Source organism: Streptomyces sp. TRM49041 (genome assembly GCF_008271805.1).
Taxonomy (GTDB): Bacteria; Actinomycetota; Actinomycetes; order Streptomycetales; family Streptomycetaceae; genus Streptomyces.
On sequence record NZ_VSRY01000140.1, the window covers coordinates 1 to 54,788 of the forward strand.

The window sequence follows — 54,788 nt, forward strand, 5'->3', positions numbered from 1 at the left end:
AGTCGGCGCGGGTGCCGCGGGCAGCGCCGGAACGGCGCCCTCCGGGCCGGTGCTCCTGCGGGCCCGGCGCCCACCGGCCGGTACCGCCTCGCCCGCAGGGGTCACGCCCTGGGGCGGAACGGCGGCCCCGAGCGCGGCCGGACGCCCCTGGCCCGACTCGCCCGCCATGACGACGGAACCCTCGGCGGCCGCCGGGGCGACCTCGGTGGGGCTGGGCCGGCCACGGCGCCGCCCGGTCGGCTCGGGGCCGCCGGTGTCCTGCGCGGGAATGCGCTGCTGCTCGTCCGCACCGTCACCGCCGACGGCCGTACCCCCCGACGCGGCGGCCCGGCGGCGCCCGGTCGGCTCGGCCGCCACAGGGTCCTCCGCCCGTACCGGACTGTCGAGGAAGGCATCGGTCGAGGTGGCACGCCGGGCACGCCGCCGCCCGCCGCCACCGGTGTCACCGGAGGTCTGCGCGGGCAGAGCGACGGACGCCTCCTCCGCACCGGCCGCACCGACCGAACCGGCCGAACCGTCCCCCTCCTTCGCCCGCTCGGCGCCGGAGACAGCGCCGCCCCCCTCGCCGAGGGGCACCTCGAGCACATATGCGCTGCCGCTCATACCGGGCACTTCGTGGGTCTGGAGGACACCGTCGTGCGCCCGGACGATGCCGCGCACGATCGGCTCGTGGACCGGGTCGCCGCCCGAGTACGGCCCGCGCACCTCGATGCGTACGACGTCCCCGCGCTGTGCCGCGGCCACCACGATGGTCGAGTCGACGTACCCGCCCTCGGCCACGACACGCGCCTTGCCGGTGGAGTCGACCCCCGCGACGTCCGCGACGAGATGCGCGAGGGCCGTCGCCAGCCGTACGCCGTCCACCTCGGCCTCGATGGGCGGCGCGTGCACCGCGAACTGCACCCGCCCCGGCCCGATCAGCTCGACGGCTCCTTCGATGCCGCTCGCCACGATGGCATCGAGCGGCACGACCTCTTTCCGCAGCTCCTCTTCGCCGACGTCCAGCCGCTGGAAGCCGAGGACGTTGTCGACGAGGGTCGTCATGCGGGCGTACCCGGCGGCCAGATGGTGGAGGACCTGATTCGCCTCCGGCCAGAGCTGGCCGGCCGGGTCGGCGGCGAGCGTGCCCAGCTCGCGGCGGAGTTCCACCAGCGGCCCGCGCAGCGACTCGCCGAGTACGGCGGTCAGCTGGGCGTGGCGCGCGGCGAGCGCGTCGTACCGCTTCACGCGCTCGGCGATCCGCTCCTCGTACGCGGCGGTCTCGGCGTCGTGCTTCTTGGCGAGCTCGGCCTTCTCGGCGGCGTGCTCGTCGACGAGCTGGTCGTAGGGCCGCCGGTCCGCGAAGGTCATGACGGCCCCGACGAGCTGGTCCCCGTCCCGTACGGGCGCGGTCGTCAGGTCGACCGGCACCGCGGACCCGTCCTTGGCCCAGACGACCTGCCCCCGCACGCGGTGCTTGCGCCCGGAGCGGAGGGTGTCGGCCAGCGGCGACTCGTCGTAGGGGAAGGGCTCCCCGTCGGCCCGCGAGTGGAGCATCAGCTCGTGCAGCTGCTTGCCGCCCAGGTCGCTGGCCCGCCAGCCCAGTATCTGGGCGGCGGCGGGATTGACGAGAACGATGCGCCCGTCCGTGTCCGTGCCCACGACGCCCTCGGAGGCGGCCCGCAGGATCATCTCGGTCTGACGCTGGGAGCGGGCGAGTTCGGCCTCGGTGTCGACGGTCCCGGAGAGGTCACGTACGACGATCATCAGCAGCTCGTCGCCGCTGTAGCCGCCGGCGCCGTAGGAGTCGTACGCCTCGCGCCCGTCCTCGAGATTGGCGCTGGTGACCTCTACCGGGAACTCGCTGCCGTCGGTCCGCCTCGCGACCATCCGGGTGGGCTTGGTCCGCCCGAGCGGATCGGCGGCCTCCGGCCGCCGCATCGAGCCGGGAATGAGCCGGGAGTCGAAAACGGGCAGCAGATCGAGCAGGCCGCGCCCCACAAGTGCCGTACCGGGTGTCTCGAACATCTCGAGCGCGATGGTGTTGGCGTTGACGACCGTGCCGTTGGTGTTGACGAGGACGAGCCCGTCGGGCAGGGCGTCGAGTATGGCTGCGAGGCGAGCAGCGCCTCGGGATGGCCTGCTGCTCACGACGACGCTTCCTCCCACTGACCTACTGCCGCTTACGGGAGGGAGTCTACGGGCTGGGGGTGCGCGCGCGACGGCGGATAAGGGGGAGCTCTGAGCAGGGTTGTGTGCGCTTGGCGTACGCCCCGGGCACGTATGTGCAGGTGAGCGCGGCGCGCCGTGCTACGCCCGGGCCATGGGGAGCACAGGCTGCAGGTTCTCCCACCGGGCGATCTCGCACCCGTTCGTCCGTGCGAAGTGGGCGTCGACGGGGCGCCCGTGCCAGGTGCCCTCGATGCGCGCGGTGGCCGACCCGCCGTACTGCTGGGTGCACATACGGCCCTGGGGGACCGGCGTGAACGGATCCTGCCCGCCCTCGGACAGCTCCGTCAGCCGTTCACAGGCCCGCTGGGCGCGCGGGTGCGTACCGGTGGCCCGTTCGCCCCGGCACTCCAACTTGAACGTTCCGTCGGCGGCGGGGTTTCCGGACCGCTCCACGGTGATCGTCAGCGAGTCGGAGGGGACGAGCAATGGCAGCGGGGGCAGCGGCCCGCCGGCGACGGCCGTGGGCGCTCCGATGCCGAGGGCGGCGACGGAGGCGGCGGAGGTGAGGACGAGACGGCGCAGCATACGTACTCCAGGGCACTCGGGAACCATGCGGGGCACCGGCGGGGCCCGGGCCCCCACCCCTCTAACGCTGCACCGCCCGCCGCGTTGCGCAACCGTAAGCCTTTGCCCTGCGCCCCTCGCGCCTAGTACCGTGGACGGCGATTGGTGACGGGCCCCTGGGCTGTGTCATCATCTGCACGCACCACTCGCGCTCGCGCGGGTGTGCTGGAGGCGTCGCCTAGTCCGGTCTATGGCGCCGCACTGCTAATGCGGTTTGGGTCTTAAAGCCCATCGAGGGTTCAAATCCCTCCGCCTCCGCCCTACAGAAGCCCCGGCCCGACGGCCGGGGCTTCACCCGTTCGTGGGCCTCCATCAGGACCCGCGTGGGTGATTTGCCCAGGTCGGTCCAGGTGTGCCTAATGGATTTCGCGTGACGGCGCAGGTCATGTAATGTTGTTCCCGCAACGCCGACCGGGCCGAAAAGCCCGGAAGGAAAGCCAGCGAGTAAGATCACTGGCAGGCACTCGTAGCTTAACGGATAGAGCATCTGACTACGGATCAGAAGGTTGCAGGTTCGAATCCTGCCGAGTGCACACAGATGAGAGGCCCCGGAGAAAATCCGGGGCCTCTTGCGTTTCCGGGCCGTACAGCAGCGAAGTACAGCAACCGTGCCGACTGCTGGCAGCCGCGTCAGCCGGTGGTGCCGCCCATCGCGTCGGACAGCTTGCCGATCGCGGCCCGTACAGCTTCCTCGCTCGCTTCGGCGTAGACCTCCATCGTCATCGCGATCTGCGAGTGCCGCAGGATGCGCTGTGCCACCTTCGGGTGGACCTTGAGGGCGACCAGGAGCGAGCTGCACGTGTGCCGGGTGTTCCGGAGAGGGACGGCCCGCAGACCGGCGCGGCCAGCCCGAGGGGCGAACATCCGGGTCAGGTTGCCCGGCTCGATCGGTGTGCCGTACTTCGTGGTGAAGATCAGGCCGTGCGTGTCCTGCCAGGGTTCCCCGGCGGCTTTCCGGTCGCCGAGCTGCTGGGCGCGGCGCATCCGCAGGGCCTTGAGGCAGAGTGCCGGCAGGGGCGGGAAGTCGTCCGAGTCCTCCGTCTTGGTCTCGCGGTGGAGGATCTGCCGCCCGGCGCGCTGGATCTGGTGATCGACGTACAGCTCCCCGGTTTCGAAGTCGACGGACTTCCAGGTCAGGCCCAACACCTCCCCACGGCGCAGCCCGAGGCAGAGCACGAGCACCCAGGTCGCGAAGAGGTGGTCATCGCGGGCGGCGGCGTCGGTGAGGAACTGGCCGCTTCGGCGACGGACCACGGCTTGATCCGGCGGCGGCGCGGCTTGGAGACCTTCACCAGGGAGGCGACGTTCTTACTGATCTCCTCCTCTGCGACCGCATGGGTGAGCGCGGCCCGCAATGCGTCGCGGGAACCCTGGATCACGCGCCGGGACGGGTACGACTCGCAGCACTCCCCGACCGCGCAGCACTTCCGGCGGTTGGGTTCCCGCTTGGCGTCCTTGCCCTGGGCGCAGCACTGGCAGACGGCGGCCAGCTTGGTCAGCCACTCGCGCACGTCCCGGACGGTGAGCTTGTCGAGCCGCTTCGCACCGAGGTACGGGCCGATGTAGAGCCGCGAGCATGTCGGCGACCTCCGCGGTGGTCTGCACAGCATCGCGGCTGAGCTGGCCCGGCTCACTGGATGGATGTACTTCGACGCCCGCCAGTACAGCCAAGCGCGGGCCTACTTCACCGAAGCACTCGGTCTGGCCAGGGTCATCGACGACCGCCAGTTCATGGCTGATGTGCTCGCCTGCATGAGCCTCCAGGCCACCGGCCAGGACAGGCCCGGGGACGCCCTCGCACTCGTCACAGCAGGCCAGAACCAGGCGCGAGGCGCCGTGGGGACAACGCCTCGCGTGCTGGCCATGCTCGCGATGCGAGAAGCCTTCGCCCCACGCCACCCTCGGGAACCACAGCGTCACCCACGGCGCGATCACGGAAGCCCACACCTACTTCGGCCTGATCAGCTCCGGCGATACGGACCCGGCGTGGGTGGCGTACTTCGACGAGCCGAAGCTGATCGTGGACACCGGCATCGCACACGGCCGACTCGGCGAGGCCGCCCGCCCTCGCCGAACCCCTGACCGCGGACGCCCTACGCGAACATGATTCGAATCACCGGGGCTGCGCCTTCCACACCCTCTGGCTCGCCCGCACCCGGCTCCAGCGCGGCAAGCTCGACGAGGCGCCATACGGCCATGGATGCCCTCGTACCTGCAGCGGCCGTCGGCTCGCAACGAGTTGCCAGCCACCTCCGGGAGTTCTGCGGGCAGCTGGAGCCGTTCCGCCGGGAGCCGGCCGCGGTGGCGTTCGCCGCTGCTGACGATCTCGCGGCGGTCGATCATGCCTCGCACGTCGGCCAGTGGGATCCACTCGATCCGGTCCGACTCGTTCTTCTCGGTCAGCGGTCCTTCGTATGTCGCTCCGTCGGCCCGGAAGAGGCGGTGCTGGGAGTCGGTGGTGCGTTGGGCGGCTCGGCGTAGATGGGACGTTTCCCGTGGATCGCCCCTGGAGCCCGGGACTTTGCGGTCGGTGGTCAGGAGAGGTGCTCCCGGGCACGGTGCCGGGCGTGGGGCCGGCTTTGGGCCGTGTGGAACAGTGGTTCGCATGCTGCTGCCTGCTGAGAATCGGCGCTTTGTGCTGGGGCCACTGCCTGTGCTGCTGATGGGGGCCGCTCCCGTTCATGAGGAGTTGCCTGTGTTGTACGCGCCCGAGGGGCGGGTGCCGGGGTGTGCTGGGTGGTCCGTGGTCGCCAAGGCCACGTTGTGCGTGGTGGATGGGCCCGGGGATGTCGGGTGTGTGATGCCGGGTGGCTTGTCGGCCGAGGAGTTCGAGCATGTCGTGGAGTGGTGCGAGGCCGTCGAGCGGGCCGGTGGGGCCGTGGTGATGTCGGTCGACGTCCTGCCGGGAGAGGCGGAGACCGTTGACTGGGCGGCGTTGCTCGACGGTGGGGCGCGTGGTGGCTTCATGCCGGCTCTCGCGGCGTCGTGAGCGGGTGGCGGTGCCGGGGGGTTCGGTGGGTCGGGAGGCAGGCCGTCTGGCTGTGGGAGGGCGGGCGGAGCAGCGGCCTCCGGTACGGGCAGGAGCTCGCGTTCGGGGTCGTGGGGGAGCGGCGGTGTCTCGGGGCGCGGGGGAACCCCTGTCCTGTGGCGGCTGTTGTCGGTGCCCGGAGCACGGCGGGGGTGTGCGGTGAGTGTGCCCGGCTCGACCGGATGCACTCGGTCGCCGCGGACACCGCAGTGGACGATCCCAGGGTCTTCCGGGTGTACCTGGCATGGTTCGGGGATGGGCTCGTCAAGGTGGGGATCACCGGCGAGGAGCGAGGTGACGCCCGGCTGTTGGAGCAGGGGGCTGTTGCCTTCACCTGGCTCGGGCGCGGGGCGCTGATGGCCGCCCGGCGGACCGAGGAGGTCCTGGGGGCAGCCCTCGGTGTGCCCGACCGGATTCCGTACGCCGTGAAGCGGCTTGCCCGGGTCGAGTTGCCCGGGGCCGATGCCCGGGCGGGTGAGGTCGCGCGGCTTCATCAGAGCGCCATGGCCGTGGCGGAGTGGGGGGACACCCTGGAGCCGATGGCGCTCGACGTGCGAGATCACTTCGAGGTTTTCGGGCTTCAAGGGCCCGATCGGGTCGACGGGGTTGTCAGCGAGCTTGTCGAGGGCGGCGGGCTCCGCGGGACACTGCTGGCCGCTGCCGGGCCTGATCTGCATCTGTTGTCGGGTGATGGGCGGCAGGTCGTGCTGGACAGCCGACTGGTCCGGGGCTGGGAACTCGCAGGTGGCGGCCAGGAGGTCTCCTTGCCTGTTGTCGCTGTGCAGAGGGGGCTCTTCTGATGTCCGCTGAGGGTTCGGCTGAGGGTTCGGCGGTTCGGGAGTTCGTCCGGGGGCTGGGGCTGCCCGGGCTCTTCGATGTGCATACGCACTTCATGCCCGACCGCGTGCTCAGGAAGGTCTGGGCCTACTTCGACGACGTCGGGGAGCTGACCGGCGTCCCCTGGCCCATCACGTACCGCGAGGAGGAGGAGCGGCGCGTTCAGCTGCTGCGGGAGTTCGGGGTCCTGCGGTTCACCTCGATGGTCTATCCGCACAAGGCGGGCATGGCGAGGTGGCTCAACGAGTGGGCGAGCGGGTTCGCCGGGCGGGTGCCGGAGTGTCTGCAGACCGGCACCCTCTATCCCGAGAGCGGTGTCGGGCAGTACGTCGGCGAGAGCATCGGCCGGGGCGCGCGGGTCTTCAAGGTGCACCTTCAGGTGGGGGACTTCGACCCCAACGACCCCCTGCTCGACGGCGCCTGGGGTGCCCTCGCCGACGCGGGCGTACCCGTTGTCATCCACTGTGGCTCCGGGCCGGCCCCAGGTGCCTTCACCGGGCCCGGGCCCGTCTCGCGGCTGCTCGCGCGGTACCCGGGGCTGCGGCTGGTCATCGCGCACATGGGCATGCCCGAGTACTCCGACTTCCTTGACCTCGCCGAGCGGTACGACGAGGTGCGGCTCGACACCACCATGGTCTTCACCGACTTCGCCGAGCGGCTCGCCCCCTTCCCCGAAGGGGAGCGGAAGCGGCTCCTGGCGTTGGGGGACCGGGTCCTGCTGGGCAGCGACTTTCCCAATATTCCTTACGGGTACCTTCATCAGCTCCATGCCCTGGAGCGACTGGAGCTGGGCGACGAGTGGTTGCGCGGGGTGCTCTTCGGGAATGGTGCCGCTCTCTTCGGCGATTCTCAGGGAAATCACAGGTTCGCGTAAGGCCGCTCTCAGAGGCCCGGGCCAGCGTGGGAGCATGACGGTCTCCCCTCTCCAGTCCCGCTCCGAGATGCGCCGGCCCGACGGCAGCCCCGTCCGTGTCCTCGTCGTCGACGACGAGTCGTCGCTCTCCGAGCTGCTGTCCCTCGCCCTGCGGTACGAAGGGTGGGAGGTCCGCAGCGCCGAGAACGGCACCGAAGCCGTCCGCGCCGCGCGCGAGTTCCGGCCCGACGCCGTCGTGCTCGACGTGATGCTGCCCGACATGGACGGGCTGAGCGTGCTCCACCGGCTGCGGGGCGACCGGACCGACGTGCCCGTGCTGTTCCTCACGGCCAAGGACTCCGTCGAGGACCGCATCGCCGGGCTCACCGCGGGCGGCGACGACTACGTCACCAAGCCGTTCAGCCTGGAGGAGGTGGTCGCCCGGCTCCGCGGGCTCATCCGGCGCTCCGGCGCCGGGCTCGTACGGAGCGAGTCCCTGCTCGTCGTCGGGGACCTCGCTCTCGACGAGGACAGTCATGAGGTGACCCGCGGTGGCGACAGCATTCATCTGACGGCGACCGAGTTCGAGCTGCTGCGGTTCCTCATGCGGAATCCTCGGCGCGTGCTCAGCAAGGCGCAGATCCTCGACCGCGTCTGGTCGTACGACTTCGGCGGGCAGGCCAACGTCGTCGAGCTCTACATCTCCTACCTCCGGCGGAAGATCGACGCCGGCCGCTCCCCGATGATCCACACCCGGCGCGGCGCCGGATATCTGATCAAGCCCGGCGGGTGACCGTGGGGCCCTGGTCGCTGCGGACCCGGCTCGTCGTCTCAGCCGTAGGGCTGATCGCCGTCGTCGCGGCCGTGATCGGCGCCGTCACCACCATCGCCCTGCACTCCTACCTCGTCGAGCAGAAGGACCAGCAGTTGCGGGAGGCCGTCCATCGCGGCGGGAAGGACCGGTCGGGCGGCCTCCGGTTCGTAGGCGCGCCCGGGCAGGGCATCGGTACGGTCGGCGGGCGCGCCGACGGGGACGCGGAACCGCTCCGTACGGCGGGCCGGCTCGACAGCCCGCGCCCCGGCGAGCCCCTGGGCTCCCTCGCCGACGCCCAGCTCACCGCCCTGTCCGCCGCCCCCCGCGACGGCGCCGTCCACACGGTCACCCTGCCGGGCCTTGGCGACTACCGGGTGCTGGCCTCCGACGACGGGCGCCTCGTCCTGGGCTTCCCGCTCGGCGACGTACAGGACACGGTCGGCACGCTCGTCCTCGTCGAGGTGTGCGTCACCGCCGCCGGCCTCGTCGCCGCCGGAATCGCGGGCGGCACCCTGGTCGGGGTCGCCCTGCGGCCGCTGCGCCGGGTCGCCTCGACCGCCGGGCGCGTCGGTGAACTGCCGCTGCACAGCGGCGAGGTGGCCCTCCACGAGCGCGTCCCGGACGCCGAGGCCGACCCGCGTACCGAGGTGGGCCAGGTCGGGGCCGCACTCAACCGCATGCTCGACCACGTCCACTCGGCGCTGCACGCCCGCCAGGAGAGCGAGACGCGCGTCCGCCAGTTCGTCGCCGACGCCAGCCACGAGCTGCGCACGCCCCTCGCGTCGATCCGCGGGTACGCCGAGCTCACCCGGCGCGGCCACGAGGAGACCGGGCCCGGTACGCGGCACGCCCTCACGCGCATCGAGGCCGAGGCCACCCGCATGACCGGGCTCGTCGAGGACCTGCTGCTGCTCGCCCGCCTCGACGCGGGCCGACCCCTCTCGTACGAGCCGACCGATCTCTCCGCGCTCGTCGTGGACGCCGTCAGCGACGCCCGCGCCGCCGGGCAGGAACACCTCTGGCGCCTCGACCTGCCCCCGGAGCCGGTCACCGTCCACGGCGACGCCGGCCGCCTCCAGCAGGTCCTCGTCAACCTCCTCGGCAACGCCCGCACCCACACCCCGCCCGGCACCACAGTCACCGCCCGGGTACGGCACGGGAGCGGGGAGGGAGCGGTCATCGAGGTCCGGGACGACGGGCCCGGAATCCCGGGTGACCTTCTGCCGTACGTCTTCCAGCGGTTCGCCCGCGGCGACACATCCAGGTCGCGGCAGTCCGGGTCCGGTTCCACCGGGCTCGGGCTCGCCATCGTCCAGGCTGTCGTCGCGGCGCACGGCGGGCGTGTGGACGTGTCCAGCGTGCCGGGGCGGACCGTGTTCGTGGTCCACCTGCCGGGCGGCGACTGCCCCGGCCGCGACTCACAGGTCGGCCACAGCCTCGCCACACAGCCCTGACAGCGCGGCCCGCGAGTGTCGGACGTATGCCAACCGACATGCCGACCAAGTGTCTTGTGGGGGTCCTGCCCGCCCGTGAGCATCTGCCCGTGGGCGGCGCCGACCGGCCCGTCCTCGACGTCGTGATCCCCGTCTACAACGAGGAGAAGGACCTCGAGCCGTGCGTGCTGCGGCTCCACGAGCACCTCGCCCGCACCTTCCCGTACGGCTTCCGCATCACCGTCGCCGACAACGCCAGCACCGACCTCACCCCGGACATCGCCGTGCGTCTCGCGCGCACCGTCCCCGAGGTGCGGTCGGTGCGCCTGGACCGGAAGGGCCGGGGGCGTGCCCTGCGTACGGTGTGGTCGCGGTCCGACGCGCCCGTCCTCGCCTACATGGACGTCGACCTGTCGACCGACCTGAACGCCCTGCTGCCGCTCGTCGCGCCCCTCATCTCCGGGCACTCGGACCTGGCGATCGGGTCCCGGCTGGCCGGCGGCTCCCGCGTCGTACGGGGGCCGAAGCGGGAGCTGGTCTCCCGTACGTACAACCTCATCCTGCGCGGCTCCCTCGCCGCCCGCTTCAGCGACGCCCAGTGCGGCTTCAAGGCGATACGGCGTGAGGTCGCCGAGCGGCTGCTGCCGATGGTCGAGGACACCGGCTGGTTCTTCGACACCGAGATGCTGGTCCTGGCCGAGCGGGCCGGGCTGCGCATCCACGAGGTGCCGGTCGACTGGGTCGACGACCCCGACTCGACCGTCGACATCGTCAGGACAGCCACGGACGACCTGAAGGGGGTGTGGCGGGTCGGGCGGGCGCTCGCCAAGGGCACCCTGCCGCTCGACCGGCTGTCCCGGCCGTTCGGTGACGACCCGCGGGACCGGCTCATCAGCGGAGTACCGGGCGGGCTGGCCCGGCAGTTGGTCGGGTTCTGCGCGGTCGGCGCCCTGTCGACCCTCTTCTACCTCGCCCTGTACGCCCTGTTCCGGCTCGGTGTCGGTTCGCAGACCGCCAACGCGGCGGCTCTGCTGCTGTCCGCCGTCGCCAACACCGCCGCCAACCGGCGCCTCACCTTCGGCGTACGCGGCCGCGACCGCGCCGTACGCCACCAGGCCCAGGGGCTGGCGGTCTTCGGCGTCGGGCTCGCGCTCACCAGCGGCTCCCTCGCCGCGCTCGAAGCCGCCACCGGCAACCCGTCGCAGGCCGCCGAGATGGCGGTGCTCATCGCCGCCAACCTCGCCGCGACCGCCCTGCGGTTCCTGCTCTTCCGCGCCTGGGTCTTCCCCGCGCGGCGCGATCACTCGTATGTACAGGGAGAGACTCGATGACACCCACGTCCGCGGCCACGCCCGGCGGCTCCGCCGACCCGGCCGGCGCTGCCGCCACCGCCCGTGACGTTTCACGTGAAACAGGTTCCACAGCCACAGCCACAGCCACAGCTACAGCCACCGCCACAGCCGCGCGGCTGTGGCGCGGGCGGGCCGAGGATCCCCGCTGGGTACGTCCGGCCCTTCTCGCGCTGCTCGCCGCCACCGGACTCCTCTACCTCTGGAACCTGGACGCGTCCGGCTACGCCAACTCCTTCTACTCCGCCGCCGCGCAGGCCGGAAGCGAGAGCTGGAAGGCGTTCTTCTTCGGCTCCTCCGACGCCGGGAACTCCATCACCGTCGACAAGCCCCCGGCGGCCCTCTGGCCGATGGCCCTGTCCGTACGGCTCTTCGGGCTCGGATCGTGGCAGATCCTCGTCCCCGAGGTGCTGATGGGCGTCGCCACGGTCGCCGTCGTGTACGCGGCCGTACGCAGGCGGTTCAGTGCCGCCGCCGGGCTCGTCGCGGGCGCGGTGCTCGCGCTGACGCCGGTCGCGGCGCTGATGTTCCGGTTCAACAACCCGGACGCGCTGCTCGCCCTGCTCATGGCCGTCGCCGTGTACTTCGTGCTGCGCGCGCTGGAGGACGCCCGGACGAAGTGGCTGATGTGGGCCGGTGTCGCGATCGGGTTCGCGTTCCTGACGAAGACCCTCCAGGCGTTCCTGATCCTGCCGGCGCTGGCCGTGGTGTACGCCGTGTGCGCGCCGACGGGCCTCGCGCGGCGGCTCGGGCAACTGGCCGCCGCCGGGATCGCGGTGGTGGCGTCCGCCGGCTGGTGGGTCGCGATCGTGGAGCTGTGGCCCGCTTCGTCGCGCCCGTACATCGGCGGTTCGCAGCGCAACAGCTTCCTGGAGCTGACCTTCGGCTACAACGGGCTCGGCCGTATCAACGGCGACGAGGTCGGCAGTGTGGGCGGGGGCGGCCCGGGTGGTGCCGGTGGCGGTGGCCGCTGGGGTGAGACCGGCGTCGGGCGGATGTTCGGCGACGCCGTGGGCGGTCAGATCTCCTGGCTGCTGCCGGCCGCGCTGATCCTGCTGCTGGCCGGGCTGGTGATCACCTGGCGGGCGCCGCGTACGGACACGGCGCGGTCCGCGTTCCTGGTGTGGGGCGGTTCGCTGCTGACGACCCTGGCGGTCTTCAGTTTCATGGCCGGCATCTTCCACGAGTACTACACGGTGGCCCTCGCCCCGTACATCGCGGCGCTCGTCGGCATGGGCGTGACCGTGCTGTGGGAGGAGCGCGGGCGGTTCGCGGCCTCGGCGGCGCTGGCGGTGACGGCGGCCGGTACGGCGCTGTGGGCGTATGTCCTGCTGGGCCGCACGCCCGACTACCTGCCGTGGTTGCGGTGGGCGGTGCTCGTGGGCGGTCTGGTGGCGGCTGTCGGGCTGCTGCTGATCGGGCTGCTGCTGATCGGGCTGCCCGGGCTGATCGGGCCGCCCGGGCGGCGCGTACGGCTGGGGCGCCGGGTGGCGCTGGGTGTGGCGGTGCTCGGGCTCGCGTCGGCCCTGGCCGCGCCGACGGCGTACTCCCTGTCGACGGTCGGTACCGGCCACAGCGGCTCAATCGTCACGGCGGGCCCCTCGACGCGGGGCGGCCGCCCCGGCGGCGGTATGCCGGGCGGCGATGACGGCCGGTTCTTCCGCGCCGGTGGCATGCAGCCGCCCGGGCAGCAGGGCCAGGGCGGCCTGGGGCCGGGGCAGGACGGCCAGGGCGGCCAGGGCCGGGGCCAGACGCGCGACGGCCGAGGCGGGATGACGCCCCCGGCCACGGGCCGGGACGGCCAAGGGCCCCGGGACGGCCGGGGCGCTCAGGGCGACGAGGGCCGGGCGCAGTTCCCGCCTGGCACGGACGGCGACGGACAGGCGGGCCCGGGCGGCGAGCGCGGCGGCATGGGCGGCCTCCTCAACGGCGCCACGGTCAGTGCCGAGGTCAAGGCGAAGCTGGGCGAGAACGCCGACGCGTACACCTGGGTCGCCGCGGCCATCGGCTCCCAGAACGCGGCGAGTTACCAGCTCGCGACCGAGAGGCCGGTCATGCCGATCGGCGGGTTCAACGGCACGGACCCGTCTCCGACGCTCGAGCGGTTCAGGCAGTACGTCGAGGAGGGAAAGATCCACTACTTCATCGCGGGCGGCCGTGGCGGCCGTGGCGGCCCCGGCGGCGGAAGGGGCGGCAGCGCCGAGATCGCCTCGTGGGTCGAGTCGTCCTTCCAGCAGATCACCGTCGACGGCACCACGCTCTACGACCTGACGGCGCCGAAGACGGACTGACCGAAAATCGCTATACGACGTAGAAGAAAGCCTTGTACGGTGTAAGGGAATCAATCCCTTACACCGTACAAGGAGTGTGCCGTGACGGCGACGACCGCCGAGAACCCGGACCCCATGGCCGCCGCCCCCACCGGCGGTCACCCGCAGCGCTGGCTGATCCTCGGTGTCATCTGCCTCGCCCAGCTCACCGTGCTGCTCGACAACACCGTCCTGAACGTGGCCATCCCCTCCCTCACCAGGGAGCTTGACGCGTCCACCGCCGACATCCAGTGGATGATCAACGCGTACGCGCTCGTCCAGTCGGGCCTCCTGCTCACCGCCGGGAACGCCGCCGACCGCTATGGCCGCAAGCGGATGCTCCTCTCCGGCCTGGCGCTCTTCGGCCTCGGCTCGCTCGCGGCCGGTCTCGCTCAGAGCTCCGCGCAGCTGATCGCGGCCCGCGCGGGCATGGGCGTGGGCGGCGCGCTGCTGATGACCACGACCCTCGCGGTCGTCGTCCAGATCTTCGACGACACCGAGCGGGTCAAGGCCATAGCGATCTGGTCCACCGTCAGCTCGCTGGGATTCGCGACGGGGCCGCTGATCGGCGGGTTCGTGCTCGACCACTTCTGGTGGGGCGCGATCTTCCTGATCAACCTGCCGGTCGCCGCACTCGGCCTGGTCGCGGTGACCGCCCTCGTACCGGAGTCCCGGCACAAGCAGGGCGACCGCCCCGACCTGCTCGGCGCGCTGCTGTCGACGGTCGGCATGACGGCCATCGTGTACGCGATCATCAGCGGCCCGGACCATGGCTGGACGTCCGTCCAGGTACTGGCCTCGGCGTCGATCGGCGGCACCGTCCTCGCCGGCTTCGCGCTCTGGGAACTGCACACCCCGAACCCCATGCTGGACATGCACTTCTTCCGCAACCAGCGGTTCGTCGGCGCCGTCGCGGGCGCGATCCTGGTCGCGTTCGGCATGACCGGGTCGCTGTTCCTGCTCACCCAGCACCTGCAGTTCGTCCTCGGGTACGCCCCGCTGGCCGCCGGCCTGCGTACGGCCCCGCTCGCCCTCACCGTCGTCGTGCTCAATCTCAGCGGCGTCGGCCCCCGTCTCCTCCCGAAGCTGGGCACACCCCGCACGATCGCCCTCGGCATGGCCCTGGTCTCCGCCGGCCTCGCCTCGATCGCGCTCCTCGGCGGCAGGCACGGCTACGGCGGGATGCTGCTCGGCCTGGTCGTCATGGGCGCGGGCGTCGCCCTGTCGATGCCCGCGATGGCCAACGCCATCATGAGCGCGATCCCGCCGGAGAAGGCGGGCGTGGGCGCCGGAATCAACGGCACGCTGGCGGAGTTCGGCAACGGCCTGGGCGTCGCGGTGCTGGGTGCCGTACTGAACGCCCGCTTCACGGCCCTCGCGTCGGTGACGGCGGCGTCGCTCCCGGCGGCGCTGGCGGGAGCGGAGGGACCGGCGGACCGGGCCCGGATCGCGGACGCGTTCGCGGCCGGGCTGGAGACCAGCCAGCTGGTCGGCGCCGTCGCCGTCCTGGCGGGCGGCCTGCTGGCGGCGCTGCTGCTGCGGCGTGCGGAGCGCGGTATGGCCCCCGGGTGTGGCGGTGGCACGGCCTCCCGGGCATAGCATCGGGATCAAGCACCGACGAGGAGGCCATGGTGGCGGCAGCCGACCGCGACACGAAGCGTCCGGCGCGCATGAGCGTCTGGCTGGACGGCAAAGCGGCGTCCCGCACCCGCAAGGCGGGCGCCGACCAGCCGTCCGGCCTCGACCGGGACCGCATCACGGCGGCGACGGTCCGGCTCCTGGACGCCGAGGGCCTGGCGAAGTTCTCCATGCGGCGCCTGGCGGCCGAACTGAACGTCACGGCGATGTCGGTCTACTGGTACGTCGACTCCAAGGACGACCTGCTGGAGCTGGCGAGCGACGCGGTGGTCGGCGAGGTCCTGCTGCCCGACCCCGACTCGGGCACAGACTGGCGCGAGCAGCTCCGGGACCTCGCCGAGGGCTACCGCGGCCTGCTGGTACGCCACCCCTGGCTGTCGCCGCTGGTGGGCCGCTTCCTCAACATCGGCCCGCACTGGGCGGCGTTCGCCCTGTGCGTCCAGCAGATCGTCCGCAGCACCGGCCTGCCACCACACCGCCAGACCGGTGCCCTGGCCGCGGTCTTCCAGTTCGTGTACGGCTTCGGCACGATCGAGGGCCACTTCCTCCAGCGCTGCGCGGAGGCGGGCGTGAGCCAGGACGAGTACTTCCGCCATGCGATGGGCGCCGTCAGCGAACAGCCGGAACTGGCCCCGGTCCTGGAGTCCGGCGAGGAGATGGTGGCGGCCCGCGGCGGCGAGACGGTCGAGGACATGCGCGACCGTGACTTCGACTTCGCCCTGGACATCCTCGTCGCGGGCATCGAGGCCCTGACGCCGCGCGCTTGAGACGTGACCCCCGCGCGGGGAGGCCCCCGCGAACGGAGCCCGGCGCGCGGGATGCGCCCCGTGGGATCGACCCGTGCCCGTGAGCGAGGGCCCCGGAGCCGGGCGCGGTGCCGTCCCCAGGTCACCGTGCCCCGCTGCCGGGGCCCTCTCGTGCCGGGCGCGCCGCTCTCCGCTCCAGGGCGGCGCGCCCGGGGTATCAGTCGGCCGTCGGGGCCGGGTGGTTGCTCTTCAGGGCGACCTCGCGGATGAGGAGGGTCACCACGAAGGCGATCAGGGCGAAGGGCGCCGAGTAGAGGAAGATGTCGCCGACGGCGTGCCCGTACGCGTTCTCCATGACCAGCCGGACCGGCGCCGGCAGCGCGTCCAGGTCCGGGATGCCACCCCCGCCCGTGCCGCCGTGGCCGAGGGCGGCGCCCTGCGGACCGAGCGCGGCGAGGCCCTCCTTCACGTAGTCCGTGACCTTGTCGGCCATGACCGCGCCCAGTACGGAGACGCCCACGGCGCCGCCGAGAGAGCGGAAGAAGGTGACCACCGACGACGCGGCGCCCAGGTCCTCGGGGGCGACCTGGTTCTGGGTGCACAGGACCAGGTTCTGCATCATCATGCCGAGGCCCAGACCGAGCACCGCCATGAAGAGCGCCACGTGCCAGTACTCCGTGTCGTACCGGATCGTGCCCAGCAGCCCGAGCCCCGCGGACAGCAGGACGCCGCCGGACACCAGCCACGCCTTCCAGCGGCCCGTCCTGGTGATGACCAGACCGGAGACCGTCGAGGAGACGAACAGCCCCACGATCATCGGGATCGTCATCACGCCCGACATCGTCGGCGACTTGTCCCGCGCCAGCTGGAAGTACTGGCTGAAGAACACCGTGCCCGCGAACATCGCGACACCGACGAAGAGGGACGCCAGCGAGGCCAGCGTGATCGTGCGGTTGCGGAACAGGCGGAGCGGGATGACAGGGTCGCTCGCCCGCGACTCGACCCACACGAACGCGGCGCCGAGCAGCAGTGACCCGGCGACCATCACGTACGTCTGCCAGGAGAGCCAGTCGTACTTGTCGCCCGCGAAGGTGACCCAGATCAGCAGCAGCGACACGGCGGCGCTGATCAGGGCCGCGCCCGTCCAGTCGACCTTGACCTGACGGCGGACCACCGGCAGCCGCAGGGTCTTCTGGAGCACGACGAGGGCGAGGAGGGCGAAGGGCACCCCGACGTAGAAGCACCAGCGCCAGCCCAGCCACTCGGTGTCCGTGATCACGCCGCCCAGTAGCGGCCCGCCGACCGTCGCGACGGCGAACGTCGCGCCGAGGTAGCCGGAGTACCGGCCGCGCTCACGCGGGGCGATCATCGCGGCCATCACGATCTGGGCGAGGGCCGAGAGGCCGCCGACGCCCACGCCCTGGACGACCCGGCAGGCGATCAGGATGCCGGAGCTCTGCGCCATGCCGGCGACGACCGAGCCGACGACGTAGATGACGAGGGCCAGCTGCACCAGCAGCTTCTTCGAGAACAGGTCCGCGAGCTTGCCCCAGAGGGGCGTGGTCGCGGTCATCGCCAGCAGGGACGCCGTCACCACCCAGGTGTAGGCGCTCTGGCCGCCGCCCAGGTCGGAGATGATCCGGGGGAGGGCGTTGGAGACGATCGTCGACGACAGGATGGCGACGAACATGCCGAGCAGCAGCCCGGACAGTGCCTCCATGATCTGCCGGTGCGTCATCGGCCCGTCGGTGGCCTCGTCGGCGTGGCCGTCCCGCACATCGGGCTGTGTGGTCGTAGCCATGAACTTCCTTACGCGTGGGTCGTCGAAGTCGTCGGGGTCGTCGGGATCGTCCGAGTCGTCTGGGCCGCAGTCGGCGTCGGTGTCGGTGTCAGCGGCGGTGCTGTCCTCGCCGGGTGCGCCCGGCAGTCCCCGAAGGAGTCGCGGAGGCGTGCCAGCAGCGTGATGAGCAGCCCCACCTCGTCGTCGGTCCAGTCTCCGAGGCGCTCCGCGAACAGGTCCGCTGCGCGCCGCCCGAGGTCCTCCAGGACGGCTCGGCCGGCGGGCGTGAGCCGCAGGATGCGGGAGCGCCGGTCGCCCGGGTCGGGTGACCGCTCGACCCAGCCGCGCCCCACGACATGGGCGACATGGCGGCTGGTCACCGACATGTCGATGGCGAGGAGCTCGGCGAGCCGGCTCATCCGCATGTCCCCGTACCGGTCCAGGAGGGCGAGCACGGCGGCCGCACCGCCCGGGCACTCGCTGGGAAGCAGCCGTGCGATGCCGCGCTTCACGGCTCCGACGGCGCTGAGCCGGCGGGCCAGCTCCTCGTACTGACTGCGCGCTGCCACCGCGGGGCGCCTCCGCTCCTTGTTGCTTAGAGCAACCATATGATTGATTGGTTGCCGCAGGCAAATGAAATGGGTGCGTATGCGGCCAAAGACCTGGCAAAGAAAGGTCAAGATCGTTCCCCGGGGCTCCCGAGGTGGGGCCGGAGGCCCGGATTCGCTAGGGTCCTGCCCCATGGCACACAACCCGCACGCCCCCCAGGGCCCCGAGGGCAGCAGCTCCTACGACCCCGCGGGCTCTACCCAGATGTTCCGCGCCTTCGTCGACGAGGGCGCCCCGCAGCGACAGCAGCAGGTCACCGTCCAGTCGGCCGGCCCTCGTGTCGGTCTGATCGCCGGCATCGTGCTGGCCGTCGTGGTCGTCGCCGCGGTCGCCTGGCTCGCCCTGTCCTGACCCGACTCGATCTTCACCCGGCGCGTCACCGCCACGCGGTAACCGTCGCGCGATCACTGCCACGCCGCTCCGACGTCCCGGGTCTCGACACGCATGCCCAGCGGCACGCGCCAGGACGCCACGCACACGGTGTACGTCTCCGTTCGCGCCGCCCCGGCCGGGATGGGTGTGGGCAGTGGCTGGGCCGACTCGACGGTGCCCCAGTCGACGCCGAGTGCGCCGATGATGTGCGTCCCGAACGTGACGGTGCCCGAACGCGCCGGTGAGCCGCCGGTGTTGCGGAACTCCACCGTGACCCGCTCGCACCACCGCCGGTCCGTGGCGGAACGGACCGGCTCGCTCAGCACGAGTACGGCGGGCGTGGGTGCGGGCGGGGGAGTCGTGGGCGTCGGTGACGGTGCCGGTCCTGACGGTGCCGGTCGTGTCGGTGTCGTCGGCTCCGAGGGAGCCGGGAGCGGAGTGGGTGGCCGCTCGTTCCGTGCCGGTGGCGCGGGCTTGCGCGTCGCCGGTACGGCTCCGGGTGCGCCGGCTCCCGTGGGCTTACCCGCGCCCGTGCTCGCACCCGCACTCGTGCGCGTACCGGCACCGCTCCTCGTACCGCCGGGCGAGGCATGGCCCGACGGCGGGTCCGACGGGGCCGACGAGTCCGCCGAGGCAGGCGAATCCAGCGGGGCCAGCCGTACGCCGCCCGTCGGAGCCACCGGTGCGGTCGGTGCGCCGTCCGGCCCGGCGGGGCCGACCGCGCCGACGGTCGTGCGGCCCTCGCCGCCGCCACCGCCGCACGCGGTCAGCGTGACCACCGCACCGCAGCACACCACCGCCGTCCACGCCGCCGTCCGACCGTTCCGTCGCATGGGCGGCAGTGTGACTGACGAAACGTCAGTTATGAAGCCCCGCAGCGGGCACTCAGTCCGAGATGAGCCCCTCGCGCAGCTGCGCCAGCGTCCGCGTCAGCAGTCGGGAGACATGCATCTGGGAGATCCCGACCTCCTCGCCGATCTGCGACTGCGTCATGTTGGCGAAGAACCGCAGCATGATGATCTGCCGCTCCCTGGCGGGGAGCTTGGCGAGCAGCGGCTTCAACGACTCCCGGTACTCGACGCCTTCGAGCGCGGTGTCCTCGTAGCCGAGCCGGTCCGCGAGCGAGCCTTCGCCGCCGTCGTCCTCCGGCGACGGCGAGTCGAGTGACGAGGCGGTGTAGGCGTTGCCGACGGCGAGGCCGTCGACGACATCCTCCTCGGACACACCCAGCGCGGTGGCGAGTTCGGGGACGGTCGGCGAGCGGTCGAGCTTCTGCGCCAGCTCGTCGCTCGCCTTGGTGAGCGCGAGCCGCAGCTCCTGGAGGCGGCGCGGCACCCGCACCGACCACGAGGTGTCGCGGAAGAAGCGCTTGATCTCACCGACGACAGTCGGCATCGCGAACGTCGGGAACTCCACGCCGCGTTCGCAGTCGAACCGGTCGATCGCCTTGATCAGGCCGATCGTGCCGACCTGGACGATGTCCTCCATGGGTTCGTTGCGGGAGCGGAAGCGGGCCGCCGCGTACCGCACGAGGGGCAGATTGAGCTCGATGAGTGTGTCGCGCACATACATGCGCTCCGGGCTGTCCGCCGCCGCGCCCGCCGCGTCCAGCGCGCGCAGTCGGAGGAACAGGGAGCGGGAGAGCGTGCGAGTGTCGATGGCTCCCGAGGGGTCGGGAAGCGCGGCGGCCGGTTCGCTCTTGATGAGCGTGAGCACCTTCGAGCTGCCCTGTTCTGCGGACATGCCACCCCCTTGAGGTCGCGGACGGTCGCGTGAGCCGCGACCATCGGAGGAACGCAGCCTCCACCTGAATACCGGCGCCGAGACTGCGGCAAACGCGGTTCCAGCAGAATGTCACATGTCGGCAACACGCTGTAGTGACATGTCGACAAGTCAAGGGCGAGTCTGTGCTGGAAACAAGGGGTGTGCGGCTTTTGGAACGGCTGATTGTGGACCAAGCGGATCTACCCGTTTCAGCTACGCGTCGATTCTGTTTGCGGATCTCAACCGGGCGAAGCTGCGGGCGAGGAGCCTTGACACATGCATCTGGGAGACGCCGAGTTCCTGACTGATCTGGGACTGCGTCAGGTTCCGGTAGTAGCGGAGCATCAGGATCCGCTGCTCGCGCTCGGGCAGCTGGACGAGCAGATGCCGTACGAGGTCGCGGTGTTCGACGCCCGCCAGGGCGGGGTCCTCGTAGCCGAGCCGGTCGAGCAGTCCCGGCAGCCCGTCGCCCTCCTGGGCGGCCTCCAGGGAGGTCGCGTGGTACGAGCGGCCGGCCTCGATGCAGGACAGGACCTCGTCCTCGGAGATCTTGAGTCGCTCGGCGATCTCGGCGGTCGTCGGGGAGCGGCCGTGAAGCGTCGTCAGGTCCTCGGTGGCGCCGTTCACCTGTACCCACAGCTCGTGGAGCCGCCGGGGGATGTGGACCGTACGGACGTTGTCGCGGAAGTACCGCTTGATCTCGCCGACAACGGTGGGCATGGCGAAGGTCGGGAACTGCACGCCCCGGTCGGGGTCGAACCGGTCGATGGCGTTGATCAGCCCGATGGTGCCGACCTGGACGACGTCCTCCATCGGCTCGTTGCGGGACCGGAAGCGGGCCGCCGCGTACCGGACGAGGGGCAGGTTCGCCTCGATGAGCGCGGCGCGGACCCGGCCGTGCTCGGGGGTGCCGCGCTCCAGCTTCTTCAGCTCGCCGAACAGCACCTGCGTGAGTGCCCGCGTGTCGGCGGCCCGGCGGGGGCGGGAGCCCGGCTCGACGGACTCGACGGACGCGACGGACTCGACGGGCTCCGTCGGCTCGGTCTTGAGCTCGTTCTGGGGCGGAACCTGGTGAGGCGTGGTACTGGCCGGCACGTTCACGCCACCCCTTCGCGGCTAACGGTCAACTTCGGTCAACCCATCCGTCAAAAGCGGTCATAGCATCACAAGACATGTCCACTGTGTGCAAGCACCCGATAGCGCCGTGTTGGGGTGCGGGTCGGTGCGGGTCGGGCCGGGTGCGGGTCCGGTGCGGGGCTGGTGCGGCCGCAGTGCGGGGGTGTGGGTGTGGGTGTGGAGGGTTGTACGGCGAGGAGCCCCGCACCACTGGGTGCGGGGCTCCTGTGAAGTCTTCGGGCAGCCGTGCCTCAGAACTCGTAGTCGGCGATCACCCACGTGGCGAACTCGCGCCACTGCCCGGCGGCCGCCTGGTGGGCAGGGTGCTCGATGTACCGCTTGAGCGCGTCGACGTCCTCGACGGCCGAGTTGATGGCGAAGTCGTACGCGATCGGCCGGTCGGTGATGTTCCAGGCGCACTCCCAGACCTGGAGCTCCGGGATGATCCCACCGAGCTCCTGGAACGCCCGTACGCCCGCCTCGACGCGCGACTCGTCCCGTCGTACACCCTCGTTGAGCTTGAAGAGGACCAGGTGGCGAATCATGCGGGGCTCCTAGTTGACGAGCGCGGTCATGAACTGGCCGACCGCTTGAGCGGCACTCGAAATGCCTTCGAAGCCTATCTGGACCAGGTCGGCGGCCCGGTCGGGGGACTGGATGATCGTGTAGAACACGAAGACGGTGAGCGCGTACAGCGCGATCTTCTTCGCCTGCGCCATCGTGCCGTCTCCCCGTCTTTCCCCTGCGATTCCCTTGGCGGTCGGGTGAGTCTAACCGAGGCTCTACGGGTCAAGACCCTGTCGATTCGGATGCTTTGCCGATCTCTGTCCGGTCGTGGCGGTTATGCGAAGAGCCCCGACGCCGTGTCGGGCGTCGGGGCTCTTCGGAAGAGCGGTAGCGGAGGGATTTGAACCCTCGGTGACTTGCGCCACACTCGCTTTCGAGGCGAGCTCCTTCGGCCGCTCGGACACGCTACCGAGAGAGAGCTTAGCCCAAAGGTGGCCCGACGCCGAAATCCATACCCGGCGCTGTCGCCGGGCGGTGGTCAGCGCGCGCGGAAGAAGCGGGTCAGCTGCGCGGAGCACGTGTCGGCGAGTACGCCGTGAATCACCTCGGGGCGGTGGTTCAGCCGCCGGTCCCGTACGAGGTCCCAGAGGGAGCCCACTGCGCCGGCCTTCTCGTCGAGGGCGCCGAACACCAGCCGGTCCACGCGGGACTGGACGAGTGCGCCGGCGCACATGACACACGGCTCCAGCGTCACGACGAGCGTGCAGCCGGTCAGCCGCCACTCGCCGAGCCGTTCGGCCGCACGGCGCAGCGCCAGCACCTCGGCGTGCGCGGTCGGATCGCCGGTGGCCTCGCGCTCGTTGTGGCCGGTCGCGAGGAGGGCGCCGTCCGGGCCGAGCACGACCGCGCCGACCGGTACGTCACCGGCCAGCGCGGCCCGCCCCGCCTCGACCAGCGCCCACTCCATGGCCGCCCGCCAGGGGTCGCGTACGGGATCGGGCGCGGCCGGGCCGGGCGGCGGCGAGGCGCCGGTCCGCCCGGTGCCGGGCGCGTCGGCGTCCGTCGATATCGGGTCGGGTGTTGCGGGGTCATGCACTAGCGGACGGTCTCCAGTACCTCGGAGGCGCCCAGAGCCTCCGCGATCTCGGCCAGCGCGTCGGTGTCGAGAGCGAGCAGCTCCTTCTCCGACAGGCCCAGGTCGTCCAGGATCTGCCGGTCCCCGACCGGCGCGGCGGGCACGGCCTCGGCCGCCGCCTCCGTCTCCTCCTCCGTGTCGTCCGGCTCCCCGTCCTCGGTGCCGTCCAGGTCCAGTGCGTCCAGGTCGGCGTCGTCGTCGGACTGGTCGTCGCCCAGCAGTTCCTTGGTGAGGATCTCTCCGTACGAGGACCGGGCGGCGGCAGCCCCGTCCGACACGAAGATGCGAGGATCGTCCTCGCCCTCCACACGGATGAGGCCGAACCACGCGTCCTCCTGCTCGATGAAGACGAGCACCGTGTCGGCGTCCGGCGAGGCTTCGCGGGCCAGGTCGGTCAGATCCGCCAGGGTCTCCACATCGTCGAGCTCTGTGTCGCTCGCTACCCACCCGTCTTCGGTGAGCGTGAGCAGTGCGGCGAAGTACACCGTGACTCTCCCACTGATCAGAGGTGTGACGATCGGGCGGCACGCTCCTGAATGGCCCGCCCACTCGGCATCGTGGCAGATCCGGGGGCTGAAGGAGAGGTGTTCCGCTCTTGCGTCGTGCACCAGTCTGAGGCCGCGACCCGGACGGCGTCACTCTCCCGCACCACCCGTTACCGTCGATCACCAGGGGTCACGGTGCGCACGTGGGCGTGCCGGACGCGACCGCCGTGACATATCGGATGCGATCCGCCGGGGCGCGTCGCACAGCCGGCCGCCTTCACCAGCGGAACGTCCGCATCCGCATCGCCTGGCGCATCCTGGCCGCCCTGGCGCGGCGCGGCTGGACCCGTTCACGCAGTGCCTTCGCCTCGTTCAGCTCGCGCAAGAACTGTGCACGGCGGCGCCTGCGCTCCGCCGCGTCCGCCGCCTGTCGGTCGTCGGGTTCTTCCTGGTCCAGGTCCGGCATGGCCACACCACCACCCCAGGGCTGTGTTCGCTCGACTCCACCTTCCCTCCGCTACGTGGGTTGATGCCAGTGCGGGCTACTGTTGTGGGCATGCGGATCCACGTCGTCGACCACCCGCTGGTGGCGCACAAACTCACCACGCTGCGCGACAGGCGCACCGACTCCCCGACCTTCCGGCGGCTCGCCGACGAACTGGTCACCCTGCTCGCGTACGAGGCCACCCGGGACGTGCGCACCGAGCTGGTCGACATCGAGACCCCGGTGACCGGTACGACCGGTGTGAAGCTGTCGCACCCCCGCCCCCTGGTGGTGCCGATCCTGCGGGCCGGGCTCGGCATGCTCGACGGCATGGTGCGGCTGCTGCCGACCGCCGAGGTGGGATTCCTCGGCATGATCCGCGACGAGGAGACGCTGGAGGCGTCGACGTACGCCACACGGATGCCGGAGGACCTGTCCGGGCGCCAGGTGTACGTCCTCGACCCGATGCTCGCGACGGGCGGCACGCTGGTCGCGGCGATCCAGGAGCTGATCAAGCGCGGTGCCGACGATGTGACGGCGGTCGTGCTGCTGGCCGCGCCGGAGGGCGTCGAGGTCATGGAGCGGGAGCTGGCGGGGACGCCGGTCACCGTCGTCACCGCGGCGGTCGACGAGCGGCTCAACGACCACGGCTACATCGTCCCCGGTCTCGGCGACGCCGGCGACCGCATGTACGGCACCGCGGACTGACCCTTCCGGGGCGCGACCCGCTCGGGAGCGCCCTGACTGTCCGGCACCTGCTGGGGCGAGCCACGGGCGCGCCCCGGCGGGTGGGTGCTGCATTCCCCGTCAGGACATCGGTGGCGAGGGGAACCCGCGTGCCGCCGACGGAACGATGATCACTCACCGGCGCTCACGCGGGACCACCGGCCCGTCGGTGAGATCCAGTGTGCGGTGCCCGAGGAGGTGTCCCGGCGCTCCTCCGTCGAGCGGTACCCGATCAACGGCCGCCGCGCCGGGAACCGGTCGGCCGCGCCGAACTCCTCGGCTGATCCCGGCGTGGGCGCCTTCGCGCGGAGGACGCTCGCGGGCCCGGGTGTTCGGGGCTCGGGGGCCTTTCTGGGACGGCCCGTTGACTGAGCCGGTGGCTCGCCCGCCGGCTACTGCTTCTTCTTCGTGGGCGCGCAGCCCGGCTTCTCCGGCTCCGGGTGGAGGAGTGCCGTCATCGCGACCGTCGCGTCGCCCGGGGTGGCCAGGGACTGGAAGCCGGTGCCGATGATCAGATCGACGTCCGCGGTCGCGCGGGTGTCCGTCTTGGTCACCGCGCCCTGGAGCTGAGTGCCCAGCACCGGAAAGGCGCCCTTCACGGCCCCGGGTGCGCCGAGGAGTATCCCGGGGCCCGGCACCTTCTTGTCGTACGCCTCCGGAGCGTTGCCGATCTTGCCGATCGCGAAGCCACGCTTCTTCAGCTCGTCGGCCGTCGACTTGGCCAGCCCGCCCCGCGGTGTCGCGTTGTAGACGTTCACCGTGATGTCGGCCGGTTTCGGGAGGGCGACGGCCCGCGCGGGCGACGGACTCGCGGCCTCGCAGGTGGATCCGGCGGTCGTATGCCGCGCCGTGTCTCCGCTGCCACCACCGAACACATCGATGAGCTGGAGCGTTCCCCAGCCGGCCATGCCGAGGGCGGCGGCCGCGGTGATGGTCGCCACGACGATTCGGCCGCGGCGGCGGGGACGGCGCATGCGGGGGTACGTCTTGCCCGTGACGCGGTACTTTCCGCCCATACCGGGGGGAGTGAGCATGCTCATGGGCGCAGCGTAATGCGGCCCGGTGACTATGCCTACTAAACGATCAGCAGCTGAGGGCCGGACGGGTGGGAAACTTCCCGGAAAGGGTCAGTCGAGTTCCAGCACGCGGGCGTGCAGCACCTGCCGCTGCTGCAGGGCCGCGCGTACGGCGCGGTGGAGACCGTCCTCGAGGTACAGGTCGCCTCGCCACTTCACGACGTGCGCGAAGAGATCCCCGTAGAACGTCGAGTCCTCGGCGAGGAGCGTCTCGAGGTCCAGCTGGCCCTTGGTCGTCACGAGCTGATCGAGGCGGACCGGACGCGGCGCGACATCCGCCCACTGCCGGGTGCTTTCCCGGCCGTGGTCGGGATACGGCCGCCCGTTACCGATGCGCTTGAAGATCACACGGAAAGCCTACCGGGCGAGCGGCTCCCGGCGCAGCCACGCGACGCCGGTGCCATGCCGAACAGGGAGTCATAATTCGGAAATATCAGGCATTTCTGGTGAGTGGTCGGTGCGTGGGGCGGTGTGCCGCCGCAGGAGGGGACCCTCCTGCGGCGGCACACCTGGCCCGGTGGCCGTCCGGTTGTCAGCCCGGCGACTGCCCGGTGACTGCCCGGTGACTGCCCGAGGCTGTCCGGCGGCGGGCCGGTCGTTACTCGGTGACCTCGTGGTCGTCGTCCTCGTGCAGACCGCCGCCGCTGCCCGCGTCGCCGCCCGTCGGGACGAACTCGACCGGCTTGCGCAGCGAGCTCAGATCGTGGGCGTAGGTGCCCACCGCGTTGGCGATGACGTCGATGTTGACGTCGAACGCGGTCATGTCGATGTTGTTGATGTCGTCGCACGCGGCGTGGTAGCAGGAGTCGTACGCCTGGCCCGCCGTGCCTCCGAACTTCTCGGCCTGCGCCTCGGTCTTGATGCCCTCCGCGCCGGTGAACGTGCCGCCGGACGGGATGCCGACCTCGATGAACGGGCCGTAGTCGGAACGGCCGGTGAAGTCGGTGCCCTCGTGCGGGCGGCCCCGCTTGTCGAGGAACTCGTTGATGTCGCGCTCGAGCTGGGCGGAGCCCTCCGGTCCGGCCGGGGCGCCGACGCCGTCGGAGTCGTTGCCGTCGTACACGAACAGGCCGTAGTTCGGCGAGGCGATCATGTCGAAGTTGAGGTAGAGCTTGATCTCCTTGCGGCCGAGCTCGTCGAGGGCGCCGACGTAGTGCTCGGAGCCGAGGAGGCCGTTCTCCTCCGCGCCCCACCAGGCGAACCGCACCTTGTTGGTGGTCTTGTGCTTGTGCTTGGCGAACTTCAGCGCCACGTCGAGCAGACCGGCCGAACCGGAACCGTTGTCGTTGATGCCCGGGCCCGCGATGACCGAGTCCAGGTGGGAGCCGAGCATCACGGTGTTGGCGGCGTTGCCACGCTGGGTCTCGGCGATGACGTTCCGCGTGGTCCGCATCTCCTGTATCTGGCGGATCTCCAGGTTCACCTCGACCGGGCCGGCGGCCAGGTCGGCGGCGAGCGCCTCGCCCTCCGCCTTGGTGATGCCACCCGTCGGGATCTTGCCGGCCTCGGGTGAACCGAGCGTGCCGGCCAGGTTGCCCTCCAGATGGTTGTAGATGATGGCGCCGACGGCGCCCGCGGCGGCGGCGTTCTCCTGCTTCGCGGCGAACGTGCAGCCGCCGCGCTTGATGAGCGCGATCTTGCCGCTGAACGTGTCGGACGCGAAGTCGGTCGGCTCGCAGCCGTTCGAGCCGTCGTCGTCCACCGGAGCGGCGACGAGTGCGGCCTTGGTGCCGCCGACCGGGGTCGACTTGGTGTACGTCATCGCGGAGATCGAGACGTCGCGGGGCGCGGGCGAGACGACGGCGAGCTTCTGCGCCTGCGTCTCCGTGTACATGAACTCGAACTCCTGGTACGAGACGTCGTACCCGGCCTTCTTGAGCTGCTGGTACACATACGCCGCCGAGGCGTCGTAACCGAGCGTGCCGGCGGCGCGGTTGCCGTCCGTCGTGTCGGCTATCTGCTGGAACTTCTGCAGGTGCTGGTAGGCGCTGTCGGCGGAGGCCGACTTGACCAGCTTCCGGGCGAGCTTCGACGCATCCTTGGCCGGGTTGTGACGGTCGGCGGATGCGGGAGCGGCGGAGGCCAGCAGAAGCGGGGTCGCGATTGCGGCTGCGGCCAGGGTGGCCACGGCTCTGCGATGGGATGCCTTCACAGAGTTCCTTCCCGTGTGGACGAGGTTGAAGGGAAGCTAGCGATCAGCCGGGCTTCTGTGAACAGATGTGCCACAACTCACGCGATTATTCATACGAATTGCTGGAGCTGTGGGTAATTCGACGCAGAACTTCCCGTGCCGGAGGGAGCCTTGGCGGCATGAAGCTACTGCGACTTGCCTTCCTTGCCGGCTTTCGCGGCCTTTGCCGCCCGCTTCGCCTCCTGCTTGTAGGCGCGCACCTTCGCGAGCGTCTCCGGGCCGGTGATGTCCGCCGCCGACCGGTACGACCCCGCCTCTCCGTAGGGGCCTGCCGCCTCCCGCCAACCCCTGGGTCGTACGCCGTACTGCTTGCCCAGCAGCGCCAGGAAGATCTGGGCCTTCTGCTTGCCGAACCCGGGCAGCGCCTGGAGCCGGGCCAGCAGTTCCTTGCCGCTCGTGGCGTCCGACCAGACGGCCGTGGCGTCCCCGTCGTACTCCTCGACCAGGAACCGGCAGAGCTGCTGGATGCGCTGCGCCATGGAGCCGGGATAGCGGTGCACGGCCGGCTTGGCGGAGAGCAGCGCCGCGAACGCCTCGGGGTCGTACGCCGCGATGGCGTGCGCGTCCAGGTCGTCGGCGCCCATGCGCTGGGCGATCGTGTACGGGCCGGCGAACGCCCACTCCATGGGGACCTGCTGGTCCAGCAGCATGCCGGTGAGTGCCGCGAGGGGGCTGCGCGCGAGGAGGGAGTCCGCTTCCGGCTGTTGGGCGAGGCGGATGGTGGGGGTGCTCATGGGTCGATGATCGTGCCCGGGGAGGCAGGTCGCACGGTGGCTTGCGCCTGTGGGGTCACGCAAGGGGCCGATTCACGGCGAATCGGTCCAGCGCGGCGCGGATCTGAGTCCGTGTCGCCTCGGTGCCGAGGTGCCCCGAGTCGTTCACGACGGTCAGCTCCGCGTCCGGCCACGCCCGGGCGAGCTCCCACGCGGTGCTGAGCGGCCCGCCCAGGTCGAGGCGACCGTGGACGAGAACGCCCGGAATGCCCGCGAGCCGGTGCGCGTCGCGCAGCAGGGCGCCTTCCTCCAGCCAGGCTCCGTGCGCGAAGTAGTGCGAGCAGATCCGGACCAGGGCGAGGCGCGCGGCGTCCGGCCGGTCCCCGTACGGGGCACCCGCGCCCTCCAGGGAGACCACCGCGTCCTCCCAGGCGCACCAGTCGGCCGTCGCCTTCTCCCGTATGGCCGGGTCCGGATGGCAGGTGAGGCGGGCGTAGGCGGCGACGAGCTCGGCGGCCGTACGGGCGTCCGTGCCGGAGCCGGTCCGGAAGCGTTCCCACGCCTCCGGGAAGAACCGGCCCACGCCCTCGTACAGCCAGGCGATCTCGGAGCGGCGGGTCGTCGTGACGGCGGAGATGACGATCTCGGAGACACGGTCCGGGTGGCGTTCGGCGTATGCCAGGATCAGCGTCGAGCCCCACGAGCCGCCGTACAGCAGCCACCGGTCGACGCCCAGGTGGACCCGGAGGCGCTCCATGTCGGCGACCAGGTGGCGCGTGGTGTTGACGGTCATGTCGGTGGTCGGGTCGCCGGCGTGTGGGGTGCTGCGGCCGCAGCCGCGCTGGTCCATGAGGACGACGCGGTAGCGGTCCGGGTCGAAGGGGCGCACGGCTCGCGGGTGACAGCCGGAACCGGGACCGCCGTGCACGACGAGTGCGGGCTTGCCGGCGGGATTGCCGTGCACCTCCCAGTGCACGAGATTGCCGTCCCCGACGTCGAGCATTCCCTGGTCGTACGGCTTCCCCTCCGGATACATCACGCCCCCCTGTGGCCGACCTGTCCCAGCGCCGCCACGTTAACCGACGGGCGCAGACGGTCTCGCCGCCGTCGTGGCCGCCGCCCCGGCCGGGGCCATCGCGTCCCCGTCCGCGCCCGGCCCCGGCCCGTCCGCGCCCCCCGTCCGCGTCCCCGTCCGCGCCCCCGTCCGCCTCCCCCGTCCGCGCCCCGCCCCCGCCCGGTCCCCGTGCCCCGGCGGCGAGGTCCTAGCGCGGGGCGCTGCGGCCCACCACCGTGCCCGCGCGGTCGATGCACACCACGTCCACCACCACCGGCGCGCCCCGCAGAACGTCCAGCGCCTGGTCCCGTGCCACCTCGGCGACGCGGTCGCCCAGCGGGACACCCCGGGCGGCGCACAACTGGAGGGCCGCCAGCCCCGTGTTCGCGTCGGCCACCTCGGCCGCCAGCTCCTCGTCGGCGCCCGCCGCCCGGGCCAGCTCCGCCAGGAACCCCTTGTCGACCTGCGACCGCGCCGAGTGCAGGTCCAGATGCCCCGCCGCCAGCTTGGACAGCTTGGCGAAGCCGCCGCAGACGGTGAGGCGGTCCACCGGGTGGCGGCGGACGTACTTCAGCACGGCGCCCGCGAAGTCGCCCATGTCCAGGAGGGCGTCCTCCGGCAGGTCGTACAGGGACACCACCGTCTTCTCGGAGGTGGAGCCGGTGCAGCCCGCGACATGTGTACGGCCCGCCGCACGAGCCACGTCGACGCCGCGCCGGATGGAGTCGATCCACGCCGAGCACGAGTACGGGACGACGACCCCTGTCGTACCGAGGATGGAAAGACCGCCGAGGATGCCCAGGCGCGGGTTCCACGTGGAACGGGCGATCTCCTCGCCGTGGTCGACGGAGACGGTCACCTCGACGTCCCCGCTGCCGCCGTGCTCGGCGGCGACCTTCGCGACATGGTCGCGGATCATCTGCCGGGGCACGGGGTTGATGGCCGGCTCCCCCACGTCCAGGGGCAGGCCCGGCCGGGTGACGGTCCCCACACCGGGCCCGGCGCGGAACACGACCCCGGAGCCGGTCGGCAGCGGCCGCACCGTCGCCCGCACGAGCGCCCCATGGGTGACGTCAGGGTCGTCGCCCGCGTCCTTCACGACCCCGGCCGTGGCGTACCCGTCCGCCCGCTCCTCCACCGCGAGCGCGAAGGCGGGCGTCTGCCCCTTGGGCAGCGTGATGGTGACCGGGTCGGGAAAGTCCCCGGTCAGGAGCGCGGTGTACGCGGCCGTGGTCGCCGCTGTCGCGCAGGCACCGGTCGTCCAGCCGGGCCGGAGGCCGGTGTGCTTGAGTTGGGCGCTGCGCCCCCCGCTCGTACTCATGGACGGTTCCCGATGCATGTTCGCCACGTACTGATCCTCGGCGGCACCACGGAGGGCCGTCGGCTCGCCGGGGCGCTGTGCGCGGACGGTGTCCGGGTGACCAGTTCGCTGGCAGGCCGCGTGGCAGCCCCGAAGCTGCCGCCCGGGGAGGTCCGGGTGGGCGGGTTCGGCGGGCCGGAGGGCCTCGCCCGCTGGCTGCGCGAGCACCAGGTGGACGCGGTCATCGACGCCACTCACCCTTTCGCGGGGACGATCAGTTTCAACGCGGCGCGGGCCGCCGCCACGACCCATGTTCCCCTGCTCGCCCTGCGGCGCCCCGGGTGGACCCCCGTGGAGGGCGACGACTGGCACGAGGTGGCCTCCCTGGAGGAGGCCGCGGAGGCCGTACGGCGTAGGGGCGGCCGGGTCTTCCTGACGACGGGCCGCATGGGCCTGGCGGCGTTCGCGGGCGTGAGCGAGGCCTGGTTCCTGGTCCGCTCGGTCGACCCCCCGGAGGCCCCGCACCCGCCCCGTATGGAGGTCCTGCTGGACCGGGGCCCGTTCACGCTGGACGGCGAGCGGGAGGTCCTCCGTACGTACGGGATCGACGTCCTGGTCACCAAGGACAGCGGCGGCACGGCCACGTCCCCGAAACTCACGGCGGCCCGCGAGGCCGGCGTCCCCGTGGTGATCGTCCGCCGCCCGCCGGTCCCGGCCGGGGTGCCGGTGGCGGCGACGGTGGAGGAGGCGGCGGTCTGGGTCCGGTCCCTGGACGGCTGAACGGGGGCCTTCACGCGCGCCTCGACGGCGCCCCCGTCAGGCGCTCAGCTCTGTGACCGAGTGGCGGGTGGCGGGGAAGAAGGCGGCGCCGAAAAGGCTGTCGAGGCCGGGGAGGGCCATGGCGCGGAAGGCCCAGCGGCGGACCAGGAGCTGGGTCGACGTGGTGGGGAGGAACCAGTCGGCGATGCGGTCGCGGGCGCCGGTCTGGACCTCGGTGGTCACGGGACGCCAGCGGCGCTCGTACTCCGCGAGGGCGGCGGGGACGGAGTCGGCCGCCTTCAGGCGCTCGGCGAGGAGGTAGGCCCCGGCGACGCCCAGGGACGCGCCCTGCCCCGCGATGAGGGAGACGGCGTGGGCGGCGTCGCCGATGAGGGTGACATTGCCGTGTGACCAGTGCGGTACGACGCTCTGGGCGACCACGTCGTAGTACACCTCGTGGCTCGGCGGACACTGGGAGAGGGCCCGGTCCGCCAGCGGGCCCATGCCGGCGAACACCTGGCGCAGGGCGTCGCGGCGGTCCTCCGGGAGTGCGGGGTCGGTGCGGTGCACGGCGAACGCCGCCACGCGGCCGTCCCGCAGGCCGTAGAAGCCGAGTTGGCGGTGGGTCGTGTCGGTGAGCACGAAGCGGTCCTTGACCCGCTGGAAGACCGTGTCGTCGGCGAAGACCCAGGCGGCTGTCCGCATGCCCAGGTGGCGGAGGTGGTCCTGTTCGGGGCCGAAGAGGAGCTCGCGGATGTGGGAGTGGATGCCGTCCGCGCCGACGACCAGGTCCGGGGTGTGCCGGGTGCCGTCCGAGAGGGTCACCCCTCCGGTGTCGGTCACCGCGTCCACGGTGGTCCCGTAGCGGAGTTCCGCGCCGTACTCCTCGGCCGCCTCCCGCAGCAGCCGCTCCAGGTCCGGGCGCATGATGCTGACCATGCCGCCGCGTGCCGCCTTCTCGAAGCGGGAGTAGGCGAGCCCCGCGCGCTTGCCGCCCCGCTCGTCGATGTAGCGGAATTCCTTGGTCCGGTAGCCCAGTTCCTTGAGGCGGGGCAGCAGGCCCATGGCCGTCAGCGCCTCGTAGCCGGGGCCGAAGAAGTCCATCATGTAGCCCTGCGGGCGTGGGCCGGGGGCGTGGTCCACCACGAGGACGTCCCAGCCGTGGTGCCTGAGCCGGGCCGCCAGGGTGAGACCCGCGATTCCCGCACCGCAGACGAGTGCTTGCATCGGTTTCCTCCGGTTCGTGCGTCAATGGGTCACTGAGGGCGTCAGAGCGTCAGGGCGTCAGGGCGTCATGAACTCCCTGATCAGAGGCGCGATCGAGGCGGTCGACAGCGCCGGGTTCAGCGACTTGTGCAGGACGTAGCCGTCCAGGGCGGTCATGAGGAGCGTCGCCGCGGCGTCGGGGTTCTTGTGGCCCGCGCGGGCCAGGGCGGTGGACACGGAGGTGTGGAAGGCCGCCACCAACTCGGCCATGGCGGCGCGCAGTTCCTTGTCCCTCGTCGCCGTCATGAACGCCTCGGTGAACAGCAGGGCCTCCGGCGTGTCCCCGGACAGCTCGTCCAGGGAGGCCAGCAGCGCCTCCGCGCCGTCGGCCGGGGTGGGCGCCGCCTCGAACGCCGTGGTCGCCCCGTCCAGGAGGGGCCGCATCACATCCAGGGCGGCCTTGCGGAGCAGGTCCTGGAGGGACTCGAAGTGGTAGTGCACCAGGCCGGGGCGCACCCCGGCGCGCTCGGCGACGATCCGGGTGCTCACGGCGGTCCAGCCCAGCTCGCCGATGAGCCCGCCGGCCGCGGCCAGCAGTCGCGTACGGACCTCGCGGCCCCTTTCCGCGGCGGTGGGGGGTGCCATGTGCGGCCTCCTTGGGCGTTCGTATTGGGCGACTGTCCAAGTGTAGCGCACGGCTGGCTCGAAAGCGTGGGGGGCGTGGGTGTGCCTGGCACAATCCCACGCTCAACAGGCGGAGCACGGTGGCCAGTTGCCGCCCTCCGACCCCCTCGGCACAGCGTGAAAGCAGGTACGACCAGCGATGACGATGTCACGCCTCATACGGCGCCGCCGCCCGGCGCGCCGAGCCGCCCGCCTCACCGGCATCTTCCTGGCCGCAGCCGCCGGGCTCGCCCTCGGCGCCTCGCCCGCCGCGGCCGCCGACCAGCCGACCCGCCAGGAGCTGACGGGCGACTGCGCGTCGGGCCTCGGGAAATGCACCTTCAACGAGCCCGTGCTCGGCGAGGCGTACCTGGGGGAGTTCCGCCAGGTCTCGGACTCCCTCTACAACTGCAGTACCTCGGACGCCACCCAGACCATGAGCTGGTCCGACTCGGTCGGCTCCACCGACTCCGTGGGCGTCTCGGTCACCGCGGGCGGCAAGATCGCGGGCCTCGTCGACCTCAGCGTAACGGCGACTTACGGCCATACTTGGTCCAGCACCCACACCGAGGGCAGCTCCCTCCACATGACCGTCAGGCCCGGTGAGGTCGGCTGGATCTCCCGCGCCCAGGTCATGCAGCGGGTCTCCGGCACCTGGCAGACCCACTACGACAGCCCCAAGTGGGGGCACTACTACTGGTTCTGGAAGGACACCATCACCGGGCCCGCCAAGAACGGGACGGACGGGAAGAACAACGTCGTGGTCGTCAAGACCCGCAAGATGACCGCCGACGAGCGGCGTTCCTGCGGGTCCGACGACCACGAGGGGCGGGCCTTCGCCGAGGCCCGCTGACCAGGTGACGGTCACCTGTTGATCAGGCGGATCGCGGCTGTCGGGGAGAGGGATTCGGCTGCTCCCGCCGCCGCTCGCCGAGATCCGGGGGCGGTCCGGGTGTCACACCGGCACCCGGCCGCCCTCCGGCACCCGGCCGCCCTCCGGCACCCGGCCGCCCTCCGGGCTCCGGCCGAAGAAGGGCTACGCCTCCGGGTACCTCCGGGGCGTCCACGCCACCGTGGTGCCGTCCGCCCGCCGCACCGCCCGGGTCTGCGACGAGCCGATCAGGAGCAGTGTGCGCATGTCGACCTCGGCCGGGTCCAGATCCACCAGCGCCAGCACCCGTACGGACTCCTCAGCGCCGCCCACGTCCCGCGCGACGACCACCGGCGTGTCCGGGGCGCGGTGCTCCAGGAGCAGCTCACGGGCCTTGGCGACCTGCCAGGTGCGGCTGCGGGAGCCCGGGTTGTAGAGGGCGAGCACCAGGTCGGCGGAGGCCGCCGCGCGCAGTCGCTCCGCGATGACCTCCCAGGGCTTGAGGCGGTCCGACAGCGAGATGGTGGCGTAGTCGTGGCCGAGCGGGGCGCCCGCCTTCGCCGCCGCCGCGTTCGCGGCCGTCACGCCCGGCAGTACGCGTACCGGCACGTCCGCGTACTCCTCCCGCGACGCGACCTCCAGGACCGCCGTCGCCATGGCGAACACACCCGGGTCGCCGCCCGACACCACCGCCACGCGCCGCCCGCGCCGAGCCAGGTCCAGGGCGAATTCGGCGCGCTCCGACTCGACCTTGTTGTCGGAGCCGTGCCGCCGCTGGCCCGGCCGCACCGGAACCCGGTCCAGGTACGTCGTGTAGCCCACCAGATCCGTCGCCGACGCCAGCGCGCCGCGCGTCTCGGGCGTCAGCCACCGGGGTCCCGCCGGGCCGGTGCCGACCACCAGGACCTCGCCCCGGCCGGCGGCGGGGGCGGCCGGTCCCGTGTCGACGCGGGACGGGAGCACCGCCACCGAGAAGTACGGCACCGAGTCCGGGTCCACGTCCGCCAGGGGCTCGGTGCGCTGACCCTCCATGGTGGCCCGCTCGACGTAGTGGGCGTCGTCCAGCCGGTCCGTACGCTCCAGGGCGCGGCGCACCGCGGGGAACGTGCGCCCCAGCTTCATCACCACCGCCGAGTCCGTCGCCGCCAGCCGGGCCGTCAGCTCCTCCTCCGGCAGCGTGCCCGGGATGATCGTCAGGATCTCCTCGGCCTCCACCAGCGGCTTGCCGATCGTCGCCGCGGCCGCGCTGACCGAGGTGACGCCCGGGACGACCTCCGTCCCGTAGCGGTGCGCCAGGCGCTTGTGCATGTGCTGGTACGAGCCGTAGAAGAGCGGGTCGCCCTCCGCGAGGACGGCGACCGTCCGTCCGGCGTCCAGGTGCGCGGCCAGACGGGCCGACGCCTCCTCGTAGAAGTCGTTCAGCGCGCCTCGGTAGCCGCCCGGGTGGTCCGTCGTCTCCACCGTGAGCGGATACATGAGCCGCTCCTCGATGTGGTCGTCACGGAGGTGCTTCGCCGCTATGGAGCGGGCGATGGAGCGGCCGTGCCGGGCGCAGTGGTACGCCACGACGTCGGCCTCGGCGATGACCTCAGCCGCGCGGAGGGTCATCAGCGACGGATCGCCGGGGCCGAGCCCGACGCCGTACAGCTTTCCGGTCCCGGCGGCCCCTGTTTCACGTGAAACCCGCGTGCTCATTCCGCCTCGCTCGCGATCGCGTTGACCGCGGCGGCCGCCATGGCGCTGCCACCGCGCCGGCCCCGTACGACGATGTGGTCGAGACCCAGGTCCGAGTCCGCCAGCGCGTCCTTGGACTCGGCGGCGCCGATGAACCCGACCGGGATGCCGAGCACGGCCGCCGGACGGGGCGCGCCGTCGCGGATCATCTCCAGGAGGCGGAACAGTGCGGTGGGCGCGTTGCCGATCGCCACGACCGAGCCCTCCATACGGTCCCGCCACAGCTCCATGGCGGCCGCGCTCCGCGTGGTGCCCAGCTCCGCGGCGAGGTCCGGCACGGACGGGTCGGAGAGCGTGCAGACCACGTCGTTGCCGGCGGGCAGCCGCTTACGGGTGACGCCGCTCGCGACCATCTGCGCGTCGCACAGGACCGGCGCGCCGGAACGGAGGGCGGCGCGGGCGCGGGACACGACCTGCGGGGTGTACGCGAGGTCGCGGACGAGGTCGACCATGCCGCAGGCGTGGATCATCCGCACGGCGACCTGGCTGACGTCGGCGGGCAGTCCCGCGAGATCCGCCTCGGCGCGGATCGTGGCAAAGGACTGGCGGTAGATCTCCGCCCCGTCCTTCTCGTAGTCGAACACTGTGCTCCCGCTCATCTCTTCTGTACGTCGTCTCGGACGGTGATCTCGTACGTGCCGTCGCCGGTGGCCAGGGCGTCCACCCACGCGCCCTGCGGGTGACCGCAGCGGCGCTCGCAGCCCGACCAGTGGACGGGCAGGCCGTGTTCCAGGGGGCGTGCGTCCGCCCGTACGTCGGCCAGGGCCTTCCCGCAGCCCGGCCTGCCCGTGCAGGCGCTGACGCCGAGCCAGGGCGAGTCCGGGCGGGTGAGGTGGCCGGCTGCGTCCAGCGCCGCCAGCCGGGCCTCGGCCGCCGCGCGGTCGGGGAAGCCCGCCACGACGAAGCCGCGCCAGGGTGTGACCCGCACCTCGCCGCCCGGCTCCGGCTCCAGGGCGCGGAACTGGTCGCTGGTGACCCGCCCGAGCGGGGCCGTGACCGACACGGCGCGGTCGCCGACGAGGCCGGGCTCCGGCGGCGGCGCCACGGGGAGCGGCTCCGGGGCGGCGCGCTCCGCGGGCACGGCCGCCCGCTCCAGGTACTCCGTCACGTTCACGTCCTGCCCCGCCGGAAGTTCGGCCACCCGCCAGGCACCCGTGCCCGCGTCCCGGGCGGCCGCGAGGAACGCCTCGGCCGCCGCCAGCGCGGCGCGCGGCGCATCCGCCGCCGACACCCGCCACGCCCGGCCCCCGATCCGTACCAGAGCGTGGCCGTCCGGCTCTGCGAGCAACGTCACATCGCCGCCCAGGCCGGCCACATCGCCCCGCCCGTCGTCCACGGCGAACAGGAAGCGCCCCGAGAGCGCCGTCGTCCACGCCTCGGCGCACAGCAGCGCGTCCAGCGTGCGCGCCCACAACCGCGCCTCCCCGTACGCCCGTCCGTCGAGGCCGGCGAGCGGCGACACCACCATGTTCCGTACACGTTCGTGTGCCGCCGAGGGCAGCAGTCCCGCGTCGGCGAGCAGCTCCGCGAGGGCGAGGCCGCAGTCGTCGGGGAGTCCGCGCAGGTCGATGTTGCCGCGCGAGGTGACCCCGAGCCGGCCGTCGCCGAGCCGGTCGGCCGCATCGGCCAGCGCATGGACCTGATCTGCCGTCAGGGTGCCTGTGGGGAGGCGGAGACGGGCCAGTCCGCCGTCGTCCGCGCCGTGCAGCCGCAGCGCGCCGGGGCAGGCGTCGCCACGGTGGCGTACGCGGTCGCTCTCCGGGTCCCGGCCGGGGGCGCGGCCGGGAGCGCGGTCCCGGTCCGGAGAGCGGTCCCGTATGGGAGTTTCGCCCCCGTTCCGGGGCTTTGATGAGCTGGGCGGCATGGCGGCGAGCATACGCGCAGCCTCTACTATGCAGACGGCACAGGGTCCCAGGACCCTAGGGAGGAAGCCCGGTGCGAATCCGGCGCGGTCCCGCCACTGTGAGCCGGTCCCCACCAGGGCCCGGTGAGTCAGGAACTCCCGCCACCCACGACCACCCGGGGCGAGGACACCCCGAGGAAGGCCCGGCACGCCGTGATCCTGCTGCTGTCGCACTCCGACACCGACCTGCTGAGCGCCCGTGCGGCCGGCGGTCCCGTCGAGTACCGGTTCGCCAACCCCGCCCGCGTCCCCGTCGACGACCTGGCCGGGCTCCTCGACGGCGTCGACCTCGTCGTCGTACGCCTCCTCGGCGGCCTGCGTGCCTGGGAGGAGGGCATCGACCTGCTCAGGGCACAGGCCCGGCCGGTCGTCTTCCTGACCGGCGAACAGGCCCCCGACGCCCAGCTGATGGAGGCGTCCACCGTCCCCATCGGCGTCGCCACCGAGGCGCATGCCTACCTCGCGCACGGCGGACCGGACAATCTGGACCAGCTCGCCCGGTTCCTCTCCGACACGGTCCTCCTCACCGGCCATGGCTTCGAGCCCCCGGCGCCCGCCCCCACGTGGGGCCCGCTGGAGCGGGCGCCCCGGAGGACCGAGGCCGGCACCGACGCTCCGGCCGTCGCCGTGCTCTACTACCGCGCCCACCACATGAGCGGCAACACCGCCTTCGTCGGCGCCCTCTGCGACGCCATCGAGGACGCCGGCGGCCGGGCGCTCCCCCTGTACGTGGCTTCCCTCCGCGCCCCCGAGCCCGAGCTGCTCGAGCGGCTGCGCGGCGCCGACGCCGTCGTCACCACCGTCCTCGCGGCGGGTGGCACCAAGCCCGCCGAGGCGCAGGCGGGCGGTGACGAGGAGGCGTGGGACGCGGGCGCGCTCGCCCAGCTCGACGTGCCGGTCCTCCAGGCCCTGTGCCTGACCGGGTCGCGCGGCGCCTGGGAGGAGAACGACGAGGGGCTCTCCCCGCTGGACGCCGCCAGCCAGGTCGCCGTGCCCGAGTTCGACGGGCGGCTCATCACCGTCCCGTTCTCCTTCAAGGAGATCGACGAGGACGGCCTGCCCGCGTACGTCGCCGACCCCGAGCGCGCGGCCCGCGTCGCCGGGATCGCCGTACGCCACGCCCGCCTCCGCCACATCCCGAACGCCGAGAAGCGCCTGGCGCTGGTCCTCTCCGCGTACCCGACCAAGCACTCCCGCATCGGCAACGCCGTCGGCCTCGACACCCCCGCGTCGGCCGTGGCCCTGCTGCGCCGCCTCCGCGAGGAGGGCTACGACTTCGGGCCCGAGGAGGACATCCCCGGCCTGGTCTCCGGCGACGGCGACGAGCTGATCTACGCGCTGATCGAGGCCGGCGGCCACGACCAGGAGTGGCTCACCGAGGAGCAGCTCGCCCGTAATCCGGTCCGTATCCCGGCCGCCGACTACAAGCGCTGGTTCGCCACGCTCCCGGCGGAGCTGCGCGAGCAGGTGGAGGAGCACTGGGGCCCGCCGCCCGGCGAGATGTTCCTCGACCGGTCCCGTACCGCCGAAGGCGACCCGGACGGCGACATCGTGCTCGCCGCCCTCCGGCGCGGCAATCTGCTGGTCCTCATCCAGCCGCCGCGCGGCTTCGGCGAGAACCCGATCGCGATCTACCACGACCCGGACCTGCCGCCGTCCCACCACTACCTGGCCGCCTACCGCTGGATCGCCTCCTCGCGCGCGGACGGCGGTTTCGGCGCGGACGCCATGGTCCACCTGGGCAAGCACGGCAACCTGGAGTGGCTGCCCGGCAAGAACGCCGGCCTCTCGGCGGCGTGCGGCCCCGACGCGGCCCTCGGCGACCTGCCGCTGGTGTACCCGTTCCTGGTCAACGACCCGGGCGAGGGCACCCAGGCCAAGCGCCGCGTCCACGCGACGCTCGTCGACCACCTGGTGCCGCCGATGGCGCGCGCCGACTCGTACGGCGACATCGCGCGCCTGGAGCAGCTGCTCGACGAGTACGCGCAGATCTCCTCCATGGACCCGTCGAAGCTCCCGGCGATCCGCGCGCAGATCTGGACCCTCATCCAGGCCGCCAGGCTCGACCACGACCTCGGCCTGGAGGACCGGCCCGACGACGACGGCTTCGACGACTTCCTGCTGCACGTCGACGGATGGCTGTGCGAGGTCAAGGACGCGCAGATCAGGGACGGTCTGCATGTCCTCGGCGGCGCCCCCACCGGCCCCGAGCGGGTCAACCTGGTCCTCTCCATCCTGCGCGCCCGCCAGATCTGGGGCGGCACACAGGCGCTGCCCGGGCTGCGCGAGGCGCTCGGCCTGGACGAGTCCGCCGCGACCCGCACGACGGCCGACGAGGCGGAGGCGAAGGCGCGCGCCCTGGTCGAGGCCATGGAGGCGGCCGACTGGGACCCGGCGGCCGTGGGGTCCGTGGCGGAGGGGCACGGCCGCGCCGTGGCCGACATCCTGGACTTCGCCGCCCGGCAGGTCGTCCCGCGTCTCGCCGCGACGACGAACGAACTGGAACACGCGGTGCACGCCCTGAACGGCGGCTTCGTCCCGGCGGGCCCGTCCGGCTCCCCCCTGCGGGGCCTGGTGAACGTCCTGCCGACGGGCCGGAACTTCTACTCGGTCGACCCCAAGGCCGTACCGTCGCGCCTGGCCTGGGAGACCGGCCAGGCCCTGGCCGACTCCCTCCTGGAGCGCTACCGCACCGACAACGGCGAGTGGCCCACCTCCGTCGGCCTGTCCCTCTGGGGCACCAGCGCGATGCGCACGAGCGGCGACGACGTGGCCGAGGCCCTGGCGCTGCTGGGCATCCGCCCGGTGTGGGACGACGCCTCGCGCCGTGTGACGGGCCTGGAGCCGGTCCCGGTGGCCGAACTGGGCCGCCCCCGCATCGATGTGACGCTCCGTATCTCGGGCTTCTTCCGGGACGCGTTCCCGCACACGGTCGCCCTGCTGGACGACGCGGTACGGCTGGCGGCGTCCCTGGACGAGCCGGACACGGACAACCACGTCCGCGCCCACACCCGGGCCGACCTGGCCGCCCATGGTGACGAACGCCGCGCCACGACCCGTATCTTCGGCTCGCGCCCGGGCACGTACGGTGCGGGTGTCCTCCAGCTCATCGACTCCCGCGACTGGCGCACCGATGCCGACCTGGCCGAGGTGTACACGGTGTGGGGCGGCTACGCGTACGGCCGCGGCCTGGACGGCCGCCCCGCGCGCGACGAGATGGAGACGGCGTACAAGCGCATCGCCGTGGCCGCCAAGAACACGGACACCCGCGAGCACGACATCGCCGACTCCGACGACTACTTCCAGTACCACGGCGGCATGGTGGCCACCGTACGCGCGCTGCGGGGCACGGCTCCCGAGGCGTACATCGGCGACTCGACGCGCCCGGAGACGGTGCGGACGAGGACCCTGGTGGAGGAGACGTCCAGGGTCTTCCGCGCTCGCGTGGTGAACCCGCGATGGATCGAGGCGATGCGCCGCCACGGCTACAAGGGCGCGTTCGAACTGGCGGCGACCGTCGACTACCTCTTCGGCTACGACGCCACGACCGGCGTGGTCGCCGACTGGATGTACGACAAGCTGACGGAGACGTACGTCCTGGACCCGGAGAACCGCGCCTTCCTCCAGGAGGCGAACCCCTGGGCCCTCCACGGCATCGCCGAGCGCCTCCTCGAAGCCGAGTCGCGCGGCATGTGGGCCAAGCCCGACCCGGCCGTCCTGGAGGCCCTGAAGCAGGTGTTCCTGGAGACCGAGGGCGACCTCGAAGGGGAGGACGACGGCGCCTGAAGCTCACGGTCGGCGGTGCGGACAAGGAGCTGGGGTGCGAGGGCATCACGACACGCGTCCTGGAGGTGACGGAGGCGTACGGCGGACGCGGCAAGCGGCAAGCGGCACGCGGCAAGCGGACCCGGCCACGGTGACGAGGAGGGTCCGCACCCGGACCGGTTCGAGGTGACGGGCATCCGCTCGTGGCGGAGACTGCCTGCATGGGTGCAGAGCCGACAGGGATCGTGGCCGTGACCGGAGCCGGCGGCCGGGTCGGGCGGCGCGTCGCCGACCGGCTGGCCGTCGCGGGCGTGCCGCTGCGGCAGCTCGGGCGCGACCCGGCACGCCTCCCGGACCTCCCGGGCGCGGTGAAGGCGCCACCCGCCGCCTACGGGGACGCCGACGCCATGCGCCGGGCGCTCGACGGCGCCGACACGCTGTTCCTGGTGTCGGGGCACGAGAACCCCGACCGCGTCACCGAGCACCGCACCGCCGTCGACGCGGCGGTGGCCGCGGGCATCGGCCGGGTCGTCTACCTGTCGTTCCAGGGCGCCGCCCCCGACGCCACGTTCACCTTCGCCCGGGACCACTGGCACACCGAGCAGTACATCCGGGCCCACGACGGCCTGTCGTTCACATTTCTGCGCGACAGCTGGTACCTGGCGGGCATCCCGGCGATGACCGGCCGGGACGGGGTCATCCGGGGCCCCGCCGGGAACGGCCGCGTCGCCGCCGTCGCCCACGAGGACATCGCCGATGTCGCGGCGACCGTGCTGCTCGGCCCGGCGGCGCACGACGGCGCCACCTACGACGTGACGGGCGGCGAGGCGTTCACCCTCGCGGAGGCGGCCGAGGCGATGTCCCGGGCCACCGGCCGTACCATCCGCTACCTGCCGGAGACCCGCGACGAGGCGTACGCCTCACGGGGCGGGTACGGGGCCGAGGGGTGGCAGCTCGACGGCTGGGTCACCTCGTACGAGGCCATCGCGCGCGGGGAGCTGGGCGCGGTCTCCGACACCGTCGAGCGGCTGACGGGACACGCGCCCATGACACTGCCCGAATACCTGGTGAAACACCCGAGGAGCTACGCCCACCTGCTCGGGTAGGCGTCAGTCCTCGCCGAGCACGATGTTCCACTCCTGTGCCGCCGGGTCTTCAGGCTCCCGGTCCGTGCGTGCCGGTCTGCAGGTACGCACGCGGCCCTGGATCTCCTGGGCCAGCGAAATGGGCTGGTGCGTGGCGGGCGTCTGGGCGCCGCCGCCTGTTGTCGCTTTTTGTGTACTCATGGCCACCGAGTACCCACACAGCGCGAGCTAAACAGAAAATCAGATGCAGCGTGCAGGCACCTTCCGTACGGTCCCGGTACGTGGAACCTCTCACCGACCGACAGATCCGCGCGTCCTTCGTCAACTGCTCGAAGGGCGACGCGGCCCGGCTCAGACTCCCGGCCGACTTCGGCGAACTCCCCTGGGGCGACCTCGACTTCCTGGGCTGGCGCGACCCCGGAGCCCCGCTCCGCGCGCATATCGTCCTGCCGCCGGACGCTCCGGGCGGCAAGCCCGTCGGCATCACGCTGAGGGTTCCGGAAGCGGCCAGGACCAGCGCGGTGAAGTCCAGTCTGTGCCGGATCTGCCTGACCGGGCACGCGTCGTCGGGCGTCTCGCTGCTCGTCGCCCCGCGCGCGGGCGCCGCGGGGCGGGACGGCAACACGGTGGGCGTCTACATCTGCGCCGACCTCGCCTGCCCGCTGTACGTACGCGGCAAGCGGCAGCCCGCCCTGCGCACCCGCCACGAGGAGTCCCTCACCGTCGAGGAGCGGGTCGACCGGATGCGGGCCAACCTGCTCGCGTTCGTGGCGAACGTACGGCTACCGTTCGGCGCATGAGTGCCGAGGGGCGGTCCATCGCGGAACCGGCGAAGCACCCGCCGCCGGCTCCGGGCACCGCCCCGACACCGCGCCGACCGCCCCCGGACCCGGCCCCCGACACCCGCCCGAGCCACCCGGCCGCGAGCCACCCGGCCGGCCCGGCGCCGCCCGGCGCCGACACGACGGGGCCGGACCGGCCCGCACCCGCTCCGGGCCGTCCGGCGCGCACCGCCCCCCGCGCGCGTAGCGCTCTTCGGGCGGTCGCCGCGTTCGCCGCGCTGCCCTACCGGGAGCGGACCGACCCGCGCCGGGTCGTGCGCTGCTGGCCGGACCTCACCGCTCTGTGTGCCGCCACGGTCTTCTTCTGGCTGTCCCTCACGCCCTCTCTGGTGCCCCGCCCATGGATCCTCCAGGGAGTCATCGGCGGGATCACGGCCGCGATCGGGTACGCGGTCGGCGCTACGCTCAGCGGCCTGCCGCGCGCGGTCGTACGGTGGCGGCCGCGCGCGGAGTTACGGAGGGCCGTACGCGTCCGGGGCTGGCAGGCGTACTGGCTGCTCAGCCCGGTCGTGGCGGGCTCGCTCATCTCCGAGAGCGCCCAGATGCAGCGCAGGCTCCGCCAGTTGCAGGGCCTGCCGCCCACGCTCACCTGGCACACCGTGATGATCGCCCTGACCGCGGTCGCCCTGTGCGCGCTGCTCCTCCTCGTCGCGCGGCTCGTACGGCTGGGGGCGCGCCGGCTGATCCGGGCGCTCGGCGGCTGGCTGCCCCGACCGGTCGCCGTCGGCGCGGGCCTGGCCCTCACCGCGATGACGGTGACCGTCGGCATACGGGACGTGGTCTTCGACCGGGGCATAGTCGACGTCGCCGACCGCATCGCCGAGGCCACCAACCGCGGCACCAAGGACGGCATCACCCGCCCCGCCTCCCGCTACGTCTCCGGCGGCCCCGGCTCACTGCTCGGCTGGCAGGACCTGGGCTTCCAGGGTCGCAACTTCACCGGCACCACGCCGACGCGCCACGACATCTCCGCGTACACCGGCCGCCCCGCCAAGGACCCGGTCCGTGTGTACGTCAGCTCCCAGCTGCCGCGCGTGTTCGGCGACGGGGACGACGGAAACACGCCGTTCCGCGCGCAGGCCCGGCTCGCCGTGCGCGAACTGGAGCGCACAGGGGCGTTCACCCGCAAGGTGCTGGCCATCGCCGGCACGACGGGCAGCGGCTGGATCGACTCGAACGTCGCCCAGTCCCTGGAGTACCTGCACGGCGGGGACACCGCGATCGTCGCCGTCCAGTACTCGTACCTCCCCTCCTGGGTCTCCTTCCTCGTCGACAAGGAGAAGGCCGGCAAGGCCACGCGCGAACTCGTCGACGCCGTACGGGCCAGGCTGGACACGCTGCCGGCCGCCGGGCGCCCGAAGCTGGTCGTCACCGGCGAGAGCCTGGGCGCCTACGCGGTCGAGGCGTCCTTCGGCTCCGTCGAGGACCTCATGGACGCCACGGACGGGGCCCTGCTGCTGGGCGCGCCCAACTTCTCGCCGCTCTCCCGGCAGTTGCGCGAGGACCGCGACCCGGGCAGCCCGGTGTGGCGGCCGCAGTACCGGAACGGGCTGCACGTACGCGTCGCGCAGTTCCCGGCGGTCGACCTGCGGCGCCCGGCCGGAGGCCCGTGGGCGGCACCGCGCGTCGTATACCTGCAGAACGCGTCCGACCCGATCGTCTGGTGGTCCCCGGACCTGCTGTTCGAGCGGCCCGAGTGGATGGACGAGCCGCTGGGCCCCGACATCACCTCCGAGATCAACTGGTTCCCGTTCGTGGCCTTCTGGCAGACCACCGTCGACATGGCCGTCAGCTACGGTGTCCAGGCGCCGCACGGCCACCGCTACGGGGCGGGCGCCGTGGACGGCTGGGCGGCCGTCGTACCGCCGGACGGCTGGACCGAGCAGGACACCCGGCGGCTGCGCACGTACATCGCGGGCAGGAAGACCCCGTACTAGTGCCTTTCCGGGAGGAAGCTCGCATGCTGAAGGGCGGCAAGGTAGGGCTCAGGGCCCGGCACGAGGACGACATCCCGATCCTGCGGGCCGAGCTCTACGACGACGTGGTCAACGCCTCGCGGGCCGAAGGCGTGCCGTGGCGGCCGATCACGCCCGGGTCGAAGGACGCGCGGCTGGTGGTGGACGACAAGGAGCAGGGGCGCGTCCAGTTCTCCGTGGTGGAGTTGGACGGCGGCACGCTGGTCGGCACCGCGGTGCTGTGGGGCATCGACAACCACAATCGGTCCGCGCACATCGGACTGGGGCTGCTGCCGTCCTCCCGCGGCAAGGGCTACGGCACCGACGTGGTCGCGGTGCTGTGCCACTACGGCTTCGTCGTGCGCGGCCTGCAGCGGCTGCAGATCGAGACGCTGTCGGACAACACCGCGATGCTGCGCTCCGCCGAGCGCAACGGCTTCGTCCGCGAGGGCGTACTGCGCTCCTCGGCCTGGGTGATGGGCGAGTTCCTGGACCAGGTACTGCTCGGGCTCCTCGTCCAGGACTGGAAGCCTGACGCGACCTAGGGTCTGCCCGCAGGACGGGCCCGCTGGTTCTTCGGTCCGGGATGGTGCTTCGATCCGGCGCCGTCCCCACTACATCCTTCGATGCAGCGGCGGTTCGTCCCCCGTCACGACGAGGACGGGCCTCGCCGTCGCGACGATGAGAGGTATGACGACGACATCGGGGCCGAGGACGGGGCCGGGGCCGACAACGGGGCCGGGAAAGACGGGAGAAGGGCCGACACGACCGGTCGGCACGGGGGAGGGGCGGCGGCTGCCCCTGCTGGACGTGCTCCGCGGGGTCGCGATCCTCGGCACGCTGATGACCAACGTGTGGATCTTCACCGCGCCCGGTGGCGAGTGGGGCGTCCTGGCGGCCGGTCCGGCGGGAGGTGGCCTCTCCGGTTCGTTCGGCGAGGCCGCCGAGAGCGTGTTCCGGCTGCTGGCGGACGGTAAGTTCCTGTCGCTGCTGACGATCCTGTTCGGTGCGGGCCTCGCCATCCAGTACGGGTCGGCGGAGCGGCGCGGGCAGCCGTGGCCGGGTCGGTACCGCCGGCGGGCGCTGTTCCTCTTCGCGGAGGGCACCGTGCACTTCGTGCTGGTCTTCGCGTGGGACGTGCTCATGGGGTACGCGGTGACGGCGCTGTTCGTGGCGTGGCTGCTGACCCGCTCGGCGCGGGCCCGCCGCCGGGTCATGTGGTGGGCGGCCGGGCTGCACCTGACGGTCATGGGCCTGCTGACGGCCGCGCTCGCGCTGAACGGTTCCGAGGCCGCGGGCGACGGGGCGGTGTCGCCCGAGGTCGTCGACCTGTACGCGCACGGAAGCTGGTCCGACCAGATCGCGTTCCGGCTGGAGAACGCCGTCGCCCTGCGCATCGAACCCGTCCTGTCGGCCGGGCTGCTGGTGTTCCTGTTCCTGCTGGGTGTGCGGTTGCTGCGGGCGGGCGCGTTCGGCTCCGACGACAGCGGGCGGCGGATCCGGGCGCGGATGCTCGCCTGGGGCCTGGGCCTCGGGGTGCCGCTGAACGTGGCCTGCGCGGTGGGCGGCGAGGACTGGTTCCTGCTGGGCCGGTACGCGGCGGCGCCGCTGGTGGCGGTCGGGTACATCGGCCTGATCGGCGCGCTGGTGGACCGCGTGGTCCGCCCGGGCCCGATGACGCGGGGCCTGACGTCCGTGGGGCGCACGGCCCTCTCCGGCTACGTCCTCCAGAACGTCCTGTGCGCGCTCGTCTCGTACGGCTTCGGACTCGGCCTCGCGGCCCGGCTGGGCGACACCTGGAGGCCGTGGTGGGTGATGGCCCTGTGGGCGGCGGTGTCCGCGCTGCTGCTGGTGGGGTCCACGCTGTGGCTGCGCCGGTTCTCGGCGGGCCCGCTGGAGTCGGTCCAGCGGTGGGCGCTCCGGCGGAGCTGACCGGAAAGCGCTGGACGGGCGGTGATCGGGCTTACGGCCGTCGGCTCACGGCGCGGTCCGCCGCCGCACCGTCCACAGGGCGGCGGCGGCCACGCACGCCGAGCCGATGACGAGGATCGGGAGGACGGGGTTCGGTGCCTCGCCGCCGGGCCGGTCCCCCGCCGCCTGGGCCGGTGCCGCCGGGCGCGTGGCAGCAGGCCCGGCGGCACCGGGGGTCGCGCCGGGCGGTGACCCACCGGCCGAGGCGGCCTCCCTGGCGGAGGCCGCCCGGGAGGCCGAGGCCGCAGAGGCCGCCGAAGCGTCGCCGGCCGCCGTAGCCGTAGCCGTAGCCGTAGCCGAGGCCGAATCCGAGGCCGAATCCGAGGCCGACGGGGACGCCGCCGGCCCCGCCTCCGCCTCCACCGCCGACGCGGCCTTCGGGCGAGGCGGCAGCAGCGACCCCACCGGCCGGACCTCCGACCCCGGCCCGAACCCCCAGTCCAGCAGTGCCCTGGCCTCCTCGTACACCGCCCGCCAGCCGCCCGAGCGCGGGTCCATGACCGTCACCACCAGCGTCCGCCCGTTCCGCCGGGCGGCGGCGATCAGTGTGTTGCCCGCCTCGCTGGTGGAGCCGTTCTTCACGCCGATGATCCCCGGGTACCGGCCGACCCCGTCGTCCCCGGTCACCAGCCGGTTCGTGTTGCGGATGCCGTACGCCCAGCCGCCCGCGGGGAACGACGCGTAGGGCAGCGCGCAGTAGTGGGCGAAGTCCGGGTTCCGCAGCCCGGCTCGGCCGAAGACGGCCAGGTCGTACGCCGACGAGACCTGTCCCGGCGCGTCGTACCCGTCCGGCGACACCACCTTCGTGTCCCGCGCGCCCAGCGACCGCGCCGTGGCCTCCATCTGCCGTGCCGTCGCCTCCCAGCCGCCGTTCAGCCCGGCCAGCACCCGTACGGCGTCGTTGCCGGAGTGCAGGAACACTCCGCGCCACAGGTCGGCCACCTGGTACGTGACGTCCTCCTTGACGCCGACCAGGCTGCTGCCGTCCCCGATGCCCGTGAGCTCCTTCTCGGCCACCGTGTGCCGGGTGCTCGGCGACAGCCGGGGAAGCACGGTCAGCGCGAACAGCGCCTTGAGCGTGGAGGCGGGCGGCAGCCGCTTATGGGCGTTCCGGGCGGCCAGCACATCACCGCTACCGGCGTCGGCGACCAGCCAGGACCGTGCGGAGAGCGACGGCGGCTCCGTGCCCCCGGGCGGCAGCCGTACCTGCGTACCGGTCCGGTGCAGGACCGCCGGGTCCACGCGCGCGCTGGGCCGGGGCGGCATCGGCTCACCGGGGCGGGGGCCGGTGGCGGACGCGGCCGACGACAGGACCAGCAGCGGCAGCAGCAGGACCAGGAGCAGGAGGCCGGTCGCGCCTGCCGTGAAGCGTGCCGAAGAACTGACGATCATTCAGCCACGGTAGGAAGGAGACGGCCGTTCTGCAGAGCGATGTGCGCCGACCGGCCTACGCCTATGCGCGCGTAAGGGCGCGTACGGGATACGTAGCCAGGCGTACGGGATACGCCAAGAGGGCCCCCCGCTCGTTATGGAGGTGTCGAGGCCGCGCCCGGCGCGCGTAGGGGCCGGTTTCCTCGAACGCGGAACGGCAGCCGGGCGGGCGCCGTCTTTCATCGTGTCACCCATCCGTACACCGGGAGTCCCCAAATGACCGAGTACGTCGTCGGCATCATCGTGGCCGCCGCTCTGGTCGGCTATCTCGCGCTCGCCGTCTCCTACCCGGAGCGCTTCTGACCACTGTCATCCGTATGGCGGGGCGGAAGCGGCCGGGACGAGCGGGCCGAACGGCATGGCTGCTATCCACGAGGAGTAGGCATCCGAGGGGGCTTGCCGAGTGGAGGGCCACTCGGGTCGCAGCACGTCAACCACCTCCGCCGTCCTCGCGGTGGACTTCCAGCAGGGCATCTCCGACGCCTGGTCGAGGGTCGCCCAGTTCGTCCCGAAGTTCGTGGCCTTCCTGGTCATCCTGGTCATCGGGTGGCTCGTGTCGAAGCTCATCGCCAAGATCGTGGACCGGGTGCTGCGCAGGGTCGGCTTCGAACGGCTCAGTGAGCGAGCGGGCTCGTCCCGCATGCTCGAGAACTCGGAGTACGACGCCACCGGGATCATCAGCAAGGTCGTCTACTACGGGCTGCTGCTCGTGACCCTGCAGCTGGCCTTCGGGGTCTTCGGTCCGAACCCCGTCAGCAACATGATCGACGGCGTCGTCGCCTGGCTGCCGAGGGCCGTGGTGGCGCTGGTCCTGGTGGTCGTCGCGATGGCCATCGCCAACGCCGTACGGAACATCGTCCAGGGCGTCCTGTCGGGAGTCTCGTACGGCAACACGGTCGCGACCATCGCGTGGGGCGTGATCGTCGCGCTCGGTGTGATCGCGGCGCTGGGGCAGGCTGGCATCGCCACGGCCGTCACGCAGCCGGTGCTGTACGCGGTGCTCGCCACGGCGGCCGGCATCCTGATCGTCGGCATCGGCGGCGGGGCCGTCATGCCGATGCGGCAGCGGATCGAGCGCTGGATGGGCGCGGCGGAGGCGGAGTCCGGCAAGGCCCGTTCGGGCGCGAGCGCCTACATGGCCGGTCGCGAGGACGCCAGGGCCCAGGCGCAGGAGCAGCGGGAGCGGGCGGAGCGGGAGCGCGGGGGCGGCATGGACCCCATGTGACGGCCGGGACTCAGTCCGCGTCCAAGTCCAGGTCCAGGTCCGGGTCCGGGTCCGGGTCCGGGTCCGGGTCCCGGTCCAGGTGCGGGTCCGGGCCCGCGTCGCGCTCGGCGGAGCCCAGCAGGTCGTACCGGTGGACCAGCCAGCAGATGGCCGTCAGTCGGCACACGGCGTAGTCGTAGCCGGGCGGCTCGTCCCAGTCGCTCTCGGCGAGCGCGTCGAGGAACCCGAGCGCGTAGTCGGAGAGCAGCTCGTGGTCCGGCGGGCCGGGCACCAGCTCCGGCCCGTCGGCCCCGATGCGCTCGCGCAGCGCGGCGACATGCTGGTCGACGGCGGCGACGAAGCCGGGCTCGAAGGCGAACTCGGCCAGGCGCGGCGCGTACGCCGCGGCGACGTCGGACAGGGGCGACAGGGAAGGCACCCGCCCACGTTAGGCGGGGGACGGGCGGTCCGAAGAGCCCCGAAGACGGCATGCGACCCATCTCACGTGGCCGGCCGAGCCGTCGGCGAGCCGAGCCGGGACGAGGCGGCGAGGCGGCCGGGATCGGGGCGGGCGTGATAGGCGTCGCTTCTGAGGGGCACTTGGGGAGGCGTACTTCTTCGACGCCACTTCTGCCTCGGGAGGAACCCCATGAACGCGGTCCTGCACGACAAGCTCTTCATGCGCCTGCACGAACTGCCCGTGCTGGCCCATATGACGTACGACGATGGGGACCCGTACGCGGTGCGGGTGGCGTTCACGGACGGTGAGTACGTGTACGCGGAGTGGCGGCTGGACCGGGGGATGCTGCGGGAGGGGATGCGGCACGCGGTGGGGGAGGGCGACGTACGCGTATGGCCCGGGTCGCAGGGGGCGCGGGATGTGCCCGGGGTGCCGGGCGTGCACATCGAGTTGTGCGGGGAGGCGGACTTCACGGTGGGGGAGGAGTCGCTGGCGCGGTTCCTGGAGCGGACGTACGAGGCGGTGCCGGAGGGCGAGGAGCGGGTGGACGTGGACGCCCTGGTGACCCGACTCCTCGCCACAGGATCCTGATGCCGCCGGGTAGCTCCCCGATGGCCCGGATCACCCGGGAGGGATCACCCGAGAGCCCCGATGAGCTCGTTGCATGCCTGCTCACAGCGCCGGCAGGCTTCGGCGCACACGCGGCAGTGCTCGTGCTCCGAGGCGTGCCGCTCGCACTCGTCGGCGCAGGTGGAGCAGGCGACGGCGCAGGCGTGGAGCATGGCGCGGGTCAGGTTCGCGTCGTACCCGGTGTGCCGGGACAGCACCGCGCCGGTGACCTGGCAGATGTCGGCGCAGTCCATGTTCGTGCGGATGCACTTGGCGAGCATGTCGAGGCCCTGAGGTTCGGACAGACACGCGTCGGCGCAGGCGCTGCATGCCTGCGCGCAGGTGGCGCACTCCTCGATGCACCGGATGAGCTTCTGGCGGTCGACCTGGCCGAGGTCGGCGGGGTAGGTGCGGAGCATGTCTTCGACGACCATGGAAGCCATGGTGATTCGCCCCCAAAGGGTAGATGTGTCCTTTATGAGACCTGTGTCCCGTCGCCTCGGGTAGGCCGCAGGGGGCGGGGTAAACGCGGTGGGAGGGGTTGGCGCGACAAACAACATGTCCCCGCTCCTCTACGCTCGTCGGTCATGACCCCGACGCCCTCGCTTCTCCGGACACCTGCCGGCGCCGTGGACTGGCCGCTGATCGGCGCGGTCGCGGTGGGCGGCGCGATGGGGGCGGGGGCGAGGTACGGCGTGTCGCTGCTGTGGCCCGCCGCGCCGGGGGCGTTCCCGTGGGCGACACTGTGGACGAATGTGGTGGGCTGCGCGCTGATGGGCGTGTTCATGGCGGCGCTGGACGAGGTGTGGCGCCCGCACCGTCTGGTGCGGCCGTTCTTCGGGACCGGCGTGCTCGGCGGTTTCACGACATTCTCGACCTACGCCCTGGAGACACGGGCGCTGCTGGATCACGGCAGGTTCCTGACGGCTGTGTCGTATCTTCTGGGAACCCTGTCGGCGGCACTGCTCGCGGTCGCGCTCGCGGCGTGGGCGACGCGGGGCGTGCTGACACGGAGGAGGCGAGGATGACGAGACCGACCGGTGCGGCGACCCGGCTGACGATCCTCATCGGCGAGTCGGACCAGTGGCACCACAGGCCCCTGTACTCGGAGATCGTGCACCGCGCGCACGAGGCGGGGCTGGCGGGCGCGAGCGTGTTCCGGGGCATCGAGGGCTTCGGTGCCTCATCGATGATCCACACATCCAGACTGCTGTCCCTGAGCGAGGACCTGCCGGTGGCGGTGGTGATCGTCGACCAGGACGCGAAGATCCGCGGGTTCCTCCCGCGGCTGGACGAGTTGGTCGCCGGTGGCCTGGTGACGCTGGAGCCCTGCGAGGTCATCCGCTACGAGGGCCGGGGGGCGGCCGGGTGACCTGGCTTCTGGTCCTGGCGGGCGGCGCGCTGGGCGCCCCCCTCCGCTACCTGACGGACCGCGCGGTCCAGTCCCGCCACGACACGGTCTTCCCCTGGGGCACCCTGACTGTCAACATCCTGGGCTCCCTCACCCTGGGCGCCCTGGCGGGCGCGGCGACGGCGACCCCGGCGTACGCCTTGGTGGGCACGGGCCTGTGCGGCGCCCTCACCACGTACTCCACCTTCTCGTACGAGACCCTTCGCCTGGCCGGCTCGGGCTCGTCCCTCTATGCGGCGGCCAACGCCGTGTCGACCACCGTCCTCTCCGTCGGCGCCGCCTTCGCGGGCGTGGCGGCGGGCCGGGCCCTCTGGGGCTGAGGCGCCCTCAGTCTCCCGTGCTCGACGGGGCCTTGGCGCTCGCGTCCTCGTCCGGGCGCAGGGCGTCGAGGATGAGGGTGAGGCCGAAGGTGAACTCGTCGGCGTAGTCGTAGCCGGGCTTGAGGGCGTGCTCGGTGACGAGCTCGGTGAGGTGGGGGTAGGTGTCGGCGGGCATGTCGCGCAGGATGGCGCCCGCGACCTCGTCCAGTTCCACCGCGCCTCTGAACGGCAGGCTCAGCTCCTGGAGTACGAAGCCGTACAGATAGCTGTCGATCAGCGAGAAGGCGTGCGCGGCCATGGGGACGGAGAAACCTCCGGCGCGCAACGCGCCGATGACCGCGTCGTGGTGGCGCAGGGTCGCCGGGCCCGGCCGGGTCCGGGAGTCCATCAGGGCGACGGCCCACGGATGGCGCCGGAGCGCGGCACGGGCGGAGACCGCGCGGTGGCGCATGGCGCTCTTCCAGTCCGTGTCGCGCGGCGGCAGATCGATCTCGCCGAACACCGCGTCCACCATGCCGTCGAGGACGTCTTCCCGGCCCGCGACATGGTGGTAGAGCGACATCGCCTCGACGCCCAGCGGTTCGGCGATGGACCGCATGGTGAGCGCGGCCGACCCCTTCTCGTCCGCCACCGCCACCGCCGTGCGGATCACGCGCTCACGGCTGAGCGGTGTGCGCGCCGACGCCCCGCGCCGGCCCCTGCCTCCCTCGCGCATCCGCCCCTCTCCTTCGCTCCTGTTGACTGCCTTACGGCATAAGGCTAGCGTACCTTACAAGATAAGGTCGACATTCCGGCGAAAGGACTGCGCCATGGGCACGGATCGTGTGAAGAAGGTCTGCATCGTCGGGGCTTCGGGGAAGCTCGGGCAGTACATGGTCCGGCACGCGCTGGAACGCGGCTACGAGGTGGTCGGCGTGTGCCGGGAGCGCAGCGTGCCGAAGCTGGCCGCGTTCGAGGACCGGATGACCATCGTTCCCGGAGACACGAACGACCCGGAGGTGATCCGGCGGGCGGTCGCCGGGTGCGACGGGGTGCTGACGGTGCTGGTGCCGTGGGGCGTGCGGCAGTACGCGTCGGGCACGGCGCAGGCGGTGCTGGACCACGCACGGCCCGGCGCGCGCCTGGTCTTCTCCTGCGGCTGGCACATCACCCGCGACGGCAAGGACACGTACTCGCGGACGTTCCTGGCGGGTGTCCGGATCGCCGCCGTGCTGGGCAAGCTCGCCCGCGCCGTCGAGATCGACGACCAGGTGGAGGCGTGTCGCCGCGTCTTCGCCAGCGACTCCCGGTGGACCGTGGTGCGCGGAAGCTCCCTGGAGGAGGGCGAGAGCCAGGGCCTGCCCGTGTGGAGCCGGCACGTGGGCGACCCGGTCCTGGCCAGCGATCTGACGCGCCGGGTGGACTTCGCGCTGTTCATGGTGGAGGCCCTCACCGACGACGCGCTCGTCCAGGAGGCACCGGCGATCGTCGGCCGCCTCTCCCCCAGTGCCCTCGCCCACGCCGGC

Annotated in this window: 54 protein-coding genes, 3 tRNA genes, 2 pseudogenes and 1 riboswitch (1 of these 60 running past the window's edge); of the genes and pseudogenes, 28 read left to right on the top strand and 31 right to left on the bottom strand. The window is 72.3% G+C overall.

All coding sequences use genetic code 11. From position 1 onward, the window contains the following. Positions 1–2,130: PAS domain-containing protein (locus FVS66_RS17990; protein ID WP_149182197.1), on the bottom strand; the 2,130-nt coding region annotated here is incomplete at its 3' end. A 159-nt stretch (positions 2,131–2,289) separates the two neighbouring features. Continuing rightward, positions 2,290–2,736 carry an SSI family serine proteinase inhibitor gene (locus FVS66_RS17995; RefSeq protein WP_149182198.1) on the bottom strand — a complete coding sequence of 149 codons (447 nt, stop codon included), beginning with the start codon at positions 2,734–2,736 and terminating at the stop codon, positions 2,290–2,292. A 206-nt stretch (positions 2,737–2,942) separates the two neighbouring features. On the opposite strand from FVS66_RS17995, the gene FVS66_RS18000 reads away from it, so the two are divergent. Both FVS66_RS18000 and FVS66_RS18005 read left to right on the top strand, forming a co-directional pair. Beyond that, positions 2,943–3,033, top strand: a tRNA-Ser gene (locus FVS66_RS18000). Between the two features lie 202 nt (positions 3,034–3,235). Then, positions 3,236–3,308: transfer RNA gene (locus FVS66_RS18005), tRNA-Arg, on the top strand. A gap of 97 nt (positions 3,309–3,405) precedes the next feature. Here FVS66_RS18005 and FVS66_RS36065 read toward each other — a convergent pair. Next, the gene (locus FVS66_RS36065) at positions 3,406–4,029 is read right to left on the bottom strand and encodes a site-specific integrase (RefSeq protein WP_262387057.1); all 624 of its coding nucleotides are present in this window, start codon (positions 4,027–4,029) and stop codon (positions 3,406–3,408) included. 333 nt (positions 4,030–4,362) lie between these two features. On the opposite strand from FVS66_RS36065, the pseudogene FVS66_RS18015 reads away from it, so the two are divergent. Beyond that, positions 4,363–5,085: pseudogene (locus FVS66_RS18015) on the top strand (hypothetical protein); the annotation flags it as partial. Here FVS66_RS18015 and FVS66_RS36070 read toward each other — a convergent pair. After that, a pseudogene (locus FVS66_RS36070) lies at positions 5,086–5,261 on the bottom strand (NUDIX hydrolase); the annotation flags it as partial. A 119-nt stretch (positions 5,262–5,380) separates the two neighbouring features. Here FVS66_RS36070 and FVS66_RS18025 point away from each other — a divergent pair. From FVS66_RS18025 to FVS66_RS18065, 9 genes are all read left to right on the top strand, one after another. Then, complete coding sequence (locus tag FVS66_RS18025; RefSeq protein ID WP_149182199.1) at positions 5,381–5,764, top strand: hypothetical protein; 384 nt, start codon at positions 5,381–5,383, stop codon at positions 5,762–5,764. Continuing rightward, complete coding sequence (locus tag FVS66_RS18030) at positions 5,761–6,603, top strand: DUF2797 domain-containing protein (protein WP_149182200.1); 843 nt, start codon at positions 5,761–5,763, stop codon at positions 6,601–6,603. Before FVS66_RS18025 ends, FVS66_RS18030 begins: the two co-directional genes overlap by 4 nt. Next, positions 6,603–7,514 (top strand): amidohydrolase family protein, encoded by a 912-nt coding sequence (locus FVS66_RS18035; protein ID WP_149182201.1) that lies wholly within the window; start codon positions 6,603–6,605, stop codon positions 7,512–7,514. The genes FVS66_RS18030 and FVS66_RS18035 overlap by 1 nt, the downstream gene beginning before the upstream one ends. Before the next feature lie 34 nt (positions 7,515–7,548). Continuing rightward, positions 7,549–8,286: a response regulator transcription factor gene (locus FVS66_RS18040; protein WP_149182202.1), complete on the top strand. Its 738-nt coding sequence runs from the start codon at positions 7,549–7,551 to the stop codon at positions 8,284–8,286. Beyond that, positions 8,283–9,761 carry a HAMP domain-containing sensor histidine kinase gene (locus FVS66_RS18045; protein WP_316248197.1) on the top strand — a complete coding sequence of 493 codons (1,479 nt, stop codon included), beginning with the start codon at positions 8,283–8,285 and terminating at the stop codon, positions 9,759–9,761. The genes FVS66_RS18040 and FVS66_RS18045 overlap by 4 nt, the downstream gene beginning before the upstream one ends. A gap of 38 nt (positions 9,762–9,799) precedes the next feature. After that, a complete protein-coding gene (locus FVS66_RS18050; RefSeq protein WP_187645575.1) occupies positions 9,800–11,071 on the top strand; it encodes a bifunctional glycosyltransferase family 2/GtrA family protein in 1,272 nt (423 codons plus the stop codon). Further along, entirely contained in the window at positions 11,068–13,380 is a 2,313-nt protein-coding gene (locus FVS66_RS18055; protein ID WP_149182203.1) for a glycosyltransferase family 39 protein, read from the top strand. The genes FVS66_RS18050 and FVS66_RS18055 overlap by 4 nt, the downstream gene beginning before the upstream one ends. A gap of 81 nt (positions 13,381–13,461) precedes the next feature. Next, positions 13,462–14,997 (top strand): MFS transporter, encoded by a 1,536-nt coding sequence (locus FVS66_RS18060; RefSeq protein WP_149182204.1) that lies wholly within the window; start codon positions 13,462–13,464, stop codon positions 14,995–14,997. Between the two features lie 29 nt (positions 14,998–15,026). Further along, positions 15,027–15,803, top strand: coding sequence for a TetR/AcrR family transcriptional regulator (locus FVS66_RS18065; protein WP_149182205.1), 777 nt, complete (start codon positions 15,027–15,029; stop codon positions 15,801–15,803). 196 nt (positions 15,804–15,999) lie between these two features. On the opposite strand, the gene FVS66_RS18070 is transcribed toward FVS66_RS18065, so the two are convergent. Together FVS66_RS18070 and FVS66_RS18075 are read right to left on the bottom strand one after the other, a co-directional pair. Continuing rightward, on the bottom strand, positions 16,000–17,583 hold the full coding sequence (locus FVS66_RS18070; RefSeq protein ID WP_149182206.1) for an MDR family MFS transporter: 1,584 nt from the start codon (positions 17,581–17,583) through the stop codon (positions 16,000–16,002). An 8-nt stretch (positions 17,584–17,591) separates the two neighbouring features. Next, the gene (locus FVS66_RS18075; protein WP_149182207.1) at positions 17,592–18,131 is read right to left on the bottom strand and encodes a MarR family winged helix-turn-helix transcriptional regulator; all 540 of its coding nucleotides are present in this window, start codon (positions 18,129–18,131) and stop codon (positions 17,592–17,594) included. Between the two features lie 172 nt (positions 18,132–18,303). Here FVS66_RS18075 and FVS66_RS18080 point away from each other — a divergent pair, with 172 nt between their 5' ends. Beyond that, a complete protein-coding gene (locus FVS66_RS18080) occupies positions 18,304–18,522 on the top strand; it encodes a hypothetical protein (RefSeq protein ID WP_149182208.1) in 219 nt (72 codons plus the stop codon). Between the two features lie 53 nt (positions 18,523–18,575). On the opposite strand, the gene FVS66_RS18085 is transcribed toward FVS66_RS18080, so the two are convergent. The 9 genes from FVS66_RS18085 to FVS66_RS18120 all read right to left on the bottom strand — a co-directional run bounded on the left by FVS66_RS18085 (position 18,576) and on the right by FVS66_RS18120 (position 24,016). Further along, positions 18,576–19,376: a hypothetical protein gene (locus tag FVS66_RS18085; protein ID WP_149182209.1), complete on the bottom strand. Its 801-nt coding sequence runs from the start codon at positions 19,374–19,376 to the stop codon at positions 18,576–18,578. A 52-nt stretch (positions 19,377–19,428) separates the two neighbouring features. Next, positions 19,429–20,286, bottom strand: coding sequence for an RNA polymerase sigma factor SigF (locus FVS66_RS18090; protein ID WP_149182210.1), 858 nt, complete (start codon positions 20,284–20,286; stop codon positions 19,429–19,431). A 234-nt stretch (positions 20,287–20,520) separates the two neighbouring features. Further along, a complete protein-coding gene (locus tag FVS66_RS18095; protein WP_399225787.1) occupies positions 20,521–21,408 on the bottom strand; it encodes an RNA polymerase sigma factor SigF in 888 nt (295 codons plus the stop codon). Positions 21,409–21,674: 266 nt separating this feature from the next. Continuing rightward, positions 21,675–21,968 carry a Dabb family protein gene (locus FVS66_RS18100; RefSeq protein WP_149182212.1) on the bottom strand — a complete coding sequence of 98 codons (294 nt, stop codon included), beginning with the start codon at positions 21,966–21,968 and terminating at the stop codon, positions 21,675–21,677. 9 nt (positions 21,969–21,977) lie between these two features. After that, on the bottom strand, positions 21,978–22,142 hold the full coding sequence (locus FVS66_RS35080; RefSeq protein ID WP_187645576.1) for a hypothetical protein: 165 nt from the start codon (positions 22,140–22,142) through the stop codon (positions 21,978–21,980). Between the two features lie 173 nt (positions 22,143–22,315). Beyond that, positions 22,316–22,400, bottom strand: a tRNA-Ser gene (locus tag FVS66_RS18105). 68 nt (positions 22,401–22,468) lie between these two features. Continuing rightward, entirely contained in the window at positions 22,469–22,897 is a 429-nt protein-coding gene (gene tadA / locus FVS66_RS18110) for a tRNA adenosine(34) deaminase TadA (RefSeq protein WP_262387074.1), read from the bottom strand. A 128-nt stretch (positions 22,898–23,025) separates the two neighbouring features. Further along, the gene (locus FVS66_RS18115; RefSeq protein WP_149182213.1) at positions 23,026–23,550 is read right to left on the bottom strand and encodes a hypothetical protein; all 525 of its coding nucleotides are present in this window, start codon (positions 23,548–23,550) and stop codon (positions 23,026–23,028) included. A 277-nt stretch (positions 23,551–23,827) separates the two neighbouring features. Beyond that, positions 23,828–24,016, bottom strand: coding sequence for a hypothetical protein (locus FVS66_RS18120; RefSeq protein WP_149182214.1), 189 nt, complete (start codon positions 24,014–24,016; stop codon positions 23,828–23,830). 90 nt (positions 24,017–24,106) lie between these two features. Here FVS66_RS18120 and upp point away from each other — a divergent pair, with 90 nt between their 5' ends. Beyond that, positions 24,107–24,742: a uracil phosphoribosyltransferase gene (upp, locus tag FVS66_RS18125; RefSeq protein ID WP_149182215.1), complete on the top strand. Its 636-nt coding sequence runs from the start codon at positions 24,107–24,109 to the stop codon at positions 24,740–24,742. A gap of 410 nt (positions 24,743–25,152) precedes the next feature. Here upp and FVS66_RS18130 read toward each other — a convergent pair whose 3' ends face one another. The 6 genes from FVS66_RS18130 to FVS66_RS18155 form a co-directional block, all read right to left on the bottom strand. Next, positions 25,153–25,800, bottom strand: a complete 648-nt coding sequence (locus FVS66_RS18130) for a LytR C-terminal domain-containing protein (protein ID WP_149182216.1) — start codon at positions 25,798–25,800, stop codon at positions 25,153–25,155. A gap of 87 nt (positions 25,801–25,887) precedes the next feature. Further along, entirely contained in the window at positions 25,888–26,184 is a 297-nt protein-coding gene (locus FVS66_RS18135; protein ID WP_003949502.1) for a type II toxin-antitoxin system VapB family antitoxin, read from the bottom strand. A 250-nt stretch (positions 26,185–26,434) separates the two neighbouring features. Then, on the bottom strand, positions 26,435–27,988 hold the full coding sequence (locus FVS66_RS18140) for a M28 family metallopeptidase (protein WP_262387058.1): 1,554 nt from the start codon (positions 27,986–27,988) through the stop codon (positions 26,435–26,437). Between the two features lie 164 nt (positions 27,989–28,152). Next, on the bottom strand, positions 28,153–28,761 hold the full coding sequence (locus tag FVS66_RS18145; RefSeq protein ID WP_149182217.1) for an HhH-GPD-type base excision DNA repair protein: 609 nt from the start codon (positions 28,759–28,761) through the stop codon (positions 28,153–28,155). A 55-nt stretch (positions 28,762–28,816) separates the two neighbouring features. Further along, on the bottom strand, positions 28,817–29,776 hold the full coding sequence (pip, locus tag FVS66_RS18150) for a prolyl aminopeptidase (protein ID WP_149182218.1): 960 nt from the start codon (positions 29,774–29,776) through the stop codon (positions 28,817–28,819). 226 nt (positions 29,777–30,002) lie between these two features. Beyond that, on the bottom strand, positions 30,003–31,115 hold the full coding sequence (locus FVS66_RS18155; protein WP_187645577.1) for a cobalt-precorrin-5B (C(1))-methyltransferase: 1,113 nt from the start codon (positions 31,113–31,115) through the stop codon (positions 30,003–30,005). Positions 31,116–31,127: 12 nt separating this feature from the next. On the opposite strand from FVS66_RS18155, the gene FVS66_RS18160 reads away from it, so the two are divergent. Next, the gene (locus FVS66_RS18160) at positions 31,128–31,874 is read left to right on the top strand and encodes a cobalt-precorrin-6A reductase (RefSeq protein WP_149182219.1); all 747 of its coding nucleotides are present in this window, start codon (positions 31,128–31,130) and stop codon (positions 31,872–31,874) included. A gap of 36 nt (positions 31,875–31,910) precedes the next feature. Here FVS66_RS18160 and FVS66_RS18165 read toward each other — a convergent pair whose 3' ends face one another. Together FVS66_RS18165 and FVS66_RS18170 are read right to left on the bottom strand one after the other, a co-directional pair. Then, the gene (locus FVS66_RS18165; protein ID WP_149182220.1) at positions 31,911–33,080 is read right to left on the bottom strand and encodes an FAD-dependent monooxygenase; all 1,170 of its coding nucleotides are present in this window, start codon (positions 33,078–33,080) and stop codon (positions 31,911–31,913) included. A gap of 57 nt (positions 33,081–33,137) precedes the next feature. Then, positions 33,138–33,704 carry a TetR/AcrR family transcriptional regulator gene (locus FVS66_RS18170; protein WP_149182221.1) on the bottom strand — a complete coding sequence of 189 codons (567 nt, stop codon included), beginning with the start codon at positions 33,702–33,704 and terminating at the stop codon, positions 33,138–33,140. Between the two features lie 178 nt (positions 33,705–33,882). Between FVS66_RS18170 and FVS66_RS18175 the strand changes: the two genes are divergently transcribed. Then, positions 33,883–34,575, top strand: a complete 693-nt coding sequence (locus FVS66_RS18175; protein WP_262387059.1) for a hypothetical protein — start codon at positions 33,883–33,885, stop codon at positions 34,573–34,575. Between the two features lie 183 nt (positions 34,576–34,758). On the opposite strand, the gene FVS66_RS18180 is transcribed toward FVS66_RS18175, so the two are convergent. The 3 genes from FVS66_RS18180 to FVS66_RS18190 are packed head-to-tail and all read right to left on the bottom strand — an operon-like array spanning position 34,759 to position 38,191. Continuing rightward, the gene (locus tag FVS66_RS18180) at positions 34,759–36,288 is read right to left on the bottom strand and encodes a precorrin-2 C(20)-methyltransferase (RefSeq protein ID WP_149182222.1); all 1,530 of its coding nucleotides are present in this window, start codon (positions 36,286–36,288) and stop codon (positions 34,759–34,761) included. Beyond that, positions 36,285–36,926 (bottom strand): precorrin-8X methylmutase, encoded by a 642-nt coding sequence (locus tag FVS66_RS18185; RefSeq protein ID WP_149182223.1) that lies wholly within the window; start codon positions 36,924–36,926, stop codon positions 36,285–36,287. Before FVS66_RS18185 ends, FVS66_RS18180 begins: the two co-directional genes overlap by 4 nt. Continuing rightward, complete coding sequence (locus FVS66_RS18190; protein WP_262387060.1) at positions 36,923–38,191, bottom strand: cobalamin biosynthesis protein CobG; 1,269 nt, start codon at positions 38,189–38,191, stop codon at positions 36,923–36,925. Before FVS66_RS18190 ends, FVS66_RS18185 begins: the two co-directional genes overlap by 4 nt. A 24-nt stretch (positions 38,192–38,215) precedes the next feature. Continuing rightward, a riboswitch (cobalamin riboswitch) is annotated at positions 38,216–38,348 on the top strand. Between the two features lie 35 nt (positions 38,349–38,383). On the opposite strand from FVS66_RS18190, the gene cobN reads away from it, so the two are divergent. Together cobN and FVS66_RS18200 are read left to right on the top strand one after the other, a co-directional pair. Beyond that, positions 38,384–42,016 (top strand): cobaltochelatase subunit CobN, encoded by a 3,633-nt coding sequence (cobN, locus tag FVS66_RS18195; protein WP_149182317.1) that lies wholly within the window; start codon positions 38,384–38,386, stop codon positions 42,014–42,016. Positions 42,017–42,216: 200 nt separating this feature from the next. Beyond that, positions 42,217–43,101: an SDR family oxidoreductase gene (locus FVS66_RS18200; protein ID WP_149182225.1), complete on the top strand. Its 885-nt coding sequence runs from the start codon at positions 42,217–42,219 to the stop codon at positions 43,099–43,101. A gap of 3 nt (positions 43,102–43,104) precedes the next feature. On the opposite strand, the gene FVS66_RS35085 is transcribed toward FVS66_RS18200, so the two are convergent. Beyond that, on the bottom strand, positions 43,105–43,281 hold the full coding sequence (locus FVS66_RS35085) for a hypothetical protein (RefSeq protein ID WP_187645578.1): 177 nt from the start codon (positions 43,279–43,281) through the stop codon (positions 43,105–43,107). A gap of 80 nt (positions 43,282–43,361) precedes the next feature. On the opposite strand from FVS66_RS35085, the gene FVS66_RS18205 reads away from it, so the two are divergent. From FVS66_RS18205 to FVS66_RS18225, 4 genes are all read left to right on the top strand, one after another. Further along, positions 43,362–43,880, top strand: coding sequence for an FBP domain-containing protein (locus FVS66_RS18205; RefSeq protein WP_149182226.1), 519 nt, complete (start codon positions 43,362–43,364; stop codon positions 43,878–43,880). Next, entirely contained in the window at positions 43,877–45,859 is a 1,983-nt protein-coding gene (locus tag FVS66_RS18210) for an alpha/beta hydrolase (protein WP_222946949.1), read from the top strand. Before FVS66_RS18205 ends, FVS66_RS18210 begins: the two co-directional genes overlap by 4 nt. 23 nt (positions 45,860–45,882) lie before the next feature. Continuing rightward, positions 45,883–46,422: a GNAT family N-acetyltransferase gene (locus FVS66_RS18215; protein ID WP_149182227.1), complete on the top strand. Its 540-nt coding sequence runs from the start codon at positions 45,883–45,885 to the stop codon at positions 46,420–46,422. Between the two features lie 145 nt (positions 46,423–46,567). After that, a complete protein-coding gene (locus tag FVS66_RS18225; protein WP_187645579.1) occupies positions 46,568–47,809 on the top strand; it encodes a DUF418 domain-containing protein in 1,242 nt (413 codons plus the stop codon). 45 nt (positions 47,810–47,854) lie between these two features. On the opposite strand, the gene FVS66_RS18230 is transcribed toward FVS66_RS18225, so the two are convergent. Next, a complete protein-coding gene (locus FVS66_RS18230; protein ID WP_149182228.1) occupies positions 47,855–49,240 on the bottom strand; it encodes a D-alanyl-D-alanine carboxypeptidase family protein in 1,386 nt (461 codons plus the stop codon). 493 nt (positions 49,241–49,733) lie between these two features. On the opposite strand from FVS66_RS18230, the gene FVS66_RS18240 reads away from it, so the two are divergent. Next, positions 49,734–50,504: a mechanosensitive ion channel family protein gene (locus FVS66_RS18240; protein WP_262387061.1), complete on the top strand. Its 771-nt coding sequence runs from the start codon at positions 49,734–49,736 to the stop codon at positions 50,502–50,504. 10 nt (positions 50,505–50,514) lie between these two features. Here the strand turns inward: FVS66_RS18240 and FVS66_RS18250 are convergent, their stop codons facing one another. Beyond that, positions 50,515–50,922, bottom strand: coding sequence for a DUF6401 family natural product biosynthesis protein (locus FVS66_RS18250; protein ID WP_316248198.1), 408 nt, complete (start codon positions 50,920–50,922; stop codon positions 50,515–50,517). A 210-nt stretch (positions 50,923–51,132) separates the two neighbouring features. Here FVS66_RS18250 and FVS66_RS18255 point away from each other — a divergent pair, with 210 nt between their 5' ends. After that, positions 51,133–51,534 (top strand): SsgA family sporulation/cell division regulator, encoded by a 402-nt coding sequence (locus FVS66_RS18255; protein WP_149182231.1) that lies wholly within the window; start codon positions 51,133–51,135, stop codon positions 51,532–51,534. Positions 51,535–51,578: 44 nt separating this feature from the next. On the opposite strand, the gene FVS66_RS18260 is transcribed toward FVS66_RS18255, so the two are convergent. After that, the gene (locus FVS66_RS18260) at positions 51,579–51,995 is read right to left on the bottom strand and encodes a four-helix bundle copper-binding protein (RefSeq protein ID WP_149182232.1); all 417 of its coding nucleotides are present in this window, start codon (positions 51,993–51,995) and stop codon (positions 51,579–51,581) included. Positions 51,996–52,139: 144 nt separating this feature from the next. On the opposite strand from FVS66_RS18260, the gene crcB reads away from it, so the two are divergent. Genes crcB through FVS66_RS18275 form a run of 3 tightly spaced genes read left to right on the top strand, consistent with a single transcriptional unit; the run spans position 52,140 to position 53,283 of the window. Then, positions 52,140–52,580, top strand: coding sequence for a fluoride efflux transporter CrcB (gene crcB, locus FVS66_RS18265; protein WP_149182233.1), 441 nt, complete (start codon positions 52,140–52,142; stop codon positions 52,578–52,580). Then, a complete protein-coding gene (locus FVS66_RS18270; RefSeq protein WP_149182234.1) occupies positions 52,577–52,924 on the top strand; it encodes a DUF190 domain-containing protein in 348 nt (115 codons plus the stop codon). The genes crcB and FVS66_RS18270 overlap by 4 nt, the downstream gene beginning before the upstream one ends. Continuing rightward, on the top strand, positions 52,921–53,283 hold the full coding sequence (locus tag FVS66_RS18275; RefSeq protein WP_149182235.1) for a CrcB family protein: 363 nt from the start codon (positions 52,921–52,923) through the stop codon (positions 53,281–53,283). Before FVS66_RS18270 ends, FVS66_RS18275 begins: the two co-directional genes overlap by 4 nt. A gap of 7 nt (positions 53,284–53,290) precedes the next feature. Here the strand turns inward: FVS66_RS18275 and FVS66_RS18280 are convergent, their stop codons facing one another. Next, the gene (locus FVS66_RS18280) at positions 53,291–53,998 is read right to left on the bottom strand and encodes a TetR/AcrR family transcriptional regulator (RefSeq protein ID WP_187645581.1); all 708 of its coding nucleotides are present in this window, start codon (positions 53,996–53,998) and stop codon (positions 53,291–53,293) included. A 94-nt stretch (positions 53,999–54,092) separates the two neighbouring features. Between FVS66_RS18280 and FVS66_RS18285 the strand changes: the two genes are divergently transcribed. Beyond that, on the top strand, positions 54,093–54,788 hold the 5' portion of the coding sequence (locus tag FVS66_RS18285) for an NAD(P)H-binding protein (protein ID WP_149182236.1). Its footprint extends 24 nt past the window's final position; the window shows 696 of its 720 coding nt (coding positions 1–696); it begins with the start codon at positions 54,093–54,095; its stop codon lies off the right edge, out of view.

Excerpts from the sequence above, each read along its gene's own strand:
- FVS66_RS17995 (WP_149182198.1), bottom strand. The coding sequence starts at position 2,736 with ATGCTGCGCCGTCTCGTCCTCACCTCCGCCGCCTCCGTCGCCGCCCTC.
- FVS66_RS18025 (WP_149182199.1), top strand. The coding sequence starts at position 5,381 with ATGCTGCTGCCTGCTGAGAATCGGCGCTTTGTGCTGGGGCCACTGCCT.
- FVS66_RS18035 (WP_149182201.1), top strand. The coding sequence starts at position 6,603 with ATGTCCGCTGAGGGTTCGGCTGAGGGTTCGGCGGTTCGGGAGTTCGTC.
- FVS66_RS18040 (WP_149182202.1), top strand. The coding sequence starts at position 7,549 with ATGACGGTCTCCCCTCTCCAGTCCCGCTCCGAGATGCGCCGGCCCGAC.
- FVS66_RS18050 (WP_187645575.1), top strand. The coding sequence starts at position 9,800 with ATGCCGACCAAGTGTCTTGTGGGGGTCCTGCCCGCCCGTGAGCATCTG.
- FVS66_RS18055 (WP_149182203.1), top strand. The coding sequence starts at position 11,068 with ATGACACCCACGTCCGCGGCCACGCCCGGCGGCTCCGCCGACCCGGCC.
- FVS66_RS18065 (WP_149182205.1), top strand. The coding sequence starts at position 15,027 with ATGGTGGCGGCAGCCGACCGCGACACGAAGCGTCCGGCGCGCATGAGC.
- FVS66_RS18070 (WP_149182206.1), bottom strand. The coding sequence starts at position 17,583 with ATGGCTACGACCACACAGCCCGATGTGCGGGACGGCCACGCCGACGAG.
- FVS66_RS18080 (WP_149182208.1), top strand. The coding sequence starts at position 18,304 with ATGGCACACAACCCGCACGCCCCCCAGGGCCCCGAGGGCAGCAGCTCC.
- FVS66_RS18085 (WP_149182209.1), bottom strand. The coding sequence starts at position 19,376 with ATGCGACGGAACGGTCGGACGGCGGCGTGGACGGCGGTGGTGTGCTGC.
- FVS66_RS18090 (WP_149182210.1), bottom strand. The coding sequence starts at position 20,286 with ATGTCCGCAGAACAGGGCAGCTCGAAGGTGCTCACGCTCATCAAGAGC.
- FVS66_RS18100 (WP_149182212.1), bottom strand. The coding sequence starts at position 21,968 with ATGATTCGCCACCTGGTCCTCTTCAAGCTCAACGAGGGTGTACGACGG.
- FVS66_RS35080 (WP_187645576.1), bottom strand. The coding sequence starts at position 22,142 with ATGGCGCAGGCGAAGAAGATCGCGCTGTACGCGCTCACCGTCTTCGTG.
- tadA (WP_262387074.1), bottom strand. The coding sequence starts at position 22,897 with ATGGAGTGGGCGCTGGTCGAGGCGGGGCGGGCCGCGCTGGCCGGTGAC.
- FVS66_RS18120 (WP_149182214.1), bottom strand. The coding sequence starts at position 24,016 with ATGCCGGACCTGGACCAGGAAGAACCCGACGACCGACAGGCGGCGGAC.
- upp (WP_149182215.1), top strand. The coding sequence starts at position 24,107 with ATGCGGATCCACGTCGTCGACCACCCGCTGGTGGCGCACAAACTCACC.
- FVS66_RS18130 (WP_149182216.1), bottom strand. The coding sequence starts at position 25,800 with ATGAGCATGCTCACTCCCCCCGGTATGGGCGGAAAGTACCGCGTCACG.
- FVS66_RS18145 (WP_149182217.1), bottom strand. The coding sequence starts at position 28,761 with ATGAGCACCCCCACCATCCGCCTCGCCCAACAGCCGGAAGCGGACTCC.
- pip (WP_149182218.1), bottom strand. The coding sequence starts at position 29,776 with ATGTATCCGGAGGGGAAGCCGTACGACCAGGGAATGCTCGACGTCGGG.
- FVS66_RS18155 (WP_187645577.1), bottom strand. The coding sequence starts at position 31,115 with ATGAGTACGAGCGGGGGGCGCAGCGCCCAACTCAAGCACACCGGCCTC.
- FVS66_RS18160 (WP_149182219.1), top strand. The coding sequence starts at position 31,128 with ATGCATGTTCGCCACGTACTGATCCTCGGCGGCACCACGGAGGGCCGT.
- FVS66_RS18165 (WP_149182220.1), bottom strand. The coding sequence starts at position 33,080 with ATGCAAGCACTCGTCTGCGGTGCGGGAATCGCGGGTCTCACCCTGGCG.
- FVS66_RS18170 (WP_149182221.1), bottom strand. The coding sequence starts at position 33,704 with ATGGCACCCCCCACCGCCGCGGAAAGGGGCCGCGAGGTCCGTACGCGA.
- FVS66_RS18175 (WP_262387059.1), top strand. The coding sequence starts at position 33,883 with ATGACGATGTCACGCCTCATACGGCGCCGCCGCCCGGCGCGCCGAGCC.
- FVS66_RS18180 (WP_149182222.1), bottom strand. The coding sequence starts at position 36,288 with ATGAGCACGCGGGTTTCACGTGAAACAGGGGCCGCCGGGACCGGAAAG.
- FVS66_RS18185 (WP_149182223.1), bottom strand. The coding sequence starts at position 36,926 with ATGAGCGGGAGCACAGTGTTCGACTACGAGAAGGACGGGGCGGAGATC.
- FVS66_RS18190 (WP_262387060.1), bottom strand. The coding sequence starts at position 38,191 with ATGCCGCCCAGCTCATCAAAGCCCCGGAACGGGGGCGAAACTCCCATA.
- FVS66_RS18200 (WP_149182225.1), top strand. The coding sequence starts at position 42,217 with ATGGGTGCAGAGCCGACAGGGATCGTGGCCGTGACCGGAGCCGGCGGC.
- FVS66_RS35085 (WP_187645578.1), bottom strand. The coding sequence starts at position 43,281 with ATGAGTACACAAAAAGCGACAACAGGCGGCGGCGCCCAGACGCCCGCC.
- FVS66_RS18210 (WP_222946949.1), top strand. The coding sequence starts at position 43,877 with ATGAGTGCCGAGGGGCGGTCCATCGCGGAACCGGCGAAGCACCCGCCG.
- FVS66_RS18215 (WP_149182227.1), top strand. The coding sequence starts at position 45,883 with ATGCTGAAGGGCGGCAAGGTAGGGCTCAGGGCCCGGCACGAGGACGAC.
- FVS66_RS18225 (WP_187645579.1), top strand. The coding sequence starts at position 46,568 with ATGACGACGACATCGGGGCCGAGGACGGGGCCGGGGCCGACAACGGGG.
- FVS66_RS18230 (WP_149182228.1), bottom strand. The coding sequence starts at position 49,240 with ATGATCGTCAGTTCTTCGGCACGCTTCACGGCAGGCGCGACCGGCCTC.
- FVS66_RS18255 (WP_149182231.1), top strand. The coding sequence starts at position 51,133 with ATGAACGCGGTCCTGCACGACAAGCTCTTCATGCGCCTGCACGAACTG.
- FVS66_RS18260 (WP_149182232.1), bottom strand. The coding sequence starts at position 51,995 with ATGGCTTCCATGGTCGTCGAAGACATGCTCCGCACCTACCCCGCCGAC.
- crcB (WP_149182233.1), top strand. The coding sequence starts at position 52,140 with ATGACCCCGACGCCCTCGCTTCTCCGGACACCTGCCGGCGCCGTGGAC.
- FVS66_RS18270 (WP_149182234.1), top strand. The coding sequence starts at position 52,577 with ATGACGAGACCGACCGGTGCGGCGACCCGGCTGACGATCCTCATCGGC.
- FVS66_RS18280 (WP_187645581.1), bottom strand. The coding sequence starts at position 53,998 with ATGCGCGAGGGAGGCAGGGGCCGGCGCGGGGCGTCGGCGCGCACACCG.